We start from the raw sequence: 54,960 nt of genomic DNA, 5'->3' as shown, positions 1-54,960 counted from the left end.
TTCGTTTATCGCCCTCTGGCCCATGTGGCCGAGGCCGATTGCGAGAAATTCGCCAAGGCGATGAACTATCCGATTATTCCCTGCGACCTGTGCGGCAGCCAGGACGGCCTGCAACGCCAGCAGGTCAAACAGATTCTGGACCAATGGGAAAAGAACAGTCCCGGCCGCCGGCAGGTGATGTTCCGTGCGCTGACCAATGCGCGTCCGTCCCACTTGCTAGACCCTGATCTCTTCGACTTTGCCGGCCTTTCGCTGAAACCCCGAAAAAAACCGGATGATCAGGGCGAAATACCGCGGTTGCGTTAACTTCTGACTCAGATTGGTTTTCTACCCTCGCCCTGCACGACAACGCCAAGGACGAGGGCCGAAACCCGATGCGGACCCATACTTTCTTCAGACAGATCCGGCACGCGCTGCTGACCGTTCTCTCGATTCCGCAGGGGCTGGCATTCGTTCCCGCACTCAGCCTCGCCGCATTCTGGCTGGGTGGAGAAACCGCGCTGATCGTCGCGGCCCTTGGCCTGCCCTGGGCCTTTCTGATCGCCCTGCGCCTGACTGACAATACCTTGCCCGACGGCCAGAATATCTCGGGCCTGGTTTCCAACGACGCGTTCCGAACCCGGCTGGAGCAGATGCACCTGGCGGCGCGGGAGACCGGGTGCGATGCCGCCTGTCTGGTCGTCGCCGTGGATCAGTTCGACGACCTTCAGGAACTGCACGGTTCCGCCGCCGCCGATTTAATCGCACAGCGATTCGGCGACCGGGTTCTATCGGTCATACGCAGTCAGGACGTCGCGACCCGCATTTCCCGAAATACGTTCCTGATTGGCATGCACCCCTCCACGCAGCTCGGGCTCGAGGCTTGCATTCAGGCAACGGGCCGCATTCAGAGCGTTGTCGAGGAACCCGTTCCGCTCAACAGCGTCAGCGTCTACCTGTCCTGCTCGATCGGGTTCTGCCTGCAGTCAATGGTTCCCGATGGACCGGCATCCGACTGGATCGAGGCCGCACAGGCCGCGCTGTCCGAAGCGCAGCGCAACGGGCCGTCGACGATCCGGGCCTTTTCCACCGAGACCCGGCGCCGGTCTCTGATCCATGTCAATCTCCGCAAAGAGCTTGAGGCGGCGCTGGACAACGGCGAAATCCAGCCTTGTTTCCAGCCACAGGTTTCGACCGATACGGGGGACGTAACCGGTTTCGAGGCTCTGGCGCGCTGGAATCACCCCACCAAAGGGGTACTGCGCCCGCAGGTCTTCCTGCCTTTCGCAGAGCAGGCCAACCTGATGGGAATGCTTGGCCAGGCCATTCGACACCAGGCCTTTTCGGCCATGCGCGATTGGGATCGCGCGGGGGCGGTGGTGCCCAGAATCGGCATCAACTTTTCGTCGGAGGAACTGCGCGACCCCAAGCTGATCGACCGCCTCAAATGGGAACTGGACCAGTACGACCTGACCCCGGAGCGGCTGGCTGTCGAAGTTCTCGAGACAGTGTTCGCTCGGCATCCCGACGATATCATTGCGCGCAACGTGGCGCAGATGTCCGCCATGGGCTGCCATATCGATCTGGATGACTTTGGCACCGGGCATGCGGCCTTCGCGTCGATCAAACGTTTCAACGTGAACCGCATCAAGATCGACCGGTCCTTTGTCACCAACGCCGACAAGGACCCTGAACAGCAACAGCTCGTCGGCGCGATACTGACGATGGCCGAACGCCTGAACCTGGAAACTTTGGCCGAGGGCGTCGAGACCCCCGGCGAGTATGCGCTGATGGCGCAGTTGGGCTGCCACCATGTTCAGGGCTATGGAATTGCCAAACCGATGCCCTGGGAAGAGACCGTGCGGTGGATCACCAACCACCGCAACAGCCTCAAGGGAGCGCCCGCGATCGGACGGAAAATGGGAGGAGAATCCTGAAATCGCCGCCTGCATTGCCGCTGCAACGGGTAAACAGCGGCGATTCCGCTTGACCTTTCGGGCTGCACTCTGTTGAACCCTGCGGTGTCTTTCACTGCTCAAGGTGGCTGTCCCCGATGGACGATCAGAACAAGAATCTCATCCTCGCAACCGCGCTCAGCTTTCTCGTGATCCTCGTGTGGTTCGTGCTGTTCCCTCCGCCGGAACCCGCCACGAACCTTGACCGAACCGAGATCAGTGCGACCGATGGTGACGGGCTCCAAACACCGAGCGCCGCCGGGCCTTCGACCATTGGCGAGACCACCTCGGAAGCCGCTGAAGCGGCCCCCGAGTCCAACGCGCCGCGGCTCGAGATCGACACCCCGCGCCTGACGGGCAGTCTTTCGCTTTCGGGTGGTCGGATCGATGAGCTGTTTCTGAAGGATTACAAGGTCTCGCTCGAAGAAGACGCGCCCATCGTCGAACTTCTGTCGCCGGTCGGATCGGAATCCGCATATTACGCGCTGTATGGTTGGGCCCCCGGCGCCGGACTTGCTGGGGCCGACGTGCCCGGCCCGAATACCTTGTGGGAAATTGAGAGTGGCGAAACGCTGGGCGTGGACAGCCCGGTCACTTTGGTCTGGAACAACGGCAAGGGCCTGACCTTCCGTCGCACGATCGCGGTGGACGAAGACTATATGTTCACGGTGACCCAGTCGGTTGAGAACGCGAGCCAGACCGAGGTCGGCATGGCGCCGTATGGCATCCTTGCCCGGCATGGCATGGGCGAGGATGGCGATCTTCCGGGATTGAAGAATTTCTTCATCCTGCACGAAGGCGTCATTGGCATGGCCGACGGGACGTTGTCCGAAGTCGATTATGGGGATGTCCGAGAATTCGACATCGACCCGAACGAACGCGCCCAGGCTGAGGTCTATCAGGTGAAGGAAAACGGCTGGATCGGCTTTACCGATCACTACTGGATGACCACACTGATCCCCGAGCCGGGCTCGGCCTTCAAGGCCGCCGCGAAATACGACGCCCGCCGCAAGATCTATCAGACCGAAACAGTACTGCCGACCTTGACGGTCGCACCCGGCGAAACCTCCCAGGTTACCACCCGGCTGTTTGCGGGGGCGAAGGAATGGGAAACCATCCGCGAATATCAGGCGCAGGGCGTTCAGAAATTCATCGACAGCATCGATTGGGGCTGGTTCTTCTTCCTGACCAAGCCGATCTTCTGGCTGCTGCACAACATCAACGCCCTGATCGGCAACATGGGTTGGTCGATCATCGGGCTTACTCTGATCATCAAGGCGATTCTGTTCCCGCTGGCCTTCAAGTCCTATGTCTCGATGGCCAAAATGAAAGAGCTTCAGCCGCAGATGGAAGCCCTCAAAGAGGCCGCTGGCGACGACCGCCAAAAGATGCAGCAGGGCATGATGGAGCTGTACAAGAAGGAAAAGGTCAACCCGGCTGCCGGCTGTCTGCCGATACTGCTGCAAATTCCGATCTTCTTCTCGCTGTACAAGGTGATTTTCGTCACCATCGAATTGCGCCACGCGCCCTGGTTCGGCCCGTTCCGCGATCTGAGCGCGCCGGACCCGACCTCGATCATGAACCTGTTTGGGCTGCTGCCCTGGGCCGGTCCCGAGCCGGGAACCCTGATGGCGACCATCTTCATCGGGATCCTGCCGCTGTTGCTGGGGATCTCGATGTGGCTTCAGCAAAAGCTGAACCCGGCGCCCACCGATCCGACCCAGGCCATGATCTTTGCCTGGATGCCTTGGGTCTTCATGTTCATGCTGGGCAGTTTCGCCAGCGGGCTGGTGATTTACTGGATCGCGAACAACACGATCACGTTTACCCAGCAGTACCTGATCATGCGCAGCCAGGGCTACAAGCCTGACGTGTTTGGCAACATCAAGTCCGGCTTCAAGCGAACACCGAAAACGGACGGCAAATGACGGGGGCGGTCACCGAAATCTGGCGGCACCCGATCAAGAGCCACGGCAGGGAAACCCTGTCCGAAGTCACCCTCATCCCCGGGCAGACCATGCCCGGGGATCGTGTTTGGGCGGTGGCGCATGAAATGTCCGAGGCCGACGGATCCGAATGGGCGCCCTGCGCAAATTTCAGCCGCGGTTCGAAGGCACCCCGCCTGATGGCGATCTCGGCCGTTCTGGACGGGGATCGCGTGACACTCAGCCACCCGGATCGGCCAGATCTGACCTTCCACCCAGACACCCAGCAGGATCTGTTTCTGGATTGGGTCCGCCCGCTCATGCCCGCCGACCGCGCGGCCTCGGCCCGGATCGTCCGAGTTCCGGGGCGGGGCATGACCGACAGCGACTACCCCTCGATCAGCCTTTGCAATATGGCCTCGCACCGCGCGGTCGAGCAAAGACTGGGCCGCAAGCTGTCGATCTGCCGCTGGCGGGGCAATATCTGGTTCGACGGCCTTCCTCTGTGGGAAGAATTCGACTGGCTGGATCGCGAGGTCTGGATCGGTGATGCCGTTTTTCACGTCAAGGAGCGGATCACCCGCTGCCTGGCAACCACTGCCAACCCCGAGACCGGACAGCGCGACGCCGACACGCTGGGCGCGCTACGCAGTTGGGACCACCAGGATTTCGGCGTCTATGCGACCGTGATCCGCGGTGGCACGATCCGGCGCGGAGACGAGGTGCAGGTCCTATGAATACATTGCCTTTCCCTTTGGCCCCCGAGCCCGACGCATTCGCGTTGGAAAAAGGCCGCAAGCTGTTTGCCGGGCCGTCCGAATTCGTCAAGGGCGTGGTGGCGATGAACGGCCTTCCAGCCCCCGACCGGATCGAGGTCTGTTTCGCCGGCCGGTCGAACGTGGGCAAGTCCAGCCTGATCAATGCCCTGACCGGCACCAAGGGGTTGGCCCGCGCCTCGAACACGCCGGGCCGCACGCAAGAGATCAACTTCTTCACCCAGGGCCCCGACCTGTATCTGGTTGACCTGCCCGGCTATGGCTATGCCAATGCGCCGGTCAAGGTGGTCGAGAAGTGGCAACGCCTTCTGAAACAGTACCTGAGCGGGCGGCAGACCCTGCGCCGTGCCTTCGTACTGATTGATTCCCGCCACGGAGTGAAGCCCGTGGATGACGAGATCATGAAGCTGCTGGACACCAGCGCCGTGACCTTTCAATGCGTGATGACCAAGGCCGACAAGGTCAAGGCCAAGGACCGCGAAAAGGTTCTGGCCCAGGTGCGCGGCACCCTGTCCAAACACCCCGCCGCCTATCCCGAGATCGTGCTGACCTCGTCCGAGAAGGGCGACGGCATCCCGACGCTGCGTTCGATCATCGCCAATCTGGAATGATGCTGCTGCGCGTCATATCGGTGCTGACGCTGGTTGCTGTGATGGTACCCGGTGCAATCCCGATGGGCTGGATGCCCACGCGCAACTCGGACGGGGCAATTCTGATGGTGATCTGCACCGGCGACGGCCTGGTCGAGCGCTGGATCAACCCGGGCGAGGACGCCCCGGACCACGACGAAACCGACGAACGCAGCGCCTGCCCCTGTGGCGGGGTGAATCTGGCAGGCCAATTGCCCGAAGTGGGAGCGGTGCTGCCGGCCGACTGGCCGATTGCCGCGCGTTGGGCGCATGTGGATTTCACCCATCGCAGCGCCGGGTTCCACACCCGGTACGATGCCCCGGGTCCGCCCCACCTCTCTTGAGACCGAGAACAAGACTTGAAACCTCAGCCGCCCGGCCGGGGATGTTCCGAATTTCTGGAGACTGAAATTGTACAAGACGGCCAAACCGGTGGCGCTCAGGCGAGCCGGCGCGAACAGGCGCAAAAATTCTACCTGGCCGCCTGGCGGTGGCACTTCTATGCGGGGCTTTTTGTTGTCCCCTTCCTGATCATCCTGCCGGTGACCGGCCTGATTATGATGTTCATTACCCAAGCCGATGGTCGCGACGGAGAAAAGATCGCAGTCGAGATCAAGGGCCAGTCGATGCCCGCATCCGAACTGGCCGATATGGTTCAGGCCCGCGTGCCGGGCCGCGTGGTCGAATGGATCGGCCCCAAGGCGCCGGATCTGGCAACCGTGTTTCGCGTCAAGGCCGAGACCGGTCAGCGCATGGTGGCCATCGACCAGTATTCCGGCGAGGTGATCCAGGTCTAGGACCGTCGCGCGGGGTGATACGATCTGGCCGACAACATCCACTCGACCCTAATGATGGGCGATACCGGCGACCGGATTCTGGAAATCGCGGCCGGGATGGCGCTGCTGCTGGCGTTCATCGGCCTTTACAGGTGGTGGCCCCGCGGAAACGTTGTGGCGGCCCTGGTGCCTGACCTGCGGGCGCGGGGCCGGGCCTTTGGGAAATCGCTGCACGCGGTCGCCGGGTTCTGAATGTCGCTGCTGCTGGTCGGGTTCCTCATCTCGGGCATGTCGTGGGCCGGGATCTGGGGCGGCAAGTTCGTGCAGGCCTGGAGCAGCTTTCCGGCCGAGAAATGGGACAACGTCCCACTGTCGGACGATCCGCATGCCAGCATGAACCACGGCGGCCAGAACGACGTGCCCCGGGCGCTGGAACAGACGCCGATGCCGGCCTCGGGCTCGGAAGCGGGCGTGGCTGGGATACCGACGGGCGTTCCGCTCAATATCGATGCGATGGTCGCGCTGGGTGAGTCCGTGGGCATGCAGAACCGGTTCCGCGTCGCCTATCCCAAGGGCGAAATGGGCGTGTGGACCCTGAACCGCCCCAGCATGAGCGGCGATTCTACCAACGCCACCAGGGACCGCACCGCAAATGTCGACCAGTACACCGGCAAGATCCTGGCCGATGTGCGGTACCGGGACTACCCGCTGATGGGCAAGGCCATGGCGTTCGGCATTCCGCTGCATATGGGTCTGGCGGGCCTGTGGAATTTTGTGCTGAACGTGGTGGTCTGCCTGCCGTGATCTTTGTCTGCGTGTCCGGCGTGGTCTTGTGGATCAAGCGGCGGCCCTCCGGGGCCAGTCGTCTGGCGGCGCCGCCGATGCCGACCGAGATGCCCGTGTGGAAGGGCGCGGTGTTGATCGGGCTGTTCACGGCCATGGCCTTCCCGCTGGTTGGGCTGACGCCGCTTGCGGCGCTGGCCGTCGACCTGCTGGTCGTCAACAACATACCTGCGGTACGGCGCGCATTCAACTGACCGGTTCAGGCGGCGCCGCGTGGCGTTGCCCGGTTGCGTGGCGCGACAGCGTCCCCCTATTGGCGCGCCACGCAACAAAACCTGCGGCCTGCCCGTTCCGGGCTTGGCAGGTCCGGCCAAAGGCCCTAACAGAGAAGGCCAGAGGGACGACAGCCATGAAGAAACAGGACATGAACCGGGATTGGATAGCCACCGCCGCCACGCTCAACAGCGCCCTGCCCTATCTGCAGCGTTATGACGGGGCAATCGTCGTGATCAAGCTGGGCGGGCACGCCATGGGCAGCGACGAAGCGATGGAAAGCTTTGCCCGCGACGTGGTGCTGATGCGTCAGGTCGGCGTGAACCCGGTGATCGTGCATGGCGGCGGGCCGATGATCAACGCGATGCTGGACAAGCTCGACATCCAGTCCGAGTTCGTGAACGGCAAGCGCGTCACCGATGCCGCCACGGTGGAAGTGGTCGAAATGGTGCTGTCCGGCGTGGTGAACAAGCGCATCGTGCAGGCGATCAACGATCAGGGCGGCATGGCCGTCGGCCTTTCCGGCAAGGATGCCAACCTGATGATCTGCGACCAGACCGATGCCTCGTTGGGATATGTGGGCACACCCGCCGAGATGAATCCCAAGATCCTGCACGACCTGTTCTCGCATGACGTGATCCCGGTGATCGCCCCGCTGGGGGCGGGCCGCAATGGCGAGACGTTCAACGTGAACGGCGATACAGCCGCCGGGGCGATTGCCTCGGCGCTCAAGGCCGATCGCCTGTTGCTACTGACGGACGTGTCCGGCGTCAAGAACGCCGCAGGAGAGGTCGTGACCGAGTTGAAAGCGGGCCAGATCCGTGAGATGACCCGCGAAGGCACAATCGCCGGCGGCATGATCCCCAAGACAGAAACCGCGCTGGACGCGCTGCACAGCGGGGTCCGCGCCGTGGTGATCCTGGATGGCCGCGCGCCCAACGCCGTGCTGCTGGAGCTGTTCACCGAACATGGCGCCGGCTCGCTGATCCGTCCCGACTGACGGCTTCTTGGCGCAACTGGGCTTGTGATTCTCAATCGCATGCCCAATTGTGAATGTATGGAGCACGAAGCCACCATTCGCCTGGGCGTTTTCCTGGGGCTGTTTATCATCTTTGCCTGTGCCGAGGCGCTTTTGCCGCGCCGTCCGCGCCAATACGGGCGACCGAAAAGATGGGCCACCAACCTGTCGATCACGATCCTCAACACCGTCGCGCTGCGGCTCATGGCGTTCGGCTTGCCGCTGCTGGCGGTCGGTGCGGCGCTGGATGCGGGCCAAAAGGGCTGGGGCCTGTTCAACCATCTCTCTTGGCCTGCATGGGTCGAGGTGGCGCTGTCCATTCTTATCCTCGACTTTGCCATCTGGGCGCAGCACCTGGTCACGCACAAGGTGCCGATCCTGTGGCGCCTGCACCGGGTCCACCACGCGGACCGCGACATGGACGTGACCACGGCGGTCCGGTTCCATCCGGTGGAAATCGCGCTGTCGATGCTGCTCAAGATCGGCCTCGTCTACCTGCTGGGGCCCAGTGCACTGGCCGTGGTACTGTTCGAAGTCCTTTTGAATGGCACGGCAATGTTCAACCACTCGAACCTGAAACTCCCTCTTGCTCTGGATGCGGTCTTGCGTAGGCTGCTGGTAACGCCCGACATGCACCGGGTGCACCATTCGCGGCTGAGGGAGGAACACGACAGCAATTATGGGTTTGCCCTGTCGATCTGGGACCGCTGGATGGGAACCTATGTGGCGCAGCCCGGAAAGGGGCATGACGGCATGACCATCGGTCTCGAATGGCAGGACGACCGCCCGACAAGACTGGGCTGGAGCCTATCGCTGCCGTTTCGCAAGAAATGATCTATGACGAGGTTGAAAAGGCGGCGCACGAACACGGGCTGATCGTGATGGGCGCCCAGCATCCGCGCCTGAGCGGTGCCAAGGGGCTCGACGGCGGTACCCTGATCCTTTTGGGCGCTGCCGGGGCGTTCTGGCCTGCGCTCAAGGCCGCGCCCGAATGGCGCGACGGCGACCCTGACCCGGTCGATCGCTGGTCAACCCGCGTTGTCAGCGCGATGGCCGAGAGCCTCGGGGCAGAGGCGCATTTCCCGTTCGGCGGACCGCCCTACATGCCATTCATCGACTGGGCACTGAAATCTGGTCGCGCCTTTCTTAGCCCCGTCGGTGCAATGGTGCATGATACGGTGGGCATGATGATCTCGTATCGGGGCGCGCTGCATTTCGCAGAAGAATTTTCGATCCCCGAGGCGACGGCCCCTTCGCCTTGCCTGACCTGTCCTGCCCCCTGCGCCACCGCTTGCCCGGTGAAGGCGCTGAACGCCACGACGTTCTATGATGTTGAGGCCTGCCACGGTTATTTGGACACTGCCGAGGGGCGGTCCTGCATGACCGGAGGCTGCGCCGCCCGGCTGGCTTGCCCCCTCAGCGCAGGCGCCGGGAGAGACCCCGAGCAATCGGCCCACCACATGCAGGCGTTTCATCCACCATGCCCCGCACATTGATCCTGACCCGCCACGCCAAGTCCAGCTGGGACAACCCAGGCCTGAGCGACCATGCACGCCCGCTGAACAAGCGGGGCCGAAAATCGGCGGCGGCAATCGGGGCCTGGCTGAAGGAAAAGGGATGGTTGCCGGACGAGTTGCTCTGCTCCTCATCCGTTCGCACCCGCGAAACCTGGGAGCGGATGGGGCTCGAGGCGGAAAAGCTGACCTTTACCGACGAGCTATACCATGCTTCGCCGGATCGGATGTTCCTGCTTCTGTCTTCGGCAACCGGGGAAACCGTGCTGATGTTGGGGCACAATCCGGGAATCGCCGTGTTTGCAGGCGCCATTGTGGAAGAGGCCCCGATGCACGGCCGGTTCTTCGACTACCCGACCGGCGCCACAACCGTGGTCCGCTTTGACATCGACGATTGGCGGGATGTGAACTGGCGCAGCGGCACGGTGAGGGGTTTCGTCATCCCGCGCGAGTTGACGGAATAAAAAAGGGCGGGATGCCCCCGCCCTTTGCTGTTGTCTTTCAGCCCGCGTCAGTGCCCCAGGATCTGGCTGAGGAACAGCTTGGTGCGTTCGCTCTGCGGGTTGTTGAAGAACTCTTCGGGTTCATTCTGTTCGACGATCTGGCCGGCATCCATGAAGATCACGCGGTTCGCCACCTGACGCGCAAAGCCCATCTCGTGCGTCACGCAAAGCATGGTCATGCCTTCCTCGGCCAGCTCGATCATGGTGTCGAGCACCTCTTTGATCATCTCGGGGTCAAGGGCCGAGGTCGGCTCGTCGAACAACATGATCCGCGGCATCATGCACAGGCTTCGCGCAATCGCCACACGCTGTTGCTGACCACCTGACAGTTGGCCGGGATACTTGTTGGCCTGATCCGGAATTTTCACCTTTTCCAGGAAGTGCATAGCGCGTTCTTCGGCCTCTTTCTTGGGCGTCTTGCGCACCCAGATCGGGGCCAACGTGCAGTTTTCCAGAACCGTCAGATGCGGGAACAGGTTGAAGTGCTGGAACACCATCCCGACCTCGGAGCGGATCTTGTCGATGTTCTTGAGGTCGCTGGTCAGCTCGATCCCGTCCACGACGATCTTGCCGGCCTGATGCTCTTCCAGCGCGTTGATGCAGCGGATCAGGGTCGATTTGCCCGAACCCGACGGCCCCGCGATCACGATCCGCTCGCCCTGATTGACGGTCAGATTGATGTCGCGCAGCACGTGGAAGGACCCGTACCACTTGTTCATGTTGTTGATTTCGATGGCGACCTCGTCGCTCACCTGCATTTTCGAACGATCGATTTCGCGATCAATGGCAAGTTCAGACATGTGTTGAACTCCTTAACGGTGATCGGTGGCAAGGCGACGCTCGAGCCACTGTGAATATTGAGAGATGCCGTAGCAGACGACGAAAAACAGAAGCGCGGCAAAGCCCAAAAGCTCCCAATAGACGCCATTCCACTCGGTCGATGCCAGGATCGGGCCGCGGATCATGCCAACGAGGTCGAACATCGAAATGACCGAAACCAGCGTCGTATCCTTGAACAGGCCCACGGCCACGTTCACGATACCCGGGATCGAGATCTTCAGTGCCTGCGGCAGGATGATCAACCGCATCGCCTGGGCATAATCCAAACCAAGACTGTCTGCGGCCTCGTACTGTCCACGAGGAAGCGCTGCCAGACCGCCGCGGATCACCTCGGCGATGTAGGCAGCCGAGAACATGGTGATCATGATCACCACGCGCAGGAACAGGTCGACCGTGCTGTCAGGCGGGAAGAAATACGCCAGCATCACCGAAGCCACGAACAGCAGCGTGATCAGCGGCACGCCCCGGATGAACTCGATGAAAATGACGCAGACCCACTTGATCAAAGGCATGTCGGACTGGCGGCCCAACGCCAAGGCGATGCCAAGGGGCAGTGACAGCGATACACAGGTCACCCCGAGCATGAGGTTCAGCATGAACCCGCCGAGGTCGCGACTGGGAACAGCGGTCAACCAAGCATTTTCCGATGCATCTTCGGGGATCAGCGCACCGCCGACGTTCCAGACGATCAGCGCGACGACGATCCCACCGAAGAACCCGGCGGCAAAGCTGTTTTTTCCGTAGTTCTGGAAAACGACCGCCGCTGCGACGCAGCCCAACAACGCCACCAAGGGGACAAGAATGGTGCCACCCCAAATCAGCCAGAAGGCAACAAACGGGTAAACCGCAGTGAACAAAAGCATCTTTCGAGGCAGATCGAAGAACAGAACCGGCGCTGCGGCCACCAGCATCAGCACGAACGCGAGGTTCGGGCGCCAATAGGCTTCCACGGGATACTTGAACCCGTAGATCAACTGGTTCCACCGCTCCGTCAGAACGGCGAAACACGCGCCGGTCTTGCCGTCCAGGATCTCACGGCACTGCGAAAGCGAGTCCGCATTCCAAACTCCGTTGAAGATCCATGGCAGCGTGTTCTTCAGCAAAACATAGATCAGCAGCACGGAGAGAATGGTCAGAATGGTGTTCCCTACGCCCGAGAACAGGTTCTCGCGCAGCCATTTGACCACGCCGGTTTCATTGGCCGGCGGCGGCGAAGGCGGAATCGTCCCCTCGGCCACGAATGCGATCGAGTTGGTGGTTTGATCACTCATGGCTCAGCGCTCCTTCAACTTGACGGATGCGTTGTAAATGTTCATCACAGCCGAGATCAGCAGCGAAGCCGTCAGATAGAACAGCATCAGCAGCAGAACACATTCGATCGCACGACCGGTCTGGTTCAGCGAGATCCCACCCAGGGTGGCGGTGATGTCCGCATAGCCCACGGCGATCGCCAGAGACGAGTTCTTGGTGATGTTCAGATATTGCGAGATCAACGGCGGGATGATCACCCGCAGCGCCTGGGGCAGGATCACGAGTTTCATGATGCGCCCCGGACGAAGGCCCAAAGCGGCAGCAGCCTCGGTCTGACCTTTCGAGATTGCCTGGATGCCTGCGCGCACGTTCTCGGCGATGAAGGCCCCCGTGTAGATAGACAGGGCGAACCACAAGGCGATCAAGGGACCGCCCACCTTGATGCCACCGCTGAAGTTGAAGCCTTTCAACGCGGGCACATCCCAGGTCAAGCCCATCAGGACCATCAGGGTCAGGAAGGGTACCAACCACACGGCCAGTTTTACCAGGAAGGTCTTGGGACGTTCACCGGTTTGCTCCTGCTTGAGGGTCGCACGCTTTTCAACTTCGTGCGACGCGAACCAAGAGCCGACCAGACCCGCAAGCACCAGAAGCCAGTTCAAGATCGTGGAGCTGAAAAGACCGTTGCTGAATTCCGGCCGCGGGATGTAAACACCGCGGTTCGTGAAGGCGAACAGGTCGAACAGCATGCTCGAGGTCGGGTTGTCACCCCGGAACGCCCGTGGCCCCGGCAGCACTGCCGTCATGATGGTGAAGATGATGATGATCCAGATCAGAACCGGAATGTTCCGGAAGATCTCGACATAGATCGCCATCAGCTTGGAGACGAGCCAGTTGTTCGACAACCGCAGGACACCTGCGATCACACCGAAAATGGTGGCCGTGACACAGGCAAGAAACGCAACCAGCAGCGTGTTGAGGATACCAACGATCGCCGCGCGTCCATGTGAGGACTGGCTGTCATATTCGACCAGGCGCTGGTTGATGTCGTAACCGGCCGGGTCGCCTAGAAATGCAAATGAGATGTTCAGGCCAGCAGCCCTGAGGTTCTGGATCAGGTTGTTGCCAAGATACCAGATGCTGAGCGCAATAACGATGGCCGCAATCACTTGGAAGGTCAAAGAGCGATAGCGGGTATCGTTTATGAGCATCGACAACCGAAAATCAGCTTTCGGTGGGTCAGTCATAGTCGACATGTTTTGGGATCCCCGTGGCTTGCGGATGCTTCTGATTTGGCAGGGTATTCCCTGCTCCCGAGCTGTCCGCAGCTATTTATGAGAAATGGGCGCAGGAAACCCTGCGCCCTTCTCGGTTTTCTTAACGGAACGGCGGCGAGTACAGCAGGCCACCATCGGTCCACTGGGCGTTCAGGCCGCGTGCCAGACCGATCGGGGTGTCTTCGCCGATGTTCTTGGCAAACACTTCGCCATAGTTGCCGCCCGCCTTGATCGCGCGCATGGCCCATTGGGCGTCCAGACCCAGCATCTCGCCCAGGGTGCCTTCGCTCCCAAGCAGGCGGTTGATTTCCGGGTTCTCGGTGCCGGCTGCCATCTCATCGATATTGGCCGAGGTGATGCCCAGCTCTTCGGCCGAGATCATCGCGTTCAGGGTCCAGCGAACCACGTCGCCCCACTCGTTGTCGCCGTGACGGACCAGCGGGCCCAGCGGCTCTTTCGAGATGATTTCGGGCAGCAGAACATGGTCACCGGGGTTTTCGAACGTGGCGCGGGTCGCGGCCAGGCCCGATGCGTCGGTGGTGTACACGTCACAGGCACCGGCCAGGTACTGCTGCTGCGCTTCGGCGTTGGTTTCGATCGGCACCGGCTCGTAGCTGATGTTGTTCGAGCGGAAGAAATCCGCCAGGTTCAGCTCGGTGGTGGTGCCGGTCTGGATGCAGACGGTTGCGCCGTCCAGTTCCTTGGCCGAGCTCACGCCCAGCGACTTGGGCACCATGAAGCCCTGACCGTCATAGTAGTTGACGCCGACAAATTCGAACTTCAGGTCAACGTCGCGGCTGAAGGTCCAGGTGGTGTTGCGCGCCAGCATGTCGACCTCGCCCGACGCCAGAGCGGTAAAGCGGGTCTTGCCGGTGGTGGGCACGAATTCGACAGCGTTCGCATCGCCCAGGACGGCGGCGGCAACGGCGCGGCAGACGGCCACGTCAAAGCCTTGCCATTCGCCGTTAGCGTCGGGTGCCGCAAAACCGACCAGACCGGTGGTCACGCCGCAGTTCAGCTTGCCGCGCGCCTTAACGTCGTCCATGGTTCCCGCCGCGGCCGCGCCAGCAGCCAGACCAGCAATCGTCGCCGCGCCCAAGATTACGGATTTTTTCATTTTTACCTCTTCCTGATTTCCCGCCCCGATCCGGGACGGGCTTTTATCCGACACGCAAGGTAGCCGGACCGGTTACCCAAAAGGTGTCTCCCCTTTAGTGCGCCCGAGTTTGGGCGCATTCATAAACAAACGTCAAGGGCCGGATCATGGAAATCGATGAGATCAAGCGGGCAGCGTAGGCAAGTCTCTCAAATCGGGACCAAAAAGGCTCAGACCGATAGATCGTAGAACTGTTTGGCGTGCAGGAAGGCGGCCCTTTTGATCTCGGCGGCCTGAACGGCTTCTGCGTCGTCGCCCCATTGCTCGGCCTGCCACGATTCATCCAGCCGCGAAATGCGCCATATATCGTCCGGTTTGCGCCAATTCCGGGCAGCTGCAAAACCCAGAATCAGCGACCCCGACAGGCTCACCAGATCGTGAAAGGCCGCCAGACGGAACGCGTCCAGCGCGTGCACCATGTCGCGCAACCTGTCTACGGCTTCCGCAGGCTGCGGCTGATGCACCACGCCCGCAACCGTCTGCAGACGCGCCCCCAACGTTTCGGCGGCCCAGTCCAGCGCCGGGTCCCATTGTTCGGCCTGACGCTCGGCCAGCTCCCGAGGATGGGTGGCGCGATAGCACAGCAGGTCAGAGTCGCCATAGTCGGCCAGCATGTCGGCCACCTCGGCATGTTGATGCGTCACCTTGTCGATCGCGGCATTGGCCGAGCGGGTAAAGGGCATGGTCGCGGGGTCGACTTCTTTTTCCTGCGCCTCCCATTCCCGCGCGACCGCTTCGGCCATGGCCCGGGTGGGCAGCACCAATGGCGCCTTGGCCGGCGTTTTCACACGGCGCCCGTCCAGCTCGACGGCATAGCCGTCATCGGCTGCGACCACGGCGCTTGATGTCCAGAAGCGTTTCGGTTTCCAGTCACTCATGCTCTTGTCCCCAGAATTCTGTCAGCGCGTCGGGCAGTTGATCGAAACTGTCGATCACCCTGCGCGCGGCCACCAGACGCGACCGGTCGTGATAGCCCCAGGCCACTCCGATCCCGTGAACGCGCGCCGCCTGCGCCATTTCCATGTCGAAACTCGTGTCGCCGATCATCACCGCATCCGCAGGTGTGACGCCAGTCTCGGACAGGGCCGTTTCGATCATCGAGGGATGCGGTTTCGACGGGTGATGGTCGGCCACCTGCCGGGTGACGAAAACGTGCCCGAGGTCGTGCGCCTCAAGCAGCGCGTCCAGCCCGCGCTGTGACTTGCCCGTGGCCACGCCCAGCAGGATCTCGGGGGTGGCGTGCAGCCGATCGATGACGTCGCGGGCGCCGGGGTACAGGGGCGAGCCAGCGGCGCCCTGCTGAAGGCGCTGCGCGTGGTAGGCTTGCTTGTAGCCATCGACCAGCCGGGCCTGCATGCGCGGCGGCTGCTCGGGCACGAGGCGCGCAATCGCAACCGGCAGGGAAAGACCCACGATCGACAGGATCGCGGCGCGATCCGGCACCGGCAGCGACACCGCCTGGAAACTGGCGGTCATGGCCGACACGATGCTGGCCTGGCTGTCCACCAGCGTCCCGTCCACATCGAACAGAACCAGTCGCAGGTGCGCGGTCATCGCAGCGCCTCGAACGGGTCCTCGGCGGCCAGATCCTCGGTCCAGCCCAAGGTGTCCCAACTGTCTTTCATGTGCGGCGGCAGCGGGGCGTTGATCGTGATTTGCTTGCCGGTCATCGGATGCTTGAATGACGCGGTTCGGGCGTGCAGATGCAACTTTTTGCTGATGACCCCACCCAATTGTGCGCCCCAGCCATCGCCCAGATTTTCCTGACCCGAGCCGCCATATTTCCCATCCCCGATGATCGGGTGCCCGATGGCCGCCATATGCGCACGCAGCTGATGTGTGCGACCGGTGACGGGCTCCATCGCCACCCATGATGCACGGCTGGCCACCCGATACAGCGTGGCATAAAGCGTGTGCGCCCGTTTGGCGCCCGGCGTACTGTCGATTTCGTTCAGGTGGAGGGCGATCATCTTTTCGCCTTCGCCCTGCTTGCCGTGACCGGGGGCCTTGACCAGCCCGGTCTTGATCTCGCCCAGATACGGGGTCGGCACACCAGCCACCAGCGCCCAGTAGATCTTGCGTGTGTTGCGATGCCGGAAGGCCGCGGTCAGGCCCTTGGCCGCTTCGCGCGTGCGCGCCATCAGCAGCACGCCCGACGTGTCCTTGTCGAGACGGTGCACGAGCCGTGGGTTCTCGTCATAGCCAAAGCGCAACGCTTCGGCGAGGCCGTCCACGTGCCGGGCCTGGCCGCTGCCGCCCTGAACGGGCAGGCCGTGGGGCTTGTTCAGCGCCAGCACGTGGTCATCCCGGTAGATCACGCAGGACTCGATCATTTTCGCATCGGCATCCGTCACGCGGGGGCGGGCCGGGGCAGGTTTGTGATCCGGGTCGGGCAGGGGCGGCACACGCACCACCTGCCCCGCCTGCAGCCGGGTCGAGCCCTTGACCCGCCCGCCGTCCACGCGCAGTTCACCCTTGCGGCACATCTTTTCGATCCGGCCCTGGCTGACATGCGGGAACAGGCGCCGCAACCAGCGGTCCAACCGCTGGTCGCCGTCGCCCGGCTCGACCGTGATCATCTGTACGCCACTCATGCCAATACCCCTTGCGACCGGATGCTGCGCGCCCGGAAAACCGCCCGTGTCAGTGCCTCAGAAAACATCCGCGTCTGTCGCGCGCCGCAAGGCAAGAGTCAAGCAGGCTGACGGGCTCGCGGGCCAAGGCCGCTCAGATATCAGTGAAATCCCCGTGCCGCCCGGCCCCATCGCGGAACCGGGCCGCGCCGGACGTGCCCTCGCGGCGGATGGCGTCCAGCCCGTTGGCCCATTCGACCTTCAACGCCTCGCGCAACGGCATCCCCCGGGTTTCGATGATCGAGCGGCGGTCGGCGCGGACGGCTTCCTGCGGGAACCGGGCAATCTCGTGCGCCATCGCTTCGGCCGCCTTGCGGGTTTCACCCTGCGGCACGATTTTCTCGGCCAGCCCGATCCGTTCGCACTCGTCAGCCATGACCGTGCGCCCGGTCAGCGCGATCTCGAGTGCCTTGCCCTGCCCGACCAGCCGCGGCAGCCGCACCGAACCGCCATCCATCAGCGTGATTCCCCAACGGCGGCAATAGACGCCCATATAGGCGTCCTCGGCCATCACCCGGATGTCGCACCAAAGGGCCAACTCCATGCCGCCGGCAACAGCGGCGCCTTCGATCGCGCCAATGACCGGCTTTGACAGCTCCAGCCGCGATGGGCCCATCGGGCCCAGCAGCGACGGCGCGGCCCCGATCGGAAAGGCGTGCCTGTCGAAATAGGGCTCGCGCAGGTCCGGGTCAGACAGCGTGGCTGCCATCTTGAGGTCCCAGCCCGCGCAGAAATTGCCGCCCTTTCCCCAGAACACGGCCGTCTTGGCCGCGCTATCCTCGAAGGCGATGAAGGCCTCAGCCAGGGCTGCCGCGTGTTCGGCATCTACGGCGTTTCTGGCCTGGGGCCGGTCGTGGATGATGGTCCACACGTCGTCTGTCTTGTCGATGAAAACGGTCATCTGCGCTCCTCCCTGGCGGCATGTAGTCCTAGGGAACCCCGGGCGCGCCTTGAGTGTCCCGCGAAACGCGACGGAACGGTCCAAACTGACCCTGCGTCACGACCCGTTGCGTTGACTGCGCAGTTTCGAAAAGTAGTCCAGACGCTTTTTCAACTCGCGCTCGAACCCGCGTTCGACCGGCTGGTACAGGACCGGGCGCTTCATGGTCTCGGGAAAGTAGTTCTGCCCCGAGAACCCGTCCTCGGCATCATGATCATAGGCATAGCCCGCGCCATAGCCCTGATCCTTCATCAATCCCGTCGGCGCGTTCAGGATGTGTTTGGGCGGCGGCTCGCTGCCCGACTGCTTGGCCAGGCGCATCGCCGCCTTGTAGCCCACATAGGCCCCGTTGGATTTGGGCGCCAGCGCCAGATACACGACCGCCTGCGCCAGCGCCAACTCACCCTCGGGCGACCCGAGCCGCTCGTACACCTCCCAGGCATGCAGGCAGATCGACTGGGCCTGCGGATCGGCCAGGCCGATATCCTCGACCGCCATCCGGGTAATGCGGCGGGCCAGGTATCGCGGATCTTCGCCCCCGGTCAGCATCCGGGCGAACCAGTACAGCGCCGCATCCGGGTCGGACCCGCGCACCGATTTGTGCAGCGCCGAGATCAGATTGTAGTGCTCGTCCCCCGACTTGTCGTATTTCGCGGCACGACGCATCAGGCGCTTGGCCAGCGCGTCGGGGTCCAGCGGCGCGTCCACCGACCAGGCCGCGATTTGCTCGATCAGGTTCAACAGCGCCCGGCCGTCTCCATCCGCCATTTCCTGCAGCGCGTCCCGCGCTGCGGGTGTCAGAGGCAACGCCTTGCCCAGCTCTTTTTCGGCACGCTGCGTCAGGCGTTCCAGATCGGCCAGACCCAGCCGTTCCAGCACCAGCACCTGCGCGCGGCTGAGTACGGCGGCGTTCAACTCGAACGATGGGTTTTCGGTGGTCGCGCCCACCAGAAGGATCGTCCCGTCCTCCATATGCGGCAGGAACCCGTCCTGCTGGGCCTTGTTGAAACGATGGATCTCGTCCACGAACAACAGCGTCCCCTTGCCGTTCCGCCGCCGCAACTTGGCAGCCTCGAACACCTTCTTGAGGTCGGGAACGCCAGTGAAGATCGCGCTGATCTGTTCGAAATGCAGGTCGGTTTCTTTGGCCAGCAGCCGCGCGATGGTAGTTTTGCCCACCCCCGGCGGCCCCCAGAAGATCAGGCTGGACAGGCTGCCCGACGCCAGCATCACCCCCAGCGGCGCCTCGGGGCCCAGAACCTGTTGCTGCCCGATCACCTCGGACAGCGCCTGGGGCCGCAACCGGTCTGCCAGCGGGCGGTTCGGGGCCGGTTCGGAGGCCTGCCCTTCGGTGTCGAACAGGTCACTCATGCCGTCAGAGCCTGAACCGCAACGACACGGGCTTACCGCCGCGCACCAGATCGATCTGCACCCGCCGGCCCGGGTCGCGCAGCGCCCGAACGACGTCGCGCGGGCGTTCGGCCTTTCGCCCGTTCACGGCATTGATTACGTCGCCGGGCCGCAGCCCGGCACGCGCGCCATAGGGGCCGGGGTCGACAACGACCACACCGGTTTGAGACAGGGGCAGCCCCATCTTGACGATCAAAGCCGGGTTGATTCGCGCAACCGTCATCCCCGGCAGAACCGTGCGGTCGTTCAAAGTGGTTTCCTCGGCCGTCGGCGTTTCAGGCGCAGCCATCAGCGCCACACTGACATCTTTCCTGTCACCACCGCGCAGCCGGGTCAGAACGGATGTCCCACCAACACCCGCCACCGACATGCGAAACTTCATCTCGGCGGGCGAGTTCACCTCTTCACCATCCACATGCGTGACGATGTCGCCCACCCGCAAGCCAGCCTCGGCCAATGGGCTGAGCGGATGGAGGTCCGAGATCACCACGCCCTGCGGCAGCGAAAGCCCAAGCGATTCCGCGATGTCGGCGCTCATGATCTGACCGGCCATGCCGGCCCAGGGGCTGACGAATTCCGTGTTGCCCGCCTTGGCCTGACGCAGGAATTCCGCCACCAGATTGGCCGGAATGGCAAAGCCGATGCCGTTGGACCCGCCCGACCGCGTGAGGATCGAGGTGTTGATGCCGATCAGATCTCCGTTGACGTCGATCAGAGCGCCCCCGGAATTGCCCGGGTTGATGGGCGCATCGGTCTGAATGAAATACCCCCGCGCATTGCCCGTGGCAGTTCCCGACCGCGCCAGCCCCGAGATGATGCCCGACGACACGGTCTGCCCCACGCCGAACGGGTTGCCGATGGCCAGAGCCAACTCGCCAACCTCGACCTGATCCGAATCGCGCAGACGCAGGAAGGGCAGGCCCTGCGCGTCCAGCAGGCGCAGGATGGCGATGTCGCTTTCCTCGTCGCCTAGGACGACCTCGGCGTGAAATTCACGACGATCCGTTGTGACGACCCGGATCTCGGTCGCGGTGCCGACGACGTGGTAGTTCGAAACGACGTAGCCATCCTCGGTCAAGATAACGCCCGACCCCAGAGAGTTCTGCACCCGTGGACGCGGCGTACCGAAGCCGCCACCGAAAAAGTCCTGAAAGAACGGGTCTGCGAAAATCGGGCTGCGGCGTCCGGGCCGGACGATCTTGGCATAGATGTTCACCACCGCCGGGGCCGCCTTTTTGACCACCGGGGCAAATCCCATCGAAATCTCGGCCTGCGATTGCGGAACCCGCGTCTCGGCGCCGGCCTGGGCGGCCAGTGTCATCAGACATACAGCCAGTATCGTGCGTATCATGACAGCTCCGTTCTTCCTCCGCCGAAGATATGCGGAGCGCGGCGTGCGAATGCAATAGAGCGTGGCGCTCCGCCGCCGGCAGGGTCGTTTTAAAGCCCGCAAAGCAATTAAAAACCCCTGCCCGGACGATCCGGACAGGGGTCAAGAGTTCGGCCATTCAGCCGGGTCTTATTCTTCGTCAGCGGCCGCTTCCTCGGCAGCAACGCGGGCCTTGTCGGCCGCGCCCTTGGCATCGACGTCGCGATCGACGAATTCGATGATCGCCATCGGCGCCATGTCGCCATAGCGGAAGCCGGCCTTCAGGATACGGACGTAGCCGCCCTGACGGTCCTTGTAGCGCGGGCCCAGAACCTCGAACAGCTTGGCGACGTCCTTGTCTTCCTTCAGCTGAGCTGCGGCCTGACGGCGGGCGTGCAGGTCGCCGCGCTTGCCCAGAGTGATCAGCTTTTCAACGATCGGGCGCAGCTCTTTTGCCTTGGGCAGCGTCGTCTTGATCTGTTCGTGCTCGATCAGCGAGCCGGCCATGTTCGAAAACAGGGCCTTGCGGTGCTCATGAGTACGGTTCAGGCGGCGGTAACCACGTGCGTGACGCATTTTTCAATTCCTTCTTTCGCGTTTTGCTTTGTCTGGCCGGCGATGCGTGTCACCGGCTCTCCTTGGGGCGGAAATGCCCATACGGTCCCCGGCAGCCCGGGCATTGGCGAAGACGCGCTTAGAACGCGTCTTCGAATTTTTTGGCCAGATCTTCGATGTTGTCGGGCGGCCAATCCTCGACATCCATGCCGAGGTGCAGGCCCATTCCGGACAGCACTTCCTTTATCTCGTTCAGCGACTTGCGGCCGAAGTTCGGGGTGCGCAGCATCTCGGCTTCGGTCTTCTGGATCAGATCGCCGATATAGACGATGTTGTCGTTCTTCAGGCAGTTTGCCGAACGGACCGACAGCTCCAGCTCGTCCACCTTCTTCAGCAGCAGCGGGTTGAACTCCAGACCATCGTCCTCGTCCTGGCGGCCCGCCGATTCCGGCTCGTCGAAGTTGACGAAGATCGACAGCTGATCCTGCAGGATGCGGGCGGCGAAGGCCAGCGCATCCTCGGGCGTGATCGAGCCGTCGGTTTCGATCTTCATGGTCAACTTGTCATAGTCCAGAACCTGACCTTCGCGGGTCGGCTGAACGTCATAGGCGACCTTCTTGACCGGCGAATAGATCGCGTCGATCGGGATCAGGCCGATAGGCGCGTCTTCGGGCTTGTTCTTCTCGGCCGAGACATAGCCCTTTCCGGTGTTGACGGTCAGTTCCATGAACAGGTCGGCGCCATCGTCCAGGTGGCAGATGACGTGATCGCGGTTCAGAACCTCGATGCCGGCGCTTTCGCTGATGTCGCCTGCGGTGACGACTGCGGGGCCTTTGGCATTGATCGACAGGCGCTTGGGGCCTTCGACTTCCATGCGCAGAGCGACCTGCTTGAGGTTCAGGATGATGTCGGTGACGTCTTCACGCACACCTGCGACCGAGCTGAACTCGTGCAGGACGTTGTCGATCTGGACGCTGGTGATGGCCGCGCCTTGCAGCGAGCTCATCAGCACGCGGCGCAAGGCGTTGCCCAAGGTCAGACCAAAGCCGCGTTCAAGCGGTTCGGCAACGATGGTGGCCTGGCGCGCGGGATCATTGCCCGGCTTGCCGTCAAGCTGGGTCGGCTTGATCAATTCAGCCCAATTCTTGTGGATCATGTAATCCCTCCATTCCTGTCTGCGCCCCATGACCAACAAGGTGCAGACGCCCGAGGTTCAAAATGACGTGCTGGGGCCGTGCGAAAACACAGCCCCAGCTCAATTCCAAATTGCTTAGACGCGGCGGCGCTTCGGCGGGCGGCAGCCGTTGTGGGCAATCGGGGTCACGTCGCGGATCGACGTGATGTTGAAGCCCACGGCAGCCAGCGCGCGCAGCGCCGATTCACGGCCCGAACCGGGGCCCTGAACTTCGACTTCCAGCGTCTTGACGCCATGTTCCTGCGCCTTGCGGCCAGCGTCTTCGGCGGCCATCTGCGCGGCGTAGGGGGTCGACTTCCGCGAACCCTTGAAGCCCATGGTGCCGGCCGACGACCACGAAATGGCGTTGCCCTGCACGTCCGAGATCAGGATCTTGGTGTTGTTGAAGGTCGAGTTCACATGGGCGACGCCCGATGCGATGTTCTTGCGCTCTTTGCGTTTTACGCGTGTCTTGTCACGTGCCATCGGTCAGACCCTCCTTACTTCTTCTTGCCCGCGATCGGCTTTGCGGGGCCTTTGCGGGTACGAGCGTTGGTGTGGGTGCGCTGACCGCGAACCGGCAGGTTGCGGCGGTGACGCAGACCGCGATAGCAGCCCAGGTCCATCAGGCGCTTGATGTTCATCTGCACTTCACGACGCAGGTCGCCTTCGACGGTGTAGTTGGCGTCGATGTGCTCGCGGATGGCCAGAACTTCGGCATCCGACAGTTCGTTCACCCGGCGGCTCTCGTCGATGCCCACGGCTTCGCAGATCGCCTTGGCCGAGGTGTTGCCGATTCCGGTGATGTAGGTGAGGGCGATAGGTACCCGCTTTGCAGTCGGGATGTTTACGCCGGCAATACGTGCCACGTGTCACTTTCCTTTCGTTGCGGTTCCGTAATTCCAGAACCTTTTTTCACAACGCCCAACCGTGGCAGTGTGGCCAGAGGGTTCAGCATCATTCGAGGTGGTCTTGGCATGCGGGACGAATCCCGCACACGCGGTTGATTCCCCAAGGGGATGGGGGTCGATATGGGCTTTTGGACTTGGCGTCAAGCCCCTTGCTGCCTCAGCCCAGTATGGCCTCGATCGAGGCCCGGACTTCCTTGATGTCCGCCAACCCGTTCACTGGGCGCAGATCACCTTTGGCATAGTAGTAACCGATCAACGGAGATGTCTTCTTGTAGTACTCCATCAACCGGGTCCGCAGGCTGTCTTCGTTGTCATCGGCCCGGCGTACCATGTTGGTACCGCCACATTTATCACATTCCCCATCGACCGCGGTGGGCTTGGTTTCGTCGTGATAGACCTCGCCGCAATCGCCACAGGTGAATCGGCCGGTGATCCGCTTGACCAACGCATCGTCATCCACGCGCATTTCGATCACGGTGTGCAGCGACTGACCCAGCTTGGCCAGCAGGGCGGACAAGGCGTCAGCCTGGGCCAAGGTACGCGGGAAGCCGTCGAAGATGAATCCAGCGCCCTTTTCGGTGGTCAGCTTTTCTTCGATCAGGCCGATAACGATCTCGTCGGTGACAAGCTTGCCCGCGTCCATGATCGCAGCCACCTTCTTGCCCATCTCGGTTCCCGAGCTGCGGGCCTCGCGCAGCATGTCACCGGTGCTGAGCTGGATCATGCCCCGCGTTTCAACCAGGTGACGTGCTTGCGTACCCTTGCCTGCCCCCGGGGGGCCCAGAAGAATGATATTCATCGACGAGCGGGTCCCTTCCTGCCGCGTTTCTTGCCTTTGCCGCGCAACTGGGACTTTTCGATCAGCCCTTCGTATTGATGCGCCAGCAGGTGGCTCTGAACCTGTTGGATCGTGTCCATGGTCACAGAGACGATGATCAGAACTGAGGTGCCACCGAAATAGAACGGAATGGCGAACTGGCCGCGCAGGATCTCGGGCAGCAGGCAGACCGCCGCCAGATAGGCCGAGCCCAGCACCAGCACGCGGTTGACCACATATTCCAGATACTCGGCGGTTTTCTTACCGGGACGGATGCCGGGCACAAAACCGTTCTGCTTTTTCAGGTTGTCCGCCACGTCATCCGGTTTGAACGACACGTTGAACGTGTAGAAATACGCAAAGAACACGATCATCGAAGCGAAGAACAGCAGGTACAGCGGCTGTCCCGGTCCGAAATTGGCCAGCAGCCACGACATGATCGGTCCGTTCGCTGCGCCCGACGAGAAGGTCGAGATCGTGACCGGCAGCAGCAGCAGCGAGCTGGCGAAGATCGCCGGAATCACGCCGGCAGGGTTGACCTTGACCGGCAGGTGGCTCGAGCCGCCTTCATAGACCTTCATGCCGACATTGCGGCGCGGGTACTGGATATGGATCTTGCGCAGCGCGCGCTCCATGAACACCACGAAGGTGATCACAGCGATCACCATCACGATCACGCCGACGATCACGGCCGGGCTGATCGCACCGCTACGGCCTGAGGCGAAGAACTGCGCCAGCGCCGCCGGAACTTCGGCGATGATACCGACGAAGATGATCAGCGAGATGCCGTTGCCGATGCCGCGCGCGGTGATTTGTTCGCCCAGCCACATCAGGAACATGGTGCCACCCACCAGCGTGATCATCGTGGACAGGCGGAAATACAGACCGGGATCGGTCGCCAAATCGCCCGATTCCAGCGAAACCGCCAGGCCATAGGCCTGCACGGTGGCCAGCGCCACAGTGCCGAAACGGGTGTATTGGTTGATCTTCTTGCGGCCCTGCTCGCCCTCTTTCTTGAGTTGTTCGAGCGCGGGAACCATCGAGGTCAGCAGCTGCACGATGATCGATGCCGAGATATAGGGCATGATGCCGAGGGCAAAGATACCCATCCGCCCCAGCGCCCCGCCGGTGAACATCGAAACCATCCCACCGATGCCCTGCCCCGCCTGCTCCATGAACTCGCGCAGCGCCTGCCCGTCGATCCCCGGCACCGGAATGAAGGTGCCCAGACGATAGACGATCAGCAAACCCAGCGTGAACAGGATGCGGTTGCGCAGATCGGTGGCCTTGCCCAGGGCAGCCCAGCTTGTGTTGGCTGCCATTTGTTCTGCTGCTGATACCATAAATCGGTCTCTCTTATGAAAACGCCGCCCGGAACCGTTTTCCGGCTCGGGCGGCGTCTTGGAAAACTCTGAGGTCTATGTAAGCGGGTCGGCGCCCGCTCACAAGCGCTTACTCTGCCGCAGCGGCTTTTGTGACCTTCAGTGAACCGCCCGCTTTTTCCACGGCTTCGATGGCCGACTTCGAGGCGCCGGTCACTTCCAGGTTCAGCTTGGCGGTGATTTCACCCTTGGCCAGAACGCGGACGCCGTCCAGCTTGCGGCGGACCAGGCCCGAGGCAATCAGAGCGTCCTCGGTGATCGCGGCCTTGGCGTCCAGCTTGCCGGCGTCGACGAATTTCTGGATCAGGCCCAGGTTCACAACGGCGTATTCCTTGCGGTTCGGCTTGTTGAAGCCACGCTTGGGCAGGCGCTGATACAGCGGCATCTGGCCGCCTTCATAGCCGTTGATGGCCACACCCGAACGGGATTTCTGGCCTTTGATACCACGGCCACCCATTTTACCCTTGCCCGAGCCGGGACCACGGCCAACGCGGGTCCGTTTCTTGACGGCGCCGGGATTGTCGCGCAGTTCATGCAGTTTCATGTCGCTTCTCCTTAGCCGGATATGACCCCGAAGCGTGATGGGCCAAACACGGCATTTCTTGATTTTGATTCTCGTGGCCTTCATGCCACCGAAGCCCGATACAGCGTCAGGCCTCCGGTTGCAAGTTTTGATTGCCCTATCGCGTCGCGTCAGCCTTCGGAACTGGCGATGGGTGCGTCCTGTGGAACGATGCCATGCTTGGATACCAGCTTTCCGACCAGGCTGTCGGGGTGCGGAACGCCGCCGTTCTTACGCATGATGGCGCGCATTCGGCGCCCGTAGAGATGGATCGAGACAGTATCTTCGTGGAAGAACCGGTCGAGATTCTCGCTCGGACGGGCCATGGCGCGGCGGCGCGAAAAATTGATCGGATAGAACACATGCTCTGGCAGAGCGTATTTGATCTCGCCTGTTTCCTTCAACGCCCAGGTGAACGCCTTTGGTCCCCACACGCCCCACAAAAACTCGGGAACGTTGGTGGGATTTCCGGCGTCCCGCGCCTCTTCCAATGGCCGCCGGTGGCGCGGTGGCAGCCAAGGCGGTATTCGATACGGATCATTCGTGTACTCGATCAGCTTGGCCAGAGTTTCACTGTCGTGCGGCAGCCCCAATACGCCGATGGCTACCTCACCCTCGAGATACCCGTAGTAATGGCCATTCGCCGTTGAATAGGGTTTCAGGCAATAGGCATCAGTGTCGGCCCAAATCATGTCGGGCTCCTGCGCCAGCATCCGGTATCGGAACTTGTCGGAATGCGGCGCCGGGCTTTGGGTGCGGTCATGGGTGATGAATTCGGAATCGGGCAGGATCTCTCGGGCGTCCCGCTGCTCCACCCCGTCGGGAATGTTGGTCACGTTGTTGTAGGTGTACAGGCGCACGCTGTGGCCCATGTCCAGATAGGACTGGATGCAAAGCAGCTCGAGGAAACTGAGCGGCCCCTCCACCCACAGCATTCCGATCTGGTAGTCCCTCGCCATGCCCTGCCCTTTCACCCGCAAAATCGCGTTGTTCAGGAAGTGGCGCAATTCCCGGTCCCATGCAACGGTGCAGTTGGCGCCCCGTGGAAATTCTTGAGGAGACAGACGCCCCAAAAAAAAAGGAAAAGGGCGCCCGTCCGGCGCCCCACCTGCATCGCGAAGAAGGCCTTTGCCACTTACGAGCAATAAGCGTGCTCGCGTGCGATATCGGCAATGTCGCAGCGGCGGATGCCGATGTCGTTGAGTTCACGGTCGCTCAACCGCTGCAGCTCGGAATAGGTCTTGCTGTATTCTCGCGCGCGGGACTGGGCGCGCTTGATGCCGTCGATCAGGTCGCGGATGCGGGCCGTCAGGTTCAGGCCGCCATGGGGGATGTTCAGTGCGTGTGCCATATCTGGGCTCCTTTCTTGCCGGGGCGTATTCCCTGGCGCTGTGAGTGTCGTTCCTTTTGGACACTCCACAGATAGGCCCGGATGTTACCGCAAACAATCCAAGTCTCGGTCTACCCGTCATGCACCAGATGCATGGCAAGCCATGCAGACGGCGCAAAGAAAAACGCCCCCGAACGGGTCGGGGGCGTTTTCGAGTTGGGTCCGAGACGCGATCAGTCGCGTTCTTCGATGATCTCCACCAAATGCGGGATCTTATTGACCATGCCGCGGATCGAGGGGGTATCCTCCAGTTCGCGGGTCTTGTGCATCTTGTTCAGGCCCAGGCCGATCAGGGTTGCGCGCTGGTCGGCGGGGCGGCGGATCGGCGAGCCGATCTGCTTGACGACGATGGTTTTTGCCATGGTGACGTCTCCTTACGCTTCTTCGGCGACTTGCGCCGATGCGGCCGGTGCTTCGTCCCGCTTGGGCAGGATGTCAGCAACCTTCTTGCCACGACGCGCGGCAACCGAACGCGGGCTCTGTTCTTTCTTCAGGCCGTCGATGGTGGCGCGGATCATGTTGTATGGGTTCTGCGAACCCAGCGACTTGGACACCACGTCCTTGACACCCAGCATCTCGAACACGGCACGCATCGGACCACCGGCGATGATACCGGTACCTTCCGGCGCGGTGCGCATGACGACCTTGCCGGCGCCGTGGCGGCCTTCGATGTCGTGGTGCAGGGTGCGGCCTTCGCGCAGCTGCACGCGGATCATGTTGCGTTTGGCCTGCTCGGTGGCCTTGCGGATGGCCTCGGGCACTTCTTTCGCCTTGCCCTTGCCAAAGCCGACGCGGCCTTTCTGATCGCCGACAACCACCAGAGCGGCGAAGCCGAAGCGCTTACCACCCTTTACAGTTTTCGACACGCGGTTGATCGCAACCAGGCGATCTGCGAATTCCGGTGCTTCCTCGCGCTCGCGACGGTTGCCCCGGCGGTTTTCACGTTCTGCCATTTCGGCATCCCTTTCTCTGATGGCGCGTCAGCGCCGTTACTTCAATCCAGGTGAGCCCCCGCCCGCGGCCGAGGCTCCCGGATCATCGGGGTGGCCGCATGGGCCACCCACAGGTCTTAGATCTTCAGACCGCCTTCACGCGCAGCGTCGGCCAGAGCCTTCACCTTGCCGTGGAACAGGAAGCCGCCACGATCGAAATAGGCCTCTTCGACGCCGGCCTTCTTGGCCCGCTCGGCGATGGCCGCGCCCACCTTGGTGGCCGCTTCGATGTTGTTCTTGCCGACAACGCCCAGATCCTTTTCCAGGGTCGAGGCCGAGGCCAGGGTCACGCCGCGCACATCGTCGATCAACTGGACCGAGATGTTCTTGTTCGAGCGGTGCACCGACAGGCGCGGACGCCCAGCGTTGACCTTGCGAAGCTTGTTCCGAACGCGCAGGCGGCGCTTCAGAAACAGGGTTCTTTTGCTGTTTGCCATTGTGTTCGTCCTTACTTCTTCTTGCCTTCCTTGCGGAAGATGAACTCGCCCTTGTAGCGGATGCCCTTGCCTTTGTACGGCTCGGGGCGGCGCCAGTCGCGGATCTTGGCCGCCACTTCGCCCACCAGCTGCTGGTCGATGCCTTCCACGACGATCTCGGTCTGTTTCGGCGCGGTGATGGTGACACCTTCCGGCGCAACGAAATCGACATCGTGGCTGTAGCCCAGGTTCAGCTTCAGGGTGTTGCCCTGCATCTGAGCGCGGTAACCCACACCCTGGATCTCCAGCTCTTTCTTGAAGCCGTTGGTCACGCCTTCAACCAGGTTGGCAACCATGGTGCGGCTCATGCCCCACTGCTGACGTGCACGCTTCGAGGTGCCGCGCGGAGTGATCTTGACCACGTTGTCTTCGACCGACAGGGTGACGTCGTCGGTTGCGGTGAAGCTGCGGGTACCTTTCGGACCCTTCACTTCGATGGTCTGGCCGGACACAGCAGCGGAAACGCCGCTGGGCAGCTCGACCGGTTTTTTACCAATACGAGACATTCCAGACCTCCTTAGAAGACGGTGCAGAGCACTTCGCCGCCAACATTGTTGGAGCGAGCGTTCGCGTCCGACATCACGCCCTTGGGCGTGCTGACAATCGACACGCCCAGACCCTGACGGACCTGCGGAATGTCATTGACGCCCATGTAAACGCGACGACCGGGCTTCGAGACCCGCTTCAGTTCGCGAATGACAGGGGTGCCTTCATAGTATTTCAGGCTGATCTCAAGCGCCGGGTGGCCATTGGCACCGGTCACTTTTTCGTAGCCGCGGATGTAGCCTTCGTCCGCCAGCACGTCCAGAACCCAGGCGCGCAGTTTCGACGCCGGAGTGGTCACGGTGGACTTGCCGCGCATCTGCGCGTTGCGGATACGGGTGAGCATATCGCCGATAGGATCGTTCATATCACTCTCTCCCTTACCAGCTCGATTTCACCATGCCGGGGATCTGACCAGCAGAGCCCAGCTCGCGCAGCGCGATACGGCTGATCTTCAGCTTACGATAGTAAGCGTGCGGACGGCCGGTCAGCTGGCAGCGGTTGTGCAGACGGGTTGCCGAGCTGTTGCGCGGCAGTTTCGCCAGTTTCAGTCGCGCCTTGAAGCGCTCTTCCATCGGGCGGCTCTCGTCATTCGCGATTTCTTTCAGCTCGGCGCGTTTTGCGGCGTATTTGGCCACCAGGCGCTCGCGCTTCTTTTCGCGCTCGATCATTGCTTTTTTAGCCATGTCTCTTTCCTCCCGGCGCTTACGCGTTGAACGGCATGTTGAAGTGCTTCAACAGTGCCTTTGCTTCAGCGTCGGTTTTCGCTGTGGTGGCAATTACGATGTCCAGGCCCCAGACCTCGTCGACTTTGTCGAAGTCGATTTCCGGGAACACGATGTGCTCTTTCATGCCCATGGCAAAGTTGCCACGGCCGTCAAAAGCCGGTTTCACACCGCGGAAGTCACGCACGCGCGGCAGCGCGATGGTGATCAGACGGTCCAGGAATTCGTACATCCGGTCGCCGCGCAGGGTGACCTTGGCGCCCAGCGGCATGTCTTCACGGACGCGGAAACCCGCGATCGACTTCTTCGCCTTGGTCGCCACGGCCTTCTGGCCGGCAATCGCAGTGAGATCCTCGACGGCGGCCTTCGCCTTCTTCGAGTCCTTCACCGCCTCGGCACCACAGCCGATGTTCAGAACGATCTTCTCCAGCTTGGGGATCTGCATATCGTTCTTGTAGCCGAACTCTTCCTTCAGAGCGGCGCGGATCTTGTCGGCGTACTGAGCTTTCAGACGCGGGGTGTAGGTTGCAGCATCAAGCATCGATCACGTCCCCCGTGGTCTTGGCGTAACGAACCTTCTTGTCACCTTCCATGCGGAAGCCGACGCGGGTTGCCTTGCCGTTCTTGTCCAGCAGAGCCAGGTTCGACAAGTCGATCGGCATCGCCTTGGGCAGGCGGCCACCTTGCGAGGTCTGCGACTGGCGGGTGTGGCGGATGGCGATGTTCACGCCGTCGACCACGGCTTTGCCAGCTTTCGGGTCGACCGAGGTGATCACGCCCTCTTTGCCCTTGTCCTTGCCGGCCAGCACGACGACCTTGTCGCCTTTGCGGAGTTTAGCAGCCATGATTACAGCACCTCCGGAGCCAGCGAGATGATCTTCATGAAGTTCTTCGCGCGCAGTTCACGAACGACGGGGCCGAAGATACGGGTACCGACGGGCTCGTTGTTGTTGTTCAGGATGACGGCGGCGTTGCGATCGAAGCGGATCGCGGTACCGTCTTCGCGACGGACTTCCTTGGCGGTGCGCACGACGACGGCCTTGCGGACGTCACCTTTCTTCACGCGGCCGCGCGGGATGGCTTCCTTCACCGAGACGACGATGATGTCGCCGACGGAGGCGTATTTACGCTTGGAACCACCCAGGACCTTGATGCACTGAACTCGGCGTGCGCCGGAGTTGTCAGCGACATCCAGATTGGTCTGCATCTGGATCATGTGGTTTCTCCCGACCTGTGGGGGCTGGTCTAGTTAGTTCCCCCAGGGTTTCGACAAATGGAAAGTTCCGGGGGCTTACGCCTCCAGAACCTCCCAGCGTTTCGTCTTCGATTTCGGCGCGCATTCGATGATGCGTACGGTGTCGCCGACCTTGAAGGCGTTCTTTTCATCGTGAGCCCGGTATTTCTTGGACTTACGGATGGTCTTCTTCAGAACCGGGTGCGTGAAGCGGCGCTCCACCAGCACGGTGACGGTCTGTTCGTTGGCGTCGCTGGTCACGGTGCCTTGCAGAATACGTTTGGGCATCTCTCAGGCTCCTCAGTTCGCAGCTTCAGCAGCTTTTTCGTTCAGCACGGTCTGGATGCGGGCCACGTCGCGGCGCACGCTCTTGATCCGGGCGGTGTTCTCGAGTTGTCCGGTCGCCTGCTGAAAGCGCAGGTTGAATGCTTCCTTCTTCAGGTTGACCAGATCCTCCCGGAGCTGGTCCGGGGTCTTGTTACGCAGTTCCTGGGCGTTCATCGCCTTTTCCTTTGCTCAAAACACCAGAAGGCCCCTTCGCGGGTCACCTTTGACCTGGTGGATGAATGACAGACATGCGAATCGCCCGACGCAGTCGGGAGATCGCAGGATGCCGCCGTATAAGGGTTTGGGGGGTGGGTGGCAAGGGAAAGTTTCAAACCTCCAACCCGTCACTTCTAGAGGACACTCCAGCAAGCAAATCTTCGCGCTCAACTTCCTTCAAGCCCGAGCGTCGGGCTACATGAAGAAGTCGCAGGATCATGACCGCTTCGGGCTTCCCCGAAATCCAGCGAGGCGCGGCTGAAAGAGACTCCTGATCTTGTATTTGGAAAGCGGAAATTCCTCGCGCTTCAATCCCACCTGTAGTTGAAACTTACCGAGATCCTCTCTTCCTCGGCCATGTTCATCGGCACCTCGTGGCGGAGCCAGCTTTCCCAAAGCAACACGTCACCGACCTCGGGCTTCAAATAAATGAACGGTTGCAATTCCCGCCGTGCGCCCTTGCGGCGCACCGGCGCGGCCATCATCCGACCTGAGCGCGGGTCCTCCAGCTTCAACGCGCTGGCTCCCTCTGGCATCGAAACATAGGTCGTTCCGGATATCACACTGTGTGGATGGATATGGCTGGCATGCATTCCGCCTTCTGGCAGAATGTTGATCCAAAGATCCTCGAGCTTCAATCCGCGCCCATCCAGATCGAATTCCAAGTCTTCGGCAAACGCGGCCACATGTTGGTCCAGCACCTTGACCAGATCGGCGAAGATCGGGAAGCGCCACGGCAAGTCGGTCAGCGAGGCATAGCTGGTGTAGCCAGGATAGCCGTTTTCTTCGCACCATTCCTGGCCGGCTTCGTCGTCCTGGGCGATGACCAGACAGGAGTTCTCCAGTTCCTCCGGTTCGATCCTGGGATCGAACTCGGACAGAGCGGCGCGGTAAAGTCGGGTGACGAAGAGCGATTCGATCTGTGGCATGATCTCGTCCTAATGCAGCGTCGCAACGAAAGCCATGGAAGTTTTGCGAGGCTCTGCCTCGCGCTCCGGGATATTTGCGGCCAGATGAATCTCGCGTGAATCTCGCGGTCCATTCTTCATCAGGCAAGAAATATCCCCGGGGGAGCCGCGGCTTGCCGCGGTGGGGGAAGCGCCCCCTCGAAAAAAGCCTTACCCCCGCCGGTTTCCCAACGGGGGTAGCATTGTCGCGACAGGGTTGCCCCAGCCGCTTACCAGTCCTCGCGGACGACGACGCGGGTCTTGATCGGCAGCTTCATCGCAGCCAGGCGCAGGGCCTCGCGAGCGATTTCATCGTTGACGCCGTCGATCTCGAACATCACGCGACCGGGCTTCACTTTGGCTGCCCAATAGTCAACCGATCCTTTACCTTTACCCATACGGACTTCGGTCGGCTTCGAGGTCACGGGGGTATCCGGGAAGATCCGGATCCAGACACGACCTTGACGTTTCATGTGACGGGTCATGGCACGACGTGCAGCTTCGATCTGACGCGCGGTCACGCGCTCGGGCTGCAGGGCTTTCAGACCGTAGGTGCCAAAGTTCAGATCAGAGCCGCCCTTGGCTTCGCCCTTGATCCGGCCTTTGTGCATCTTGCGGAATTTTGTACGCTTTGGTTGAAGCATCTCAAATCCTCCTTAGCGACGGCCGCCTGCACCACGCGGTGCCGGACCATCCTGGAGTTCCTGTGCTTTACGGTCACGTGCCTGCGGATCGTGCTCCATGATCTCACCTTTGAAGATCCAGACCTTGATCCCGATGATCCCGTAGGGGGTCATCGCTTCGGCATGTGCGTAATCGATGTCGGCACGCAGGGTGTGCAGAGGCACGCGGCCTTCGCGGTACCATTCGGTCCGTGCGATTTCGGCACCGCCCAGACGACCAGCGACGTTCACCCGGATACCCAGGGCGCCCATGCGCATGGCGTTCTGAACCGACCGCTTCATCGCGCGGCGGAACGAAACGCGGCGCTCCAGCTGCTGAGCGATCGACTCGGCAACCAGCTGCGCGTCGAGTTCCGGCTTGCGCACTTCGACGATGTTCAGGTGCAGTTCGCTGTCGGTCATCGCAGCCAGCTTCTTGCGCAGAACTTCAATGTCCGCGCCTTTCTTGCCGATGATGACACCCGGACGTGCGGTGTGGATCGTGACGCGGCACTTCTTGTGCGGACGCTCGATGATCACACGGGCCACGCCGGCCTGCTTGCACTCTTTCTTGATGAACTCACGGATCTTGAGGTCTTCCAGCAGAAGATCACCGTAGTCCTTGGTATCTGCGTACCAACGGCTGTCCCAGGTGCGGTTGACCTGAAGGCGCATGCCGATCGGATTGACTTTATGTCCCATTAGGCTTGCTCCTCAACTTGACGCACCTTGATGGTGATCTCCGAGAACGGCTTCATGATCTTGCCGAACCGGCCGCGGGCACGCGGGCGGCCGCGCTTCATGACCAGGTTCTTGCCAACCCAAGCCTCGGCGACGATCAGCTCGTCGACATCCAGGTTGTGGTTGTTCTCGGCGTTGGCGATGGCCGACTGAAGGCATTTCTTCACGTCCTGCGCGACACGCTTGTTCGAGAAAGTCAGGTCGGTCAGAGCCTTCTCGACTTTCTTGCCGCGGATCATCGCTGCAACCAGGTTCAGTTTCTGCGGGCTGGTGCGAAGCATACGGGTCTTGGCCATTGCTTCGTTTTCAGCCACGCGGCGGGGGTTCTTTGCCTTGCCCATGACTTACTTCCGCTTCGCTTTTTTGTCCGCGGCGTGACCGTAATAGGTCCGGGTCGGCGAGTACTCACCGAACTTCTGACCGATCATGTCTTCCGTGACGGATACAGGGATATGTTTCTGGCCGTTGTACACACCAAAGGTCAGACCCACGAACTGGGGCAGAATGGTGGAACGACGCGACCAGATCTTGATGACTTCGTTGCGGCCCGACTCGCGCGCTGCTTCGGCTTTTTTCAGCACGTAAGCGTCGACGAAAGGACCCTTCCAAACAGAGCGAGACATGTCTTAACGCCCTTTCTTCTTGGCGTGCCGCGAGCGGATGATCAGCTTCTGGGACGCTTTGTTCTTGTTGCGGGTACGCTTACCCTTGGTGTCCTTACCCCAAGGCGTAACCGGCGTACGGCCACCCGAGGTCCGGCCTTCACCACCACCGTGGGGGTGATCGATCGGGTTCATGGCAACACCACGGACCGACGGACGCACGCCCTTGTGGCGCATACGACCGGCTTTGCCGAGGTTCTGGTTGCTGTTGTCCGGGTTCGATACAGCACCGACGGTGGCCATGCATTCCTGGCGCACCATGCGCAGCTCGCCCGAGCTCAGACGGATCTGGGCATAGCCGCCATCGCGACCGACGAACTGGGCGTAGGTGCCCGCTGCACGTGCGATCTGACCGCCCTTGCCGGGCTTCATCTCGATGTTGTGCACGATGGTACCGATCGGCATGCCCGAGAACGGCATCGCGTTGCCGGGCTTGATGTCGGCCTTGGCCGAAGCGATGACCTTGTCGCCAACCGCCAGACGCTGCGGCGCCAGGATATAGGCCTGCTCGCCGTCGTCATATTTGATCAGTGCGATGAATGCGGTCCGGTTCGGGTCGTATTCGATCCGCTCGACGGTTGCCGCCACATCCAGTTTGTTCCGTTTGAAGTCAACGATCCGGTAGAGACGCTTTGCGCCACCGCCACGGCGGCGTGAAGTGATCCGTCCGGTGTTGTTCCGGCCGCCCGATTTGGTCAAACCCTCGGTGAGAGACTTGACCGGACGTCCTTTCCAAAGCTCCGAACGGTCGATCAGCACCAGCCCGCGCTGGCCCGGCGTCGTCGGTTTGTACGACTTGAGTGCCATGCTTTCTGTCTTCCGTTTAGCAAGCGCGAGGATCAATCCTCGCTATGTGAGAGGCCCCCGTAGGTGCCCAGGTTATAGGGCCCCGAAGGTCCCCGGCTGCAAATATCAGAGGCCCCGGAACGAATCCGAGGCCGCAAGATTGGGAGCGTGTAGCAGGGTTGGGGGTGGGGGGCAATAGGTAGTATCCCGATTTTCTTCACCCTTTGCTCACACCGGGCGCAGGAGCTACGCGACCCTTGCTCGCTACGTCACACAGAGCCACTGTCTGTCCCGGCGCTTAGTTCTGGCTCGTGTACCAGATCGGCGAGGTATAGGCTCGGTCTTGTACGGTGGGCGGCACCACTTCGGGCAGCGGGACACCATAAAATGCCGCGTCGAAGGTTGTCCATCGGGGCTTTGGTATCTCGATTACGCGAACGTAATAGAATGCGTCTTCGGCAGGGTCGAACGCAGGGTCCTCCCAATAGCCGGACAGAGCAGCCGCACCGATGGAATTGGTGTAGGTTGCGCTCTCGATATCTACCGTGTTCCCGACCGGTTGGCCCGCACGCCCATCATCTCCGATTTCGCGACCGCCCGACACTGCGACGTCATAGATTCGTTCGTGGGATTTACCGTCGGAATCCAGCCACCCCTTGATGATCTGCACCCGATCCAAGTTGGCGCCATCAGGATCGCGTAAGGCCCTTATCAGAAACCGAGGCGAAGCCCCTTCGGGAATATTCGTCAAATCGCCGCCCATCGGAACCCCGTTCTGATATCCATTCGACACGAAATCGGATGCGTGCAGATCGGCCTCCGCGAACTCCCAGCCGCCAAAGACACGCACGCGAATACGGCTTCCGGTCGTGGCATAGGCCTCTTTACGGGTGATTGCGCCAAAAACCTCTTGCCGGGTGTTTTCCCGCGCCCAGACAGCCGTCAAGCCAGCGGCAGACTCTTGCGCGGTTATGATCCGCAGAGCTGGATCTTCGGCCGGGATGACGTCGATGTTATGGCGATTGGCTGACGGCTCGGTGTGCTGGTATTTGCCAAAATAGTTGTCTTCCCGCGTGGTGGGGATCGCGGTGTGCGTGTCAGTCGTGCCGTAGAGGCCGAACTTGTAGGGGTTCACACCGATCTCGCGGCCCAGCTCCAAACCGACTTTCAGCGCCGAGCGCGCGTATTCATAGCGCAGCATCTCGGGTGTCTTCGCAGCCGTGCCGGAAAGGTTGGCCACATCCCAGCTCTCGAAATCCGCAAATTCGTCGTCGGGCGACAGCATGGGATGCGTCTCCTCGTCGCCTTTGATCTGGGTCATCTCATGCATCGGCTCCCAGCGGATACGCTGGGCCGCATATTCAGCATCCATCGGCGAACCATCGAACTTGTTCTTACTGAACATCAGCCCGTTCGACATATTGGCGTTGTGAGGCACGGCAATGGCCTGTCCACCGGTCTTGGCCTCGTAACCCTCGAGATACTTCCACAGAAGCTGAGGGTCAGGCGCCTCGAAGAACGTCAGTGGCTTGGTCTGGCTGGTTTTGTCGGCCCCGTCCCCAAACAGAATGACACGGTGCAGGTTGTCGCCCTTGGGGGTAAAGGTCCATTCAAAGCCGCTAAGCGCGGTGAAATTGCCCGGATCATTGTATTGATCAACCGTTTCCACGATTTCCAGCCAGAGGTCCCCATCCAGGTTCAAGCCTGCGGTCGGATCCCGACCCTGTACCGTGCCGATATCAATGATCTCGGCGAAGGCAGCCATCCTTGCCTCCTGTCCCTGCCGAAACTGATCGTGAATGCGCCTGCCCCATTCATCCTGCAGAAGTCGAGGGTTGGATGTGCGGATGGCTGTTGCCAGTCCGAGCATTTCTGCGTGCTCGGTAATGGCCAGGAAATCCAGAGGGCGAACAAGTTGGACCGGTTGCCCTGTATTCGAAATGATTTTTTCACCACGCGCCACACGGAATGCGTCATGAATGCTGAGCGATGTCCCGATCAGCCCCGCATCGAACGAGATCTCGGTATGGAAATGCAGATCGCCGAACAAAACCGTGTCCGGATAGGACCGACCCACAAAGGGTGAGTAGGTCGTTTCCAGCTCCACAGCTTCCGGCTTCAAGGTCCCCTCGAATGCATGTGCTCCCGACACCGTGAAAACGACGGCACCCGCGGCAACGCAAGGCAGGTTCAACGGCTTGAAAAAATCGTACATTTCTATCCCCCCAACATTCACTTTTCATCTTATCACAATGCTCTTGAAAATTCTTGGCACTCAAAAAAATCAAATAAAAAACCCCCGCCTTTCGGCGGGGGCTTTCATCTCTCTCCACAGACGGGTCCGATCAAAGACCGGTGGTCACGTCGATGGTGTTGCCCTCTTCCAGGGTCACATAGGCTTTTTTGACATCTTTCCGCTTGCCCAGCTGGCCGCGGAACCGCTTGACCTTGCCTTTGGTCACGGTGGTGTTCACCGCCTTGACCTTCACACCAAACAACGCCTCGACGGCCTCTTTGATCTGCGGCTTGTTGGCGTCGATCGCGACCTCGAAGACAACCGCGCCGTTTTCGGACGCCATGGTCGTTTTCTCGGTGATGATCGGCTTGCGGATCACGTCGTAGTGTTCTGCCTTCGCGCTCATTTCAGTCGAGCCTCCAGTGCTTCGACACCCGCTTTGGTGAGCACCAGCGTGTCACGCTTGAGGATGTCATAGACGTTTGCGCCCATCGACGGCAGGACATCCAGACCTTCGATGTTGCGGGCTGCGCGGGCGAAACCTTCGTTCACGGTGGCGCCGTCGATGACCAGAGCGCGCTTCCAGCCCAGGTTTGCAACCTGCTTGGCCAGTGCGGCGGTCTTGCCTTCGGCTTCGGCAGCCTCGATCACGACCAGCTCACCAGCTTTTGCCTTGGCCGACAGAGCGTGGCGCAGGCCCAGCTTGCGGAACTTCTTGGGCAGGTCGTGGCCGTGCGAACGCGGGGTCGGGCCCTTGTAGATGCCACCCTTGCGGAAGATCGGCGCGTTGCGGTCACCGTGACGTGCGCCACCGGTGCCCTTCTGGCGATAGATCTTCTTGGTCGAGTAGCTGGTCTCGGACCGGGTCTTGACCTTGTGGGTGCCGGCCTGCGCGTTGTTGCGCTGCCAACGGACCACACGGTGCAGGATGTCCGCACGCGGCTCGAGGCCGAACAGAGCTTCGTCCAGCTCGATGTCGCCGGCTTTCTTGCCGTCCAGTTTGATCACGTCAAGTTTCATGCTTCACCCCCTTCCGCGGGCGCTTCTTCAGCCGGAGCCTCGGTCGCTGCAGTTTTCAGAGCAGCCGGGAACGGCAGACCCTCGGGCGCTTTCTTCTTCACGGCGTCCTTGACGGTGACCCAGCCCGATTTCGGCCCAGGAACGGCACCCTTGATGAAGACCAGGCCACGCTCGGCGTCGGTTTTGACGACTTCGAGGTTCTGCGTGGTGACACGTGCAGCACCCATGTGACCGGCCATCTTCTTGCCCTTGAACACCTTGCCCGGGTCCTGACACTGACCGGTCGAACCGTGCGAACGGTGCGAGATCGAGACACCGTGCGAGGCGCGCAGACCACCGAAGTTGTGGCGCTTCATCGCACCGGCAAAGCCTTTACCGATCGAGGTGCCCGAAACGTCAACCTTCTGACCTTCGACGAAGTGATCTGCCGAGATCTCGGCGCCCACTTCGATCAGCGCGTCTTCCGACACGCGGAACTCGACCAGCTTGCGCTTGGGCTCGACCTTGGCGGCGGCGAAGTGGCCGCGCATGGCCTTCGAGGTGCGTTTTGCCTTGGCGGCACCGGCGCCCAGCTGAACGGCGGTATAGCCGTCTTTGTCAGCGGTGCGCTGTGCGACGACCTGCAGGTTGTCCAGGTGCAGAACGGTGACAGGGATCTGACGACCGTCTTCCATGAACAGCCGGGTCATGCCGACTTTCTTTGCGATAATACCAGAGCGCATCATCAATACCCTCCGATCTTACGACTGCAGCTTGATCTCGACGTCCACACCAGCGGCGAGGTCGAGCTTCATCAGCGCGTCCACGGTCTGGGGCGTCGGATCTACGATGTCGAGCAGACGCTTGTGCGTGCGGATCTCGAACTGATCGCGGGATTTCTTGTCAACGTGAGGGCCACGGAGAACCGTGAACTTCTCGATCTTGTTCGGCAGCGGGATCGGGCCACGCACTTGCGCGCCGGTCCGCTTGGCAGTGTTGACGATCTCTTGCGTGCTGGCATCCAGGACGCGATAGTCAAATGCCTTGAGCCGAATACGGATGTTTTGGCTTTGCATCATAACAGCCTTTTTTTCAGGCGTTGGAGTTGAGAGGAGGACAGGCGCTCATCGCCAACCCTCATCGAACCCAAAAGGCGGGAATCACCCCGCCTTTACGTTCTGCATGAGAACTCGCGCGGAATACATGGGAGAAAGGGGTTTGGCAAGGGATTTTGGTTAGAAAACATGCTTGCTGCGCGGTAGGCTACTTTACCAACAACCCTCGAAACTCTGAAACCAAGGATTTTATCAGCGGGACGCATTCTTTGTTGTACTCGTCCCAAGCTTGCCGGCCTTCTGCGAAGTCACCAACATCTATCGCATTTTCGCGGCTTACCAGCGAGCTTTGCATCCTGTCGCAGATTGAGCGGATCAATCGAAGTATCTCCGGCTCGAAGAACAGCTCATTTGATCGTGTGAGCCGGTCGAAGGCAGCAAAGGTCGTTGCCGCCTCGGCAAACCTCTTGCGATCTACCATTTTTTGAAACCTGTCCTGCACATCGACAGAGGATAGGATCTCGCTTTTTTGCCACTCCTCCAGATCAAATGAAGAGGGGTATTCATCTCGCGCCTGTTCATCCATGCGGCGGAGGTCCGAATACTACTGCAAAGGAGATATGGAACAGAGCAGATTCTCCTGAGCAGTCTTCAACGACTCCCACGTGCGAAGTATTGCTTCAAACTGTTTCTCTTGAAGCCGGATGCGGGCCTTCAACTCTCCATCGATTTCTGCGCGAAAATGTTCGATCTCTTTCGCCTTGTCGTGCCTAAAGGCCTCGAGTTGCCTTGAAAACTGTGCCTCAAGCCAACCGCGTCCCAAGCTTCCAAAAAATGCCAAAGGCGACGAACGCGCCGCCTTCACCAGCCGATACACTTGTTACAATGACTGACTCAATATCCAATGCCATCGATGTCTCCGTTCAAGCTCGTGAGCATTGCGAACCGTGTCTTCCTGACGTCTGGGAAGACTATTCTTACAAAAAAATTTAACTACAGACTCGTACTCATTCGCAGTCGCTATTGGACTTTCAGAAAATGAAAAAGAAAAGGCCGCCCCCCACGGAGCGGCCTTCTTGGTTTTCTCACCGTGTTGCTTTCGGCAGATTGTCCCCTGGAAAATCACCTGCCGCAACCAGGCGCGGCAAGCGCGCCTTGCGCGATGATTTTCGACACACTTTTTGTGCGCGTCTCGTGATTATTGAATCCAAACAAAAAGGGCGCCCCGAGGGACGCCCTTTCCGTTTGATCATTCGCTTGTGCGAATTACTCGATGATTTTCGACACGACGCCGGCGCCGACGGTGCGGCCGCCTTCGCGGATGGCGAAACGCAGGCCGTCTTCCATCGCGATCGGAGCGATCAGTTCGACGGTGAAGCCGACGTTGTCGCCCGGCATGACCATCTCAGTGCCTTCCTTCAGCTGAACCGTGCCGGTCACGTCAGTCGTACGGAAGTAGAACTGCGGACGGTAGTTCGCGAAGAACGGGGTGTGACGGCCGCCCTCTTCCTTGGTCAGGATGTAGGCTTCGGCTTCGAACTTGGTGTGCGGGGTCACCGAACCCGGCTTGGCCAGAACCTGGCCACGCTCGACGCCGTCACGGTCGATGCCGCGCAGCAGCGCGCCGATGTTGTCGCCGGCTTCGCCGCGGTCCAGCAGCTTGCGGAACATCTCGACACCGGTGCAGGTGGTCTTCTGCGTGTCGCGGATGCCGACAATCTCGATCTCGTCGCCGACGTTGATCACGCCACGCTCGACACGGCCGGTCACAACGGTGCCGCGGCCCGAGATCGAGAACACGTCTTCGATCGGCATCAGGAACGGCTGGTCAACGGCACGCTCGGGCGTGTCGATGTACTCGTCAACGGCCGCCATCAGCTCGCGGATCTTGTTCTCGCCGATCTCCGGGTCGCGGCCTTCCATCGCGGCCAGAGCCGAACCCGCGATGATCGGAATGTCGTCGCCAGGATATTCGTAGCTGGACAGCAGTTCGCGCACTTCCATCTCAACCAGTTCCAGCAGCTCTTCGTCGTCAACCTGGTCAACCTTGTTCAGGAACACGACCATCTTCGGGATGCCAACCTGACGGCCCAGCAGAATGTGCTCGCGGGTCTGCGGCATCGGGCCGTCAGCTGCGTTCACAACCAGGATCGCGCCGTCCATCTGCGCCGCACCGGTGATCATGTTCTTGACGTAGTCGGCGTGGCCGGGGCAGTCGACGTGCGCATAGTGGCGGTTGTCGGTCTCGTATTCCACGTGGGCGGTCGAGATGGTGATGCCGCGCGCCTTCTCTTCCGGCGCGCCGTCAATCTGGTCATACGCCTTGAAGTCGCCGAAATACTTGGTGATCGCTGCGGTCAGCGTCGTCTTGCCGTGGTCAACGTGGCCGATCGTGCCGATGTTGACGTGCGGTTTTGTACGCTCAAACTTTTCCTTTGCCATGATGGCCTCCTTTTTCGGTAATGACGGGAGCCCGGAGACCGGGCCCCCTCAAACTTTGTCGCTTAGGCGTATTTCGCCTGGATCTCTTCCGCGATGTTCTGCGGAACCGGATCGTAGTGGTCGAACTGCATGGTAAACTGGGCACGGCCCGACGACATCGAACGCAGGGTGTTGATGTAGCCGAACATGTTCGCCAGCGGCACGAAGGCCTGGATGGCGATCGCGTTGCCGCGCGGCTCTTGTCCAGACACCTGGCCCCGACGCGAAGTCAGGTCGCCGATGATACCGCCGGTATACTCTTCCGGGGTGATCACTTCGACCTTCATGATCGGTTCCAGCAGTTTCGCGCCGGCCTTTTTCAGACCTTCGCGCATGCACATCCGCGCCGCGATTTCGAACGCCAGAACGCTCGAGTCGACGTCGTGGAATTTACCGTCCAGCAGAGCAACCTTGAAGTCGATCACAGGGAAGCCGGCCAGCGGGCCGCTGTCCATGACGGACTGGATGCCTTTTTCGACACCCGGGATGTATTCCTTGGGAACGGCGCCACCCACGATGCGGCTTTCGAACGAATACCCTTCGCCCGGTTCGGTCGGAGTGATCTCGAGCTTGACCTCGGCGAACTGACCCGAACCACCCGACTGTTTCTTGTGGGTGTAGGTGTGTTCAATCGGCATCGAGATGGTCTCACGATAGGCCACCTGCGGCGCACCGATGTTGGCTTCGACCTTGAACTCGCGCTTCAGACGATCAACCAGGATGTCCAGGTGAAGTTCGCCCATGCCCTTCATGATGGTCTGACCCGATTCCAGGTCGGTTTCCACGCGGAAGGACGGGTCTTCGGCGGCCAGACGGGCCAGACCCTGCGACATCTTCTCCTGGTCGCCCTTGGTTTTGGGCTCGACCGCGATCTCGATCACCGGATCGGGGAAGGTCATGGTTTCCAGAACCACCGGATCCTTCGCGTCGCACAGGGTGTCACCGGTGGTGGTGTCCTTCAGACCCGCCAGCGCGATGATGTCGCCTGCAAACGCTTCCTCGATCTCTTCCCGGTTGTTCGAGTGCATCATCATCATACGACCGATGCGCTCTTTCTTGCCCTTGGTCGAGTTCAGGATCGAGTCGCCCTTGTTCAGCACGCCCGAGTAGATCCGGGTGAAGGTCAGCGAACCGACGAACGGGTCGTTCATGATCTTGAACGCCAGGCCAGCGAAGGGCTGGTTGTCATCGGCACGACGGGCGATGTTGCGCTCTTCGGTCTCGTCGCCAGGCTTGAAGCCCATATAGTCGACAACGTCCAGCGGGCTGGGCAAATAGTCGATCACGGCGTTGAGCAGCGGCTGAACACCTTTGTTCTTGAACGCCGAACCACCCAGAACCGGAACGAAGTCCAGCGCCAGAGTGCCCTTGCGCAGCAGTTTGCGCAGGGTCGGGATGTCGGGCTCGTTGCCTTCCAGGTATTCCATCATGGCGTCGTCGTCTTGCTCGACGGCGGCTTCGATCATCTTGCCGCGCCACTCTTCGGCTATGTCCTTCAGGCTGTCGCGGATCGGAGCCTTGACCCAGCTTGCACCCAAGTCTTCGCCCTGCCACAGCCATTCTTCCATGGTGACCAGGTCGATCAGGCCTTCCAGCTCGTTCTCGGCGCCAATCGGAATACCGACCGGAACGGCGCGCGCGCCGGTGCGGTCTTCGATCATGCGCACGCAGTTGAAGAAGTCGGCACCGATCTTGTCCATCTTGTTGACGAACACGATGCGCGGAACCTTGTAGCGGTCAGCCTGACGCCACACGGTTTCGGTCTGGGGTTCAACACCGGCGTTTGCGTCCAGAACGCAGACGGCACCGTCGAGAACGGCCAGCGAGCGCTCCACTTCGATGGTGAAGTCAACGTGGCCGGGGGTGTCGATGATGTTCAGGCGGTGCTTGGGGGTATCGGCGGTCTTACCGTCCTCGGTGCGCTCCCAGAATGTGGTGGTCGCAGCCGAGGTGATGGTGATGCCGCGTTCCTGCTCCTGCTCCATCCAGTCCATGGTGGCTGCACCATCGTGCACCTCACCGATGTTGTGGGATTTGCCGGTGTAATACAGGATACGCTCCGAGCAGGTGGTCTTGCCTGCGTCGATGTGCGCCATGATACCGAAGTTACGGTATAGTTCGAGCGGATATTCGCGTGCCATTTGGATAAGCCTCTAGGGTTACCAGCGGTAGTGGCTGAAGGCTTTGTTCGCCTCGGCCATCTTGTGGGTGTCTTCGCGCTTCTTAACGGCAGTACCGCGGGACTGTACGGCGTCCAGCAATTCACCGGCGAGGCGTTCTTCCATGGTGTTTTCGTTGCGGTTGCGCGCGGCGGCGATCAGCCAGCGGATAGCCAGCGCTTCGCGGCGCTCGGGGCGCACTTCGACCGGAACCTGATAGGTTGCACCACCAACCCGGCGCGAGCGGACCTCGACCGACGGTTTGATGTTGTCGAGCGCTTCGTGAAACACTTCGACGGGTGCGCGCTTGATCTTGCTTTCGATGCGGTCGAAGGCGTTGTAGACGATGCGCTCGGCGACCGACTTCTTGCCGTCGATCATCAGGTTGTTCATGAATTTCGTCAGAACCTTGTCGCCAAATTTGGCGTCAGGCAGGACTTCGCGTTTTTCGGCGGCGTGACGACGGGACATCTCGGCCTCTCCTTCTTACTTGGGACGCTTCGCGCCGTATTTCGAACGACGCTGCTTACGGTCTTTGACGCCCTGGGTATCCAGAACACCGCGCAGGATGTGGTAACGGACACCCGGAAGGTCTTTCACACGGCCGCCACGGATCAGGACCACCGAGTGCTCCTGCAGGTTGTGGCTTTCACCGGGGATGTACGATATGACCTCGTATCCGTTGGTCAGGCGCACCTTGGCGACCTTCCGCATGGCCGAGTTCGGCTTCTTCGGCGTGGTAGTGTACACGCGGGTGCAGACGCCGCGCTTCTGCGGGCACTGCTCCAGGTGCATGGACTTCGAGCGTTTCACTTTGGGCTGCCGCGGCTTGCGGATCAGCTGCTGAATAGTTGGCATTCCGGTTTCTTCCCCGTTTTGCAACACACATGACATGCACGCGCATTGCGTGCGGTTAACTTCGCTGCGCCAATGCGTCCACAAGCGCAAAACCCGCGAGCGTTCCCATTCCGAGGTGAACGTCGCGGTTGGTTATCAGAGGGCGCGAACGACAAAACTGTCCGGGCCTTGACCAGTCCGTTTCTGATTTCGGCTTCGGGGCGGCCCCCATACCGAGATGTCGGGCGTATAGGGGGAGTCGGCCCAAGTGTCAACAGCCACGGCCGCACTGGCCGGAAATGGCCCCTGTTGCAGCCTGCGGCGGGCCGATGCATAGTCCGGCGTGGCGATACCCAAGCGGACGAGATCATGCAAGTCATTGGCCTGTGCCGGTTCTCCTACCCTGCGATCGGCGGGTACCAGACCGAACATGACACGATCGAGGCCCGGCGCCGCCACCTGTACCGTACCGACCGTCTGGTCGAGCGCTTCCGCCTGTTCGAAACCTGCGCCCTGCCGGGCCTGAAGGCCCAGACCGACCCCGATTTCGAATTGATCATCGTGACCGGCACCTGCCTGCCGTCACCGGCCAAGGCTCGCCTGCGCGACCTGACGGCCGGAATGCCGCAGGTCAGGATCATCGAGCGCGAGCCCGGACGGCATCGCGCGGTGATGAAGCAGATCCTCAACGACGCCCGCCGTCATCCTGACCGGCCCTGCCTGCAGTTCCGGCAGGATGACGATGACGCCGTCGCGGTCGACTTCATCGAAAGCTTGCGACAGGCGGCGGTTGAGGCGACCGAGCTCGCGGCCCGCAACCTGTCCGTGGCGATTGATTTCGACCAGGGGTATCTGGCCCGGTTCGGTCCCTTCGGCGTGCAGGCCAAGCCGGTCCGGCGCAAACTGCTGGGCGTGGGTCTGGGTATGCTCGTCCAAGGCGGCTGCCCCTTGACCATCATGAATTTTGCCCATCAGCGCATGGGGCGGTTCATGCCGGTGGTCACGGTGCCCGATCGGCCGATGTGGGTCCGAACGTTTAACGGCTTCAACGACTCGCAAAGGGCGCGAACCAACCGAAGCCCCCTGCCCCCCCTTGACGATGCAGAGCGGGACCTGTTCCGCACCCGGTTCGCAATCGACGCGGACGCCGTCTGCCGGGGCTACTCCGAGGCCTGAAGACTCCGTTCGCGGAACAAAGTGAACAGCCCCGCCCCTACGACCAGCACCGCGCCCAGCATCGTCAGCCGGTCTGGCCAGTCGCCGAACACGGCCCAGCCCAGCACCAGCGCCCAGATCAGGCTGGTATAGCGGAACGGCGCGACGAACCCGACCTCGCCCACCCTCATGACCATCACGCTGAACAGATACCCCAGCAAAACGAAAATGGCAGCCGAGCCGATCAGAAGACCCGTCGGCGCGGCGACGGGCACCCATCCCTGGAACACCGAGGCCACGGCCGCCGCCAGGGTGATCGTCAGCGATGTCGCCAGCGTCACCACCATCGACGGGACCTCAGACGACATCCGCCGCGTGATCAAGTCGCGCGCAGTCACGCACATGACAGCTACCAGCGCATAAAGTGCATACAGGCTGAACCCGTCCGGCCCTGGCCGCACGATCAACAGCATTCCAGCAAACCCCATGGCGATGGCCAGAACTCGCCGCCATCCGATCGGTTCGGCGAAGAACAGTGCCGCGCCGAGGGTCACCGTCAGCGGCAGCGCCTGCAGAACCGCCGTCACATTGGCCAGCGGCATGTGCATCAGCGCGGTCAGAAAGAAGAACGTGGCCAACAGCTCGGACAGCGAGCGCACCGCCACCAGAACCCTGTCATAGCCGGAAAACCGCAGGTGCAACGCGCCCAGACGCCGCGCCAGTAGAAACACCAGGGTAGTGGCCAGCAGCCCGCGCATCGCAACGAGCTGAAACAGCGGCAGATCCTGTCCAGCCGCTTTGACCAGCGTATCGTTCACGGTGAAGGCGGCCATGCTGCCCATCATCAGCAGCGCGCCCTTGACGTTCGGAGTCATCGAAATGGCCCATTGGGAAATCACCGACCCATTGGCCCGCGCCACCGGCCCGTTGTCAATATGCCGGGAGCACTCGGAAAAACGAAAAAGGCCCCGCAGATGCGGGGCCTGTTTCGTTCCACGGAAATCGGAGTTTACTCGCGGCTTTCCGGGGTTTCGATCAGCGCGTCCAGATCGTCGCCCATCACGTCGTCGTCGATCACCGGAGCCGCCAGGGCGGCTGCGGCCTCGGCCTCTTCGCGACGGGCCTCGATGACCACGTTGTCACGCTGCTGTGCGATCTGGCGCACGGCCTGCGTCGCGCCACCGGTACCCGCCGGGATCAGGCGGCCGACGATGACGTTTTCCTTCAGGCCGACCAGCTTGTCCTTCTTGCCCTGAACCGAGGCTTCGGTCAGCACGCGGGTAGTTTCCTGGAACGATGCCGCCGAGATGAACGAACGTGTCTGCAGCGACGCCTTGGTGATCCCAAGCAGGATCGGCTCGCCCTGGGCCGGACGACCACCGCGGGCGATGGTCTTTTCGTTGGCCGCGTCGAACTCCTGCTTGTCGACATGCTCGCCCTTCAGCAGGGTGGTATCGCCCGAGTCGAGGATCTCCCACTTCTGCAGCATCTGGCGCACGATGACCTCGATGTGCTTGTCGTTGATCTTCACGCCCTGCAGACGATAGACCTCCTGCACCTCGTTGATCATGTAGTCGGCCAGAGCCTCGACGCCCAGAATCGACAGGATGTCGTGCGGAGCCGGGTTGCCGTCCATGATGTAGTCACCCTTCTGCACGAAGTCGCCTTCCTGCACCGGGATGTGCTTGCCCTTGGGCACCATGTATTCGACGGGTTCCAGCGACTCGTCCGCCGGTTCAATCGAGATGCGGCGCTTGTTCTTGTAGTCGCGGCCAAAGCGCACGTAACCATCGATTTCGGCGATGATCGCGTGATCCTTGGGGCGACGGGCCTCGAACAGTTCGGCCACACGCGGCAGACCACCGGTGATGTCCTTGGTCTTGGCGCCTTCGCGCGGGATACGCGCAACGACGTCGCCGGCCTCGATCTTCTGGCCGTCCTCGACCGACAGGATCGCATCCACGGACATCGGGTAGTGAACCGGGTTGCCCGCATCGTTGCGGACCGGCTCGCCGTTTTCGTCCACCAGGATGATTTCCGGCTTCAGGTCGCTGCCTTTCGGCGCCGCACGCCAGTCGATCACGATCTTCTGAGTCATGCCGGTTGCATCGTCGGTCTCATCCCGCACAGCGATGCCCGAGACCAGGTCGACATATTTCGCGGTACCGGCCTTCTCGGCGATGATCGGCAGGGTGTAGGGGTCCCACTCGAACAACTTGTCGCCGCGCTTGACCTTGTCGCCATCCTTGACGAACAGCTTGGAGCCGTAGCCCAACTTGAAGCTGGCGCGCTCTTCTCCGTGCTCGTCCTTGATCACCAGCTTCATGTTCCGGCCCATGACCAAGCTTTCGCCCGCGGCATTGACCAGGATCTGCGGGTTTTCAAAGGCGACGACGCCGTCCTGGTTGGCTTCCTGGAACGACTGCTGGCCGCCCTGTGCAACACCACCGATGTGGAAGGTCCGCATCGTCAGCTGCGTGCCGGGTTCACCGATCGACTGGGCGGCGATGATGCCGACCGCTTCGCCGGTGTTGACCATGGTGCCGCGTGCCAGGTCACGGCCATAGCACATGGCGCAGACGCCCTCTTCGCTTTCGCAGGTCAGCGGCGAGCGGATGCGGGCCGACTGGACACCGGCTTCGTGGATCGCGTCGGCCATGCGTTCGTCGATCAACTGGCCGGCAGCGACCAGAATTTCGTCCGAACCCGGGCGCAGGATGTCCTCGGCCGCGACACGGCCCAGGATACGCTCGGCCAGCGAGGCGACCACTTCGCCGTCATTGACGGCGGCCTCGGCGGTGATGGCGCGGTCGGTGCCGCAATCATGCTCGCGCACGATGCAGTCCTGCGCCACGTCCACCAGGCGGCGGGTCAGGTAACCCGAGTTCGCCGTCTTCAGAGCGGTATCCGACAGACCCTTGCGGGCGCCGTGGGTCGAGTTGAAGTACTCAAGAACGGTCAGACCTTCCTTGAAGTTCGAGATGATCGGCGTTTCGATGATGTCGCCGTTCGGCTTGGCCATCAGGCCGCGCATGCCGCCCAGCTGCTTCATCTGCGTGACCGAGCCACGGGCACCGGAGTGCGCCATCATGTAGACCGAGTTCGGCTCCTTGTCGGCGCCGCTCTCGTTCTTCTGGACGGCCGAGATGGTGTTCATCATCGCCTCGGTGACGCGGTCGTTGCACTTCGACCAGGCATCCACGACCTTGTTGTACTTTTCGCCCTGGGTGATCAGGCCGTCCATGTACTGCTGTTCAAAGTCCTTCACCTGCTCGCGGGTCTCGTCCACGATGGCCCATTTGTCGGACGGGATTACCATGTCGTCCTTGCCGAACGAGATGCCCGCCTTGAACGCCTCGCGGAAGCCCATCGACATGATCTGGTCACAGAAGATCACCGACTCTTTCTGACCGCAGTAGCGGTAGACGGTGTCGATGACCTGCTGCACCTCTTTCTTGCGCAGCAGACGGTTGACCAGATCGAACGGCGCCTTGTTGTTCTTGGGCAGCAGAGCCCCCAGGCGCACGCGGCCCGGCGTGGTCTCATAGCGCTTCTGAACTTCGTTGCCCTCTTCGTCGATCTGGGTGATCCGCGCGGTGATCTTCGAGTGCAGGTGCACCTCACCCGCGTCCAGCGCGTGCTGGACCTCTTCGATCGAGCCGAACACCTTGCCTTCGCCCGGCATGCCTTCGCGTTCCAGGGTCAGATAGTACAGGCCCAGAATCATGTCCTGCGACGGAACGATGATCGGCGCGCCGTTTGCAGGCGACAAAACGTTGTTCGTCGACATCATCAGAACGCGCGCTTCCAGCTGTGCCTCAAGGCTCAGCGGAACGTGAACGGCCATCTGGTCCCCGTCGAAGTCGGCGTTGAAGGCCGAACAAACCAGCGGGTGCAGCTGGATCGCCTTTCCTTCGATCAGAACCGGCTCGAACGCCTGAATGCCCAGACGGTGCAGTGTCGGCGCCCGGTTCAGCATCACCGGGTGCTCGCGGATCACCTCGTCGAGGATGTCCCACACTTCGGGGCGCTCTTTCTCGACCAGCTTCTTCGCCTGTTTCACGGTCGAAGACAGACCCTTGGCTTCCAGCCGCGAGTAGATGAACGGCTTGAACAGTTCCAGCGCCATCTTCTTGGGCAGGCCGCACTGGTGCAGCTTGAGCTCGGGGCCGGTCACGATGACCGAACGGCCCGAGAAGTCGACGCGTTTCCCCAGAAGGTTCTGTCGGAAGCGACCCTGCTTGCCCTTCAGCATGTCAGACAGCGATTTCAACGGACGCTTGTTGGCGCCGGTGATCACGCGGCCACGACGGCCGTTGTCGAACAGGGCGTCAACCGATTCCTGCAGCATCCGCTTTTCGTTGCGGACGATAATGTCAGGCGCGCGCAGTTCGATCAGACGCTTCAGACGGTTGTTCCGGTTGATGACGCGACGATACAGATCGTTCAGATCCGAGGTCGCGAAACGGCCACCATCCAGCGGCACCAGCGGGCGCAGTTCCGGCGGGATGACCGGGATCACGGTCATCACCATCCATTCCGGGCGGTTGCCAGATTCTAGGAAGGACTCGACGACCTTCAGGCGCTTGATGATCTTCTTCGGCTTCAGCTCACCGGTGGCTTCGGCCAGATCCGCGCGCAACTGCTCGGCCTCGGCCTCGAGGTCGATGTTCTGCAGCATCTCACGAATGGCTTCGGCGCCGATATTGGCCTTGAACGCGTCCATGCCATAGGCATCCTGCGCGTCCATGTACTCTTCCTCGGTCAGCATCTGGCCATAGGTCAGGTCGGTCAGACCGGGCTCGATGACGACATAGTTTTCGAAATACAGAACGCGTTCCAGATCGCGCAGGGTCATGTCCAGCATCAGACCGATGCGGGAGGGCAGCGATTTCAGGAACCAGATATGTGCGACGGGCGCGGCCAGTTCGATGTGGCCCATACGCTCGCGGCGGACCTTCTGCAGGGTGACTTCCACACCGCATTTCTCGCAGACGACGCCGCGATACTTCATCCGCTTGTATTTGCCGCACAGACATTCGTAATCTTTGATCGGGCCAAAGATACGCGCGCAGAACAGGCCGTCACGCTCGGGCTTGAACGTGCGATAGTTGATGGTTTCCGGCTTCTTGATCTCGCCATAAGACCAAGACAGGATCCGTTCCGGCGACGCCAGCGAGACCTTGATTTCATCAAAGACCTTGGGCGGGGTCAGCGGGTTGAAGGGATTGTTTCCTTGGGTCAGTTCCTGATTCATCACAGGTCTCCAGCAGGTTTGGCCGTCTCAGTCACTTTGGTGTCCTTTGCCGGTTTGCGCGCCAGGCGCGCCTTGATCGCTTCGGACAGTGTTTTCAAGCCGTATTTCAATCGGGCAATTATCTGGTTGTCGACCCCGCAATACTGTTTGCGGAGTTTCGACATGATCGCGGTTGGCGGAAAATCGGGGTCGGCGGGCGCCAGGTCGTTCAGCTTTCCGCCGACCATGAACCCATCGCACACCGTGGGCCATCCATTGACTTGGATATAATGTACATGCGGGTTTCCGGGCAATTCGAACTCGAACCGCCAAGGGTCGTGGATGCCGGCTTCCAGCTTCTGCTCGGCCATCCATATCAGGTGATCGATGTCCCAAAGCGCAGCCACTAGCGAATTCGGCGCCTCCCAGTCCCGCCGCATTGGAACCAGTTCCATGTCCGGACCGAAGAAGTTCGGCCCAACCGTCCGGTCATAGGTCCAGGTAAAATCACCATGCCACGGGAAAAGCACATATTTCAGGCCATGCGTCCGCGCCTTTGCCACGGCCGCCTCGATCATTGGGGTGTTCACCGGTCCAAGCGGGCACAGGTCTTCGAGCATCAGAAACACGAACCGGGTATCCGGTCTATCCTGTTTGATCCTGCGCGCGGCATCGCCCAGGATTTCAACAAAACTGCGACCGGGAAACCGCAGGGTGTTGGGCACGTCCAGATCCCCGTCCGTCGCAACGAAACAGTCCGGATGACCCGGCCACATCCGGTCGACCGTGTGCAACACGGCGGGGATGTAATGTTCGTTCTTCGAGTAGGTCGACACCAGAAGGACCGTGTCATGAAACACGTCCGACGGTCCCGCACTGGGTTCACGCGCTGCGATCTCTTTCCAGCGGCGCCGCCGCTCGGACCCACGCTTGAACCATCCGGCGATTTTGCCCAGATCATATTTGCGGCGGGCCGCCTTGGCGCTATCGACACCGCAATATTCGACCCGCAGCTGCGACAGCAACGGTGACGCCGGAAACTCCTTGCGCGACACCGCCTTGGGATTGATCTGGCCGCCGGACAGAAACCCGCCACCGACCACGGGCCACGCCTCCATCTGCATGTAGTGCAGGACTTCGTTCGTTTGAGAAGGCTGCTCGAACAGACGCAGACTGTTGTACCCTTCCGCGGCTTTGTGGCCGGCGACTGACGCAAGATGATCAAGGTTCCACAACGCCGGGGCCAGAGAATTCACGGCTTCCCAGTTTGAGCGGATCGGGGTCAGTTCCAGGCTAGCGTCCCGGATCACCGGACCACTTTCCGGGTCAAGCGCTTTGCTGAAATCGCCCGGCCATTGGAACAGGACATATTTCAGGTCATGCGCACGAACGCTCTCCATGGCGGCGGCGACCATCGCATTGTCCACCGGCGCGAGCGGACAGAACACGTCCTGCAGCAGAAACACATGCCGTAGATTCGGACGATCGCGGCGCAGTTGCTGTACGGCCTCATCCAGAATGCCCGTGACGGTCGCACCGCCGGTGCGAATGACAGGATCGGCGTCATAGGCACCATTGGTCACAACGATGCATTCCGGATGTCCAGGCCAGAACTGCTGCAATGTCCGCAGGATCGCAGGCACGAAACGCTCGTTCTCTGCATTCGTCACCAAAAGCAGAGCCACGTCACGAAACATGCCTTCAGACCCCGCAGCAGGGACCGAAACCGCTGCACTGGACACACGATCCGCCATTACGCCTCCACCCCACCCGAAACGGGCAGGCGCAGAAAGACGCGACTGGCGCCAGGCGCCACCAGCAGACCTCTGAGCGTGACCTGGTTCATGCAAGAACCCTCGTGATTGCGTTTACCGGGATGGGCAAAGCCCATCCCGGTGCTTTTTAAAGGCGCGGTAGGCAAAAGGGTTTACCCTTCGTCCTCAACCGCGTCCAACAACTCCATGTTCAGGCCGAGACCACGGACTTCTTTCACCAGAACGTTGAACGATTCCGGTACGCCCGCCTCGAAGTTGTCCTCGCCCTTGACGATCGACTCATAGACCTTTGTCCGGCCGGCGACGTCATCCGATTTCACCGTCAGCATCTCCTGCAGGGTGTAGGCGGCGCCGTAAGCTTCCAAGGCCCAGACCTCCATCTCACCAAAGCGCTGACCACCGAACTGCGCCTTGCCGCCCAGCGGCTGCTGGGTCACCAGGCTGTAGGGCCCGGTCGACCGCGCGTGGATCTTGTCGTCCACCAGGTGGTGCAGTTTCAGCAGGTACTTGACGCCCACGGTCACCGGACGCGCGAACTGCTCGCCGGTGCGGCCGTCGAACAGGATGCTCTGGCCGCTGGTGTCAAAACCGGCGCGAACCAGCGCGTCGTTGACGTCGGCCTCTTTCGCACCGTCGAAGACCGGGGTTGCGATTGGCACGCCGCGGGTGACGTTGCTGGCCGCTTCGACCAGTTCGTCCTCGTCCATGTTCGAGATGCCCTCGGCATAGACGTCCTCGCCATAGGCGTGCTTCATCGCATCGCGCACCGGCGTCAGGTCGCCCGAGCGGCGGTATTCCTGCAGCGCCTCGTCGATCTTCAGACCCAGACCGCGCGCGGCCCAACCCATGTGGGTTTCAAGGATCTGACCGACGTTCATACGCGACGGCACGCCCAACGGGTTCAGACAGAAGTCGACC

General features: G+C 61.3%; 61 protein-coding genes and 1 pseudogene (1 of these 62 only partly in view). 12 read left to right on the top strand and 50 right to left on the bottom strand.

The window, feature by feature from the left end; translation table 11 throughout:
* The 11 genes and pseudogenes from ttcA to AC2FMM_RS15635 all read left to right on the top strand — a co-directional run.
* A protein-coding gene (gene ttcA, locus AC2FMM_RS15685) for a tRNA 2-thiocytidine(32) synthetase TtcA (protein WP_496797047.1) crosses the window boundary here: on the top strand, positions 1-306 show its end. It extends 588 nt beyond the left edge of the window; only the last 306 of its 894 coding nucleotides appear in the window; its start codon lies beyond the left edge, outside the window; its stop codon occupies positions 304-306.
* Between the two features lie 68 nt (positions 307-374).
* Positions 375-1,916: a putative bifunctional diguanylate cyclase/phosphodiesterase gene (locus tag AC2FMM_RS15680; RefSeq protein ID WP_496797046.1), complete on the top strand. Its 1,542-nt coding sequence runs from the start codon at positions 375-377 to the stop codon at positions 1,914-1,916.
* Between the two features lie 116 nt (positions 1,917-2,032).
* Positions 2,033-3,862, top strand: coding sequence for a membrane protein insertase YidC (yidC, locus tag AC2FMM_RS15675; RefSeq protein ID WP_496679156.1), 1,830 nt, complete (start codon positions 2,033-2,035; stop codon positions 3,860-3,862).
* Complete coding sequence (locus tag AC2FMM_RS15670; protein WP_496797045.1) at positions 3,859-4,596, top strand: MOSC domain-containing protein; 738 nt, start codon at positions 3,859-3,861, stop codon at positions 4,594-4,596. Before yidC ends, AC2FMM_RS15670 begins: the two co-directional genes overlap by 4 nt.
* On the top strand, positions 4,593-5,246 hold the full coding sequence (gene yihA, locus AC2FMM_RS15665; RefSeq protein ID WP_496712276.1) for a ribosome biogenesis GTP-binding protein YihA/YsxC: 654 nt from the start codon (positions 4,593-4,595) through the stop codon (positions 5,244-5,246). The genes AC2FMM_RS15670 and yihA overlap by 4 nt, the downstream gene beginning before the upstream one ends.
* A complete protein-coding gene (locus AC2FMM_RS15660; protein WP_496797044.1) occupies positions 5,246-5,608 on the top strand; it encodes a DUF2946 domain-containing protein in 363 nt (120 codons plus the stop codon). Before yihA ends, AC2FMM_RS15660 begins: the two co-directional genes overlap by 1 nt.
* Before the next feature lie 66 nt (positions 5,609-5,674).
* A pseudogene (locus AC2FMM_RS15655) lies at positions 5,675-7,077 on the top strand (PepSY-associated TM helix domain-containing protein).
* A 155-nt stretch (positions 7,078-7,232) separates the two neighbouring features.
* Complete coding sequence (gene argB, locus AC2FMM_RS15650) at positions 7,233-8,096, top strand: acetylglutamate kinase (protein WP_496686689.1); 864 nt, start codon at positions 7,233-7,235, stop codon at positions 8,094-8,096.
* 57 nt (positions 8,097-8,153) lie between these two features.
* Positions 8,154-8,948, top strand: coding sequence for a sterol desaturase family protein (locus AC2FMM_RS15645; RefSeq protein ID WP_496679165.1), 795 nt, complete (start codon positions 8,154-8,156; stop codon positions 8,946-8,948).
* On the top strand, positions 8,945-9,610 hold the full coding sequence (locus AC2FMM_RS15640; RefSeq protein ID WP_496797043.1) for a ferredoxin: 666 nt from the start codon (positions 8,945-8,947) through the stop codon (positions 9,608-9,610). The genes AC2FMM_RS15645 and AC2FMM_RS15640 overlap by 4 nt, the downstream gene beginning before the upstream one ends.
* Positions 9,595-10,092: a SixA phosphatase family protein gene (locus AC2FMM_RS15635; RefSeq protein ID WP_496712282.1), complete on the top strand. Its 498-nt coding sequence runs from the start codon at positions 9,595-9,597 to the stop codon at positions 10,090-10,092. The genes AC2FMM_RS15640 and AC2FMM_RS15635 overlap by 16 nt, the downstream gene beginning before the upstream one ends.
* Before the next feature lie 47 nt (positions 10,093-10,139).
* Here the strand turns inward: AC2FMM_RS15635 and AC2FMM_RS15630 are convergent, their stop codons facing one another.
* The 46 genes from AC2FMM_RS15630 to rpsL form a co-directional block, all read right to left on the bottom strand.
* Positions 10,140-10,931, bottom strand: a complete 792-nt coding sequence (locus AC2FMM_RS15630; protein WP_496679171.1) for an amino acid ABC transporter ATP-binding protein — start codon at positions 10,929-10,931, stop codon at positions 10,140-10,142.
* Between the two features lie 12 nt (positions 10,932-10,943).
* A complete protein-coding gene (locus AC2FMM_RS15625; protein WP_496797042.1) occupies positions 10,944-12,242 on the bottom strand; it encodes an amino acid ABC transporter permease in 1,299 nt (432 codons plus the stop codon).
* Positions 12,243-12,245: 3 nt separating this feature from the next.
* Positions 12,246-13,478: an amino acid ABC transporter permease gene (locus tag AC2FMM_RS15620; protein ID WP_496679174.1), complete on the bottom strand. Its 1,233-nt coding sequence runs from the start codon at positions 13,476-13,478 to the stop codon at positions 12,246-12,248.
* Between the two features lie 121 nt (positions 13,479-13,599).
* Entirely contained in the window at positions 13,600-14,616 is a 1,017-nt protein-coding gene (locus AC2FMM_RS15615; protein WP_496679175.1) for an amino acid ABC transporter substrate-binding protein, read from the bottom strand.
* Between the two features lie 209 nt (positions 14,617-14,825).
* On the bottom strand, positions 14,826-15,533 hold the full coding sequence (locus AC2FMM_RS15610) for an ATP12 family chaperone protein (protein WP_496797041.1): 708 nt from the start codon (positions 15,531-15,533) through the stop codon (positions 14,826-14,828).
* Positions 15,526-16,209 (bottom strand): HAD-IA family hydrolase, encoded by a 684-nt coding sequence (locus AC2FMM_RS15605; RefSeq protein ID WP_496679178.1) that lies wholly within the window; start codon positions 16,207-16,209, stop codon positions 15,526-15,528. Before AC2FMM_RS15605 ends, AC2FMM_RS15610 begins: the two co-directional genes overlap by 8 nt.
* On the bottom strand, positions 16,206-17,249 hold the full coding sequence (locus tag AC2FMM_RS15600) for an RluA family pseudouridine synthase (protein WP_496797040.1): 1,044 nt from the start codon (positions 17,247-17,249) through the stop codon (positions 16,206-16,208). The genes AC2FMM_RS15605 and AC2FMM_RS15600 overlap by 4 nt, the downstream gene beginning before the upstream one ends.
* A gap of 133 nt (positions 17,250-17,382) precedes the next feature.
* On the bottom strand, positions 17,383-18,189 hold the full coding sequence (locus AC2FMM_RS15595; RefSeq protein ID WP_496797039.1) for a crotonase/enoyl-CoA hydratase family protein: 807 nt from the start codon (positions 18,187-18,189) through the stop codon (positions 17,383-17,385).
* 96 nt (positions 18,190-18,285) lie between these two features.
* Positions 18,286-19,599: a replication-associated recombination protein A gene (locus AC2FMM_RS15590; protein WP_496679184.1), complete on the bottom strand. Its 1,314-nt coding sequence runs from the start codon at positions 19,597-19,599 to the stop codon at positions 18,286-18,288.
* A gap of 4 nt (positions 19,600-19,603) precedes the next feature.
* The gene (locus tag AC2FMM_RS15585) at positions 19,604-20,989 is read right to left on the bottom strand and encodes a trypsin-like peptidase domain-containing protein (RefSeq protein ID WP_496686670.1); all 1,386 of its coding nucleotides are present in this window, start codon (positions 20,987-20,989) and stop codon (positions 19,604-19,606) included.
* A gap of 168 nt (positions 20,990-21,157) precedes the next feature.
* Positions 21,158-21,583, bottom strand: coding sequence for a 50S ribosomal protein L17 (gene rplQ / locus AC2FMM_RS15580; protein ID WP_496679187.1), 426 nt, complete (start codon positions 21,581-21,583; stop codon positions 21,158-21,160).
* Positions 21,584-21,701: 118 nt separating this feature from the next.
* Entirely contained in the window at positions 21,702-22,718 is a 1,017-nt protein-coding gene (locus AC2FMM_RS15575) for a DNA-directed RNA polymerase subunit alpha (RefSeq protein ID WP_149775087.1), read from the bottom strand.
* Between the two features lie 114 nt (positions 22,719-22,832).
* Complete coding sequence (gene rpsK, locus AC2FMM_RS15570) at positions 22,833-23,222, bottom strand: 30S ribosomal protein S11 (protein ID WP_068344878.1); 390 nt, start codon at positions 23,220-23,222, stop codon at positions 22,833-22,835.
* 14 nt (positions 23,223-23,236) lie between these two features.
* The gene (gene rpsM, locus AC2FMM_RS15565) at positions 23,237-23,605 is read right to left on the bottom strand and encodes a 30S ribosomal protein S13 (protein WP_068344877.1); all 369 of its coding nucleotides are present in this window, start codon (positions 23,603-23,605) and stop codon (positions 23,237-23,239) included.
* 199 nt (positions 23,606-23,804) lie between these two features.
* Entirely contained in the window at positions 23,805-24,446 is a 642-nt protein-coding gene (locus tag AC2FMM_RS15560; RefSeq protein ID WP_496679191.1) for an adenylate kinase, read from the bottom strand.
* Entirely contained in the window at positions 24,443-25,807 is a 1,365-nt protein-coding gene (gene secY / locus AC2FMM_RS15555) for a preprotein translocase subunit SecY (RefSeq protein ID WP_149775089.1), read from the bottom strand. Before secY ends, AC2FMM_RS15560 begins: the two co-directional genes overlap by 4 nt.
* Before the next feature lie 109 nt (positions 25,808-25,916).
* Positions 25,917-26,390 (bottom strand): 50S ribosomal protein L15, encoded by a 474-nt coding sequence (gene rplO, locus AC2FMM_RS15550; RefSeq protein ID WP_496679192.1) that lies wholly within the window; start codon positions 26,388-26,390, stop codon positions 25,917-25,919.
* A gap of 149 nt (positions 26,391-26,539) precedes the next feature.
* Complete coding sequence (locus tag AC2FMM_RS15545) at positions 26,540-27,367, bottom strand: hypothetical protein (protein ID WP_496797038.1); 828 nt, start codon at positions 27,365-27,367, stop codon at positions 26,540-26,542.
* 176 nt (positions 27,368-27,543) lie between these two features.
* Positions 27,544-27,759 (bottom strand): DUF1127 domain-containing protein, encoded by a 216-nt coding sequence (locus tag AC2FMM_RS15540; RefSeq protein WP_496686666.1) that lies wholly within the window; start codon positions 27,757-27,759, stop codon positions 27,544-27,546.
* A 212-nt stretch (positions 27,760-27,971) separates the two neighbouring features.
* Positions 27,972-28,160, bottom strand: a complete 189-nt coding sequence (rpmD, locus tag AC2FMM_RS15535) for a 50S ribosomal protein L30 (protein WP_149775093.1) — start codon at positions 28,158-28,160, stop codon at positions 27,972-27,974.
* A 12-nt stretch (positions 28,161-28,172) separates the two neighbouring features.
* Positions 28,173-28,751 (bottom strand): 30S ribosomal protein S5, encoded by a 579-nt coding sequence (rpsE, locus tag AC2FMM_RS15530; RefSeq protein WP_496679198.1) that lies wholly within the window; start codon positions 28,749-28,751, stop codon positions 28,173-28,175.
* 116 nt (positions 28,752-28,867) lie between these two features.
* Positions 28,868-29,227, bottom strand: a complete 360-nt coding sequence (rplR, locus tag AC2FMM_RS15525; RefSeq protein WP_005980751.1) for a 50S ribosomal protein L18 — start codon at positions 29,225-29,227, stop codon at positions 28,868-28,870.
* Between the two features lie 11 nt (positions 29,228-29,238).
* Positions 29,239-29,772, bottom strand: coding sequence for a 50S ribosomal protein L6 (gene rplF, locus AC2FMM_RS15520; RefSeq protein ID WP_490361834.1), 534 nt, complete (start codon positions 29,770-29,772; stop codon positions 29,239-29,241).
* Positions 29,773-29,783: 11 nt separating this feature from the next.
* Positions 29,784-30,176, bottom strand: coding sequence for a 30S ribosomal protein S8 (gene rpsH, locus AC2FMM_RS15515; protein WP_490361835.1), 393 nt, complete (start codon positions 30,174-30,176; stop codon positions 29,784-29,786).
* Between the two features lie 13 nt (positions 30,177-30,189).
* Positions 30,190-30,495, bottom strand: a complete 306-nt coding sequence (rpsN, locus tag AC2FMM_RS15510; RefSeq protein ID WP_005980746.1) for a 30S ribosomal protein S14 — start codon at positions 30,493-30,495, stop codon at positions 30,190-30,192.
* A gap of 19 nt (positions 30,496-30,514) precedes the next feature.
* Positions 30,515-31,075, bottom strand: a complete 561-nt coding sequence (gene rplE / locus AC2FMM_RS15505; protein ID WP_496686665.1) for a 50S ribosomal protein L5 — start codon at positions 31,073-31,075, stop codon at positions 30,515-30,517.
* Positions 31,068-31,379 (bottom strand): 50S ribosomal protein L24, encoded by a 312-nt coding sequence (gene rplX, locus AC2FMM_RS15500; RefSeq protein ID WP_496712294.1) that lies wholly within the window; start codon positions 31,377-31,379, stop codon positions 31,068-31,070. The genes rplE and rplX overlap by 8 nt, the downstream gene beginning before the upstream one ends.
* A 2-nt stretch (positions 31,380-31,381) precedes the next feature.
* A complete protein-coding gene (gene rplN, locus AC2FMM_RS15495; protein WP_005621870.1) occupies positions 31,382-31,750 on the bottom strand; it encodes a 50S ribosomal protein L14 in 369 nt (122 codons plus the stop codon).
* Positions 31,751-31,825: 75 nt separating this feature from the next.
* Positions 31,826-32,056, bottom strand: a complete 231-nt coding sequence (rpsQ, locus tag AC2FMM_RS15490; protein ID WP_068344864.1) for a 30S ribosomal protein S17 — start codon at positions 32,054-32,056, stop codon at positions 31,826-31,828.
* Positions 32,057-32,068: 12 nt separating this feature from the next.
* The gene (gene rpmC, locus AC2FMM_RS15485) at positions 32,069-32,269 is read right to left on the bottom strand and encodes a 50S ribosomal protein L29 (protein ID WP_149775100.1); all 201 of its coding nucleotides are present in this window, start codon (positions 32,267-32,269) and stop codon (positions 32,069-32,071) included.
* 350 nt (positions 32,270-32,619) lie between these two features.
* Complete coding sequence (locus AC2FMM_RS15480; RefSeq protein ID WP_496797037.1) at positions 32,620-33,240, bottom strand: 2OG-Fe(II) oxygenase family protein; 621 nt, start codon at positions 33,238-33,240, stop codon at positions 32,620-32,622.
* Positions 33,241-33,488: 248 nt separating this feature from the next.
* Positions 33,489-33,902, bottom strand: coding sequence for a 50S ribosomal protein L16 (gene rplP / locus AC2FMM_RS15475; protein WP_005980704.1), 414 nt, complete (start codon positions 33,900-33,902; stop codon positions 33,489-33,491).
* 12 nt (positions 33,903-33,914) lie between these two features.
* Complete coding sequence (gene rpsC / locus AC2FMM_RS15470) at positions 33,915-34,622, bottom strand: 30S ribosomal protein S3 (RefSeq protein ID WP_149775103.1); 708 nt, start codon at positions 34,620-34,622, stop codon at positions 33,915-33,917.
* Positions 34,622-35,002 (bottom strand): 50S ribosomal protein L22, encoded by a 381-nt coding sequence (gene rplV / locus AC2FMM_RS15465; protein ID WP_005980700.1) that lies wholly within the window; start codon positions 35,000-35,002, stop codon positions 34,622-34,624. The genes rpsC and rplV overlap by 1 nt, the downstream gene beginning before the upstream one ends.
* A gap of 3 nt (positions 35,003-35,005) precedes the next feature.
* Positions 35,006-35,284, bottom strand: a complete 279-nt coding sequence (rpsS, locus tag AC2FMM_RS15460; RefSeq protein WP_496679210.1) for a 30S ribosomal protein S19 — start codon at positions 35,282-35,284, stop codon at positions 35,006-35,008.
* A 3-nt stretch (positions 35,285-35,287) separates the two neighbouring features.
* On the bottom strand, positions 35,288-36,130 hold the full coding sequence (gene rplB / locus AC2FMM_RS15455; protein WP_093965344.1) for a 50S ribosomal protein L2: 843 nt from the start codon (positions 36,128-36,130) through the stop codon (positions 35,288-35,290).
* 277 nt (positions 36,131-36,407) lie between these two features.
* Positions 36,408-38,324 carry a DUF3604 domain-containing protein gene (locus AC2FMM_RS15450; RefSeq protein WP_496797036.1) on the bottom strand — a complete coding sequence of 639 codons (1,917 nt, stop codon included), beginning with the start codon at positions 38,322-38,324 and terminating at the stop codon, positions 36,408-36,410.
* 130 nt (positions 38,325-38,454) lie between these two features.
* On the bottom strand, positions 38,455-38,751 hold the full coding sequence (locus tag AC2FMM_RS15445; protein WP_170367992.1) for a 50S ribosomal protein L23: 297 nt from the start codon (positions 38,749-38,751) through the stop codon (positions 38,455-38,457).
* Positions 38,748-39,365 (bottom strand): 50S ribosomal protein L4, encoded by a 618-nt coding sequence (gene rplD, locus AC2FMM_RS15440; protein ID WP_149777559.1) that lies wholly within the window; start codon positions 39,363-39,365, stop codon positions 38,748-38,750. The genes AC2FMM_RS15445 and rplD overlap by 4 nt, the downstream gene beginning before the upstream one ends.
* Positions 39,362-40,087, bottom strand: a complete 726-nt coding sequence (gene rplC / locus AC2FMM_RS15435; protein ID WP_496797035.1) for a 50S ribosomal protein L3 — start codon at positions 40,085-40,087, stop codon at positions 39,362-39,364. The genes rplD and rplC overlap by 4 nt, the downstream gene beginning before the upstream one ends.
* An 18-nt stretch (positions 40,088-40,105) precedes the next feature.
* Positions 40,106-40,420, bottom strand: a complete 315-nt coding sequence (gene rpsJ / locus AC2FMM_RS15430; RefSeq protein ID WP_005621947.1) for a 30S ribosomal protein S10 — start codon at positions 40,418-40,420, stop codon at positions 40,106-40,108.
* A gap of 187 nt (positions 40,421-40,607) precedes the next feature.
* Positions 40,608-40,985 (bottom strand): hypothetical protein, encoded by a 378-nt coding sequence (locus tag AC2FMM_RS15425; protein WP_496797034.1) that lies wholly within the window; start codon positions 40,983-40,985, stop codon positions 40,608-40,610.
* A 680-nt stretch (positions 40,986-41,665) separates the two neighbouring features.
* Positions 41,666-42,841 (bottom strand): elongation factor Tu, encoded by a 1,176-nt coding sequence (gene tuf, locus AC2FMM_RS15420; RefSeq protein ID WP_496796523.1) that lies wholly within the window; start codon positions 42,839-42,841, stop codon positions 41,666-41,668.
* 62 nt (positions 42,842-42,903) lie between these two features.
* Positions 42,904-45,021: an elongation factor G gene (gene fusA, locus AC2FMM_RS15415; protein WP_496682826.1), complete on the bottom strand. Its 2,118-nt coding sequence runs from the start codon at positions 45,019-45,021 to the stop codon at positions 42,904-42,906.
* An 18-nt stretch (positions 45,022-45,039) separates the two neighbouring features.
* On the bottom strand, positions 45,040-45,510 hold the full coding sequence (gene rpsG, locus AC2FMM_RS15410) for a 30S ribosomal protein S7 (protein WP_005980678.1): 471 nt from the start codon (positions 45,508-45,510) through the stop codon (positions 45,040-45,042).
* Positions 45,511-45,525: 15 nt separating this feature from the next.
* Positions 45,526-45,897, bottom strand: a complete 372-nt coding sequence (rpsL, locus tag AC2FMM_RS15405) for a 30S ribosomal protein S12 (protein ID WP_005980675.1) — start codon at positions 45,895-45,897, stop codon at positions 45,526-45,528.
* A gap of 348 nt (positions 45,898-46,245) precedes the next feature.
* Here rpsL and AC2FMM_RS15400 point away from each other — a divergent pair, with 348 nt between their 5' ends.
* Entirely contained in the window at positions 46,246-47,052 is an 807-nt protein-coding gene (locus tag AC2FMM_RS15400) for a glycosyltransferase (RefSeq protein WP_496797033.1), read from the top strand.
* Here AC2FMM_RS15400 and AC2FMM_RS15395 read toward each other — a convergent pair.
* From AC2FMM_RS15395 to AC2FMM_RS15380, 4 genes are all read right to left on the bottom strand, one after another.
* Positions 47,037-47,906, bottom strand: coding sequence for a DMT family transporter (locus AC2FMM_RS15395; protein WP_496797051.1), 870 nt, complete (start codon positions 47,904-47,906; stop codon positions 47,037-47,039). The genes AC2FMM_RS15400 and AC2FMM_RS15395 overlap by 16 nt on opposite strands.
* A 134-nt stretch (positions 47,907-48,040) precedes the next feature.
* Positions 48,041-52,288 carry a DNA-directed RNA polymerase subunit beta' gene (gene rpoC / locus AC2FMM_RS15390; RefSeq protein WP_496797032.1) on the bottom strand — a complete coding sequence of 1,416 codons (4,248 nt, stop codon included), beginning with the start codon at positions 52,286-52,288 and terminating at the stop codon, positions 48,041-48,043.
* Positions 52,288-54,021 (bottom strand): hypothetical protein, encoded by a 1,734-nt coding sequence (locus AC2FMM_RS15385; RefSeq protein WP_496797031.1) that lies wholly within the window; start codon positions 54,019-54,021, stop codon positions 52,288-52,290. The genes rpoC and AC2FMM_RS15385 overlap by 1 nt, the downstream gene beginning before the upstream one ends.
* A 173-nt stretch (positions 54,022-54,194) precedes the next feature.
* The coding region (locus tag AC2FMM_RS15380) for a DNA-directed RNA polymerase subunit beta (protein WP_496797030.1) at positions 54,195-54,960 on the bottom strand (766 nt) is incomplete at its 5' end.

It is taken from the genome of Ruegeria sp. BHSC043 (genome assembly GCF_059612985.1).
Note: the sequence above shows the minus strand (reverse complement) of the source record. Positions and strands in the feature narration are given on the sequence as shown.

What these genes read in the sequence shown, in the direction of transcription:
- AC2FMM_RS15680 (WP_496797046.1), top strand. Translation starts at nt 375, where the DNA reads ATGCGGACCCATACTTTCTTCAGACAGATCCGGCACGCGCTGCTGACC.
- yidC (WP_496679156.1), top strand. Translation starts at nt 2,033, where the DNA reads ATGGACGATCAGAACAAGAATCTCATCCTCGCAACCGCGCTCAGCTTT.
- AC2FMM_RS15670 (WP_496797045.1), top strand. Translation starts at nt 3,859, where the DNA reads ATGACGGGGGCGGTCACCGAAATCTGGCGGCACCCGATCAAGAGCCAC.
- yihA (WP_496712276.1), top strand. Translation starts at nt 4,593, where the DNA reads ATGAATACATTGCCTTTCCCTTTGGCCCCCGAGCCCGACGCATTCGCG.
- AC2FMM_RS15660 (WP_496797044.1), top strand. Translation starts at nt 5,246, where the DNA reads ATGCTGCTGCGCGTCATATCGGTGCTGACGCTGGTTGCTGTGATGGTA.
- argB (WP_496686689.1), top strand. Translation starts at nt 7,233, where the DNA reads ATGAAGAAACAGGACATGAACCGGGATTGGATAGCCACCGCCGCCACG.
- AC2FMM_RS15645 (WP_496679165.1), top strand. Translation starts at nt 8,154, where the DNA reads ATGGAGCACGAAGCCACCATTCGCCTGGGCGTTTTCCTGGGGCTGTTT.
- AC2FMM_RS15640 (WP_496797043.1), top strand. Translation starts at nt 8,945, where the DNA reads ATGATCTATGACGAGGTTGAAAAGGCGGCGCACGAACACGGGCTGATC.
- AC2FMM_RS15635 (WP_496712282.1), top strand. Translation starts at nt 9,595, where the DNA reads ATGCCCCGCACATTGATCCTGACCCGCCACGCCAAGTCCAGCTGGGAC.
- AC2FMM_RS15630 (WP_496679171.1), bottom strand. Translation starts at nt 10,931, where the DNA reads ATGTCTGAACTTGCCATTGATCGCGAAATCGATCGTTCGAAAATGCAG.
- AC2FMM_RS15625 (WP_496797042.1), bottom strand. Translation starts at nt 12,242, where the DNA reads ATGAGTGATCAAACCACCAACTCGATCGCATTCGTGGCCGAGGGGACG.
- AC2FMM_RS15620 (WP_496679174.1), bottom strand. Translation starts at nt 13,478, where the DNA reads ATGTCGACTATGACTGACCCACCGAAAGCTGATTTTCGGTTGTCGATG.
- AC2FMM_RS15615 (WP_496679175.1), bottom strand. Translation starts at nt 14,616, where the DNA reads ATGAAAAAATCCGTAATCTTGGGCGCGGCGACGATTGCTGGTCTGGCT.
- AC2FMM_RS15610 (WP_496797041.1), bottom strand. Translation starts at nt 15,533, where the DNA reads ATGAGTGACTGGAAACCGAAACGCTTCTGGACATCAAGCGCCGTGGTC.
- AC2FMM_RS15605 (WP_496679178.1), bottom strand. Translation starts at nt 16,209, where the DNA reads ATGACCGCGCACCTGCGACTGGTTCTGTTCGATGTGGACGGGACGCTG.
- AC2FMM_RS15600 (WP_496797040.1), bottom strand. Translation starts at nt 17,249, where the DNA reads ATGAGTGGCGTACAGATGATCACGGTCGAGCCGGGCGACGGCGACCAG.
- AC2FMM_RS15595 (WP_496797039.1), bottom strand. Translation starts at nt 18,189, where the DNA reads ATGACCGTTTTCATCGACAAGACAGACGACGTGTGGACCATCATCCAC.
- AC2FMM_RS15590 (WP_496679184.1), bottom strand. Translation starts at nt 19,599, where the DNA reads ATGAGTGACCTGTTCGACACCGAAGGGCAGGCCTCCGAACCGGCCCCG.
- AC2FMM_RS15585 (WP_496686670.1), bottom strand. Translation starts at nt 20,989, where the DNA reads ATGATACGCACGATACTGGCTGTATGTCTGATGACACTGGCCGCCCAG.
- rplQ (WP_496679187.1), bottom strand. Translation starts at nt 21,583, where the DNA reads ATGCGTCACGCACGTGGTTACCGCCGCCTGAACCGTACTCATGAGCAC.
- AC2FMM_RS15575 (WP_149775087.1), bottom strand. Translation starts at nt 22,718, where the DNA reads ATGATCCACAAGAATTGGGCTGAATTGATCAAGCCGACCCAGCTTGAC.
- rpsK (WP_068344878.1), bottom strand. Translation starts at nt 23,222, where the DNA reads ATGGCACGTGACAAGACACGCGTAAAACGCAAAGAGCGCAAGAACATC.
- AC2FMM_RS15560 (WP_496679191.1), bottom strand. Translation starts at nt 24,446, where the DNA reads ATGAATATCATTCTTCTGGGCCCCCCGGGGGCAGGCAAGGGTACGCAA.
- secY (WP_149775089.1), bottom strand. Translation starts at nt 25,807, where the DNA reads ATGGTATCAGCAGCAGAACAAATGGCAGCCAACACAAGCTGGGCTGCC.
- rplO (WP_496679192.1), bottom strand. Translation starts at nt 26,390, where the DNA reads ATGAAACTGCATGAACTGCGCGACAATCCCGGCGCCGTCAAGAAACGG.
- AC2FMM_RS15545 (WP_496797038.1), bottom strand. Translation starts at nt 27,367, where the DNA reads ATGGCGAGGGACTACCAGATCGGAATGCTGTGGGTGGAGGGGCCGCTC.
- AC2FMM_RS15540 (WP_496686666.1), bottom strand. Translation starts at nt 27,759, where the DNA reads ATGGCACACGCACTGAACATCCCCCATGGCGGCCTGAACCTGACGGCC.
- rpmD (WP_149775093.1), bottom strand. Translation starts at nt 28,160, where the DNA reads ATGGCAAAAACCATCGTCGTCAAGCAGATCGGCTCGCCGATCCGCCGC.
- rpsE (WP_496679198.1), bottom strand. Translation starts at nt 28,751, where the DNA reads ATGGCAGAACGTGAAAACCGCCGGGGCAACCGTCGCGAGCGCGAGGAA.
- rplR (WP_005980751.1), bottom strand. Translation starts at nt 29,227, where the DNA reads ATGGCAAACAGCAAAAGAACCCTGTTTCTGAAGCGCCGCCTGCGCGTT.
- rplF (WP_490361834.1), bottom strand. Translation starts at nt 29,772, where the DNA reads ATGTCTCGTATTGGTAAAAAACCGGTCGAGCTGCCCAGCGGCGTTTCC.
- rpsH (WP_490361835.1), bottom strand. Translation starts at nt 30,176, where the DNA reads ATGAACGATCCTATCGGCGATATGCTCACCCGTATCCGCAACGCGCAG.
- rpsN (WP_005980746.1), bottom strand. Translation starts at nt 30,495, where the DNA reads ATGGCTAAAAAAGCAATGATCGAGCGCGAAAAGAAGCGCGAGCGCCTG.
- rplE (WP_496686665.1), bottom strand. Translation starts at nt 31,075, where the DNA reads ATGCTTGATGCTGCAACCTACACCCCGCGTCTGAAAGCTCAGTACGCC.
- rplX (WP_496712294.1), bottom strand. Translation starts at nt 31,379, where the DNA reads ATGGCTGCTAAACTCCGCAAAGGCGACAAGGTCGTCGTGCTGGCCGGC.
- rplN (WP_005621870.1), bottom strand. Translation starts at nt 31,750, where the DNA reads ATGATCCAGATGCAGACCAATCTGGATGTCGCTGACAACTCCGGCGCA.
- rpsQ (WP_068344864.1), bottom strand. Translation starts at nt 32,056, where the DNA reads ATGCCCAAACGTATTCTGCAAGGCACCGTGACCAGCGACGCCAACGAA.
- rpmC (WP_149775100.1), bottom strand. Translation starts at nt 32,269, where the DNA reads ATGAACGCCCAGGAACTGCGTAACAAGACCCCGGACCAGCTCCGGGAG.
- AC2FMM_RS15480 (WP_496797037.1), bottom strand. Translation starts at nt 33,240, where the DNA reads ATGCCACAGATCGAATCGCTCTTCGTCACCCGACTTTACCGCGCCGCT.
- rplP (WP_005980704.1), bottom strand. Translation starts at nt 33,902, where the DNA reads ATGCTTCAACCAAAGCGTACAAAATTCCGCAAGATGCACAAAGGCCGG.
- rpsC (WP_149775103.1), bottom strand. Translation starts at nt 34,622, where the DNA reads ATGGGACATAAAGTCAATCCGATCGGCATGCGCCTTCAGGTCAACCGC.
- rplV (WP_005980700.1), bottom strand. Translation starts at nt 35,002, where the DNA reads ATGGGCAAGGCAAAGAACCCCCGCCGCGTGGCTGAAAACGAAGCAATG.
- rpsS (WP_496679210.1), bottom strand. Translation starts at nt 35,284, where the DNA reads ATGTCTCGCTCTGTTTGGAAGGGTCCTTTCGTCGACGCTTACGTGCTG.
- rplB (WP_093965344.1), bottom strand. Translation starts at nt 36,130, where the DNA reads ATGGCACTCAAGTCGTACAAACCGACGACGCCGGGCCAGCGCGGGCTG.
- AC2FMM_RS15450 (WP_496797036.1), bottom strand. Translation starts at nt 38,324, where the DNA reads ATGTACGATTTTTTCAAGCCGTTGAACCTGCCTTGCGTTGCCGCGGGT.
- AC2FMM_RS15445 (WP_170367992.1), bottom strand. Translation starts at nt 38,751, where the DNA reads ATGAGCGCGAAGGCAGAACACTACGACGTGATCCGCAAGCCGATCATC.
- rplD (WP_149777559.1), bottom strand. Translation starts at nt 39,365, where the DNA reads ATGAAACTTGACGTGATCAAACTGGACGGCAAGAAAGCCGGCGACATC.
- rplC (WP_496797035.1), bottom strand. Translation starts at nt 40,087, where the DNA reads ATGCGCTCTGGTATTATCGCAAAGAAAGTCGGCATGACCCGGCTGTTC.
- rpsJ (WP_005621947.1), bottom strand. Translation starts at nt 40,420, where the DNA reads ATGCAAAGCCAAAACATCCGTATTCGGCTCAAGGCATTTGACTATCGC.
- AC2FMM_RS15425 (WP_496797034.1), bottom strand. Translation starts at nt 40,985, where the DNA reads ATGGATGAACAGGCGCGAGATGAATACCCCTCTTCATTTGATCTGGAG.
- tuf (WP_496796523.1), bottom strand. Translation starts at nt 42,841, where the DNA reads ATGGCAAAGGAAAAGTTTGAGCGTACAAAACCGCACGTCAACATCGGC.
- fusA (WP_496682826.1), bottom strand. Translation starts at nt 45,021, where the DNA reads ATGGCACGCGAATATCCGCTCGAACTATACCGTAACTTCGGTATCATG.
- rpsG (WP_005980678.1), bottom strand. Translation starts at nt 45,510, where the DNA reads ATGTCCCGTCGTCACGCCGCCGAAAAACGCGAAGTCCTGCCTGACGCC.
- rpsL (WP_005980675.1), bottom strand. Translation starts at nt 45,897, where the DNA reads ATGCCAACTATTCAGCAGCTGATCCGCAAGCCGCGGCAGCCCAAAGTG.
- AC2FMM_RS15400 (WP_496797033.1), top strand. Translation starts at nt 46,246, where the DNA reads ATGCAAGTCATTGGCCTGTGCCGGTTCTCCTACCCTGCGATCGGCGGG.
- AC2FMM_RS15395 (WP_496797051.1), bottom strand. Translation starts at nt 47,906, where the DNA reads ATGACTCCGAACGTCAAGGGCGCGCTGCTGATGATGGGCAGCATGGCC.
- rpoC (WP_496797032.1), bottom strand. Translation starts at nt 52,288, where the DNA reads ATGAATCAGGAACTGACCCAAGGAAACAATCCCTTCAACCCGCTGACC.
- AC2FMM_RS15385 (WP_496797031.1), bottom strand. Translation starts at nt 54,021, where the DNA reads ATGGCGGATCGTGTGTCCAGTGCAGCGGTTTCGGTCCCTGCTGCGGGG.